Origin of the sequence: Streptomyces sp. NPDC088747, from assembly GCF_044751025.1 — a bacterium.
In the GTDB taxonomy this organism is placed as follows: domain Bacteria; phylum Actinomycetota; class Actinomycetes; order Streptomycetales; family Streptomycetaceae; genus Streptomyces.
Map to the genome: position 1 here is coordinate 1 of NZ_JBIVKZ010000017.1, position 57,671 is coordinate 57,671.

43 protein-coding genes, 1 tRNA gene and 2 pseudogenes (1 of these 46 running past the window's edge) are annotated in these 57,671 nt (G+C 71.1%); 28 read left to right on the forward strand and 18 right to left on the reverse strand.

What is annotated here, in order from left to right; genetic code table 11:
- Window positions 1-149 precede the first annotated feature (149 nt).
- The 6 genes from ACIP79_RS32170 to ACIP79_RS32195 form a co-directional block, all read right to left on the reverse strand.
- Window positions 150-935, reverse strand: a complete 786-nt coding sequence (locus ACIP79_RS32170) for an aldo/keto reductase (RefSeq protein ID WP_401229211.1) — start codon at window positions 933-935, stop codon at window positions 150-152.
- A gap of 82 nt (window positions 936-1,017) precedes the next feature.
- Window positions 1,018-1,872, reverse strand: coding sequence for an ABC transporter ATP-binding protein (locus ACIP79_RS32175; protein WP_401228841.1), 855 nt, complete (start codon window positions 1,870-1,872; stop codon window positions 1,018-1,020).
- Window positions 1,869-4,646 (reverse strand): ATP-binding cassette domain-containing protein, encoded by a 2,778-nt coding sequence (locus ACIP79_RS32180; protein WP_401228843.1) that lies wholly within the window; start codon window positions 4,644-4,646, stop codon window positions 1,869-1,871. The genes ACIP79_RS32175 and ACIP79_RS32180 overlap by 4 nt, the downstream gene beginning before the upstream one ends.
- 22 nt (window positions 4,647-4,668) lie before the next feature.
- Window positions 4,669-5,925, reverse strand: coding sequence for an ABC transporter substrate-binding protein (locus ACIP79_RS32185; protein WP_401228845.1), 1,257 nt, complete (start codon window positions 5,923-5,925; stop codon window positions 4,669-4,671).
- Between the two features lie 110 nt (window positions 5,926-6,035).
- On the reverse strand, window positions 6,036-7,862 hold the full coding sequence (locus ACIP79_RS32190; protein ID WP_401228846.1) for an AMP-dependent synthetase/ligase: 1,827 nt from the start codon (window positions 7,860-7,862) through the stop codon (window positions 6,036-6,038).
- Window positions 7,863-8,263: 401 nt separating this feature from the next.
- Entirely contained in the window at window positions 8,264-9,163 is a 900-nt protein-coding gene (locus tag ACIP79_RS32195) for a LysR substrate-binding domain-containing protein (RefSeq protein ID WP_401228848.1), read from the reverse strand.
- 148 nt (window positions 9,164-9,311) lie between these two features.
- Here ACIP79_RS32195 and ACIP79_RS32200 point away from each other — a divergent pair, with 148 nt between their 5' ends.
- Window positions 9,312-10,349, forward strand: coding sequence for a bile acid:sodium symporter family protein (locus ACIP79_RS32200; RefSeq protein WP_401228850.1), 1,038 nt, complete (start codon window positions 9,312-9,314; stop codon window positions 10,347-10,349).
- Here the strand turns inward: ACIP79_RS32200 and ACIP79_RS32205 are convergent.
- On the reverse strand, window positions 10,285-11,520 hold the full coding sequence (locus ACIP79_RS32205) for a hypothetical protein (protein WP_401228851.1): 1,236 nt from the start codon (window positions 11,518-11,520) through the stop codon (window positions 10,285-10,287). The two genes, ACIP79_RS32200 and ACIP79_RS32205, sit on opposite strands and share 65 nt — an antisense overlap.
- Before the next feature lie 10 nt (window positions 11,521-11,530).
- Complete coding sequence (locus ACIP79_RS32210) at window positions 11,531-13,411, reverse strand: exo-alpha-sialidase (protein ID WP_401228853.1); 1,881 nt, start codon at window positions 13,409-13,411, stop codon at window positions 11,531-11,533.
- Window positions 13,412-13,598: 187 nt separating this feature from the next.
- Here ACIP79_RS32210 and ACIP79_RS32215 point away from each other — a divergent pair, with 187 nt between their 5' ends.
- Both ACIP79_RS32215 and ACIP79_RS32220 read left to right on the forward strand, forming a co-directional pair.
- A complete protein-coding gene (locus tag ACIP79_RS32215; protein WP_401228855.1) occupies window positions 13,599-14,033 on the forward strand; it encodes a MarR family winged helix-turn-helix transcriptional regulator in 435 nt (144 codons plus the stop codon).
- Window positions 14,034-14,052: 19 nt separating this feature from the next.
- Window positions 14,053-14,595 (forward strand): isochorismatase family protein, encoded by a 543-nt coding sequence (locus ACIP79_RS32220; RefSeq protein WP_401228856.1) that lies wholly within the window; start codon window positions 14,053-14,055, stop codon window positions 14,593-14,595.
- 340 nt (window positions 14,596-14,935) lie between these two features.
- Here the strand turns inward: ACIP79_RS32220 and fdhD are convergent, their stop codons facing one another.
- From fdhD to ACIP79_RS32240, 4 genes and pseudogenes are all read right to left on the reverse strand, one after another.
- The gene (fdhD, locus tag ACIP79_RS32225) at window positions 14,936-15,784 is read right to left on the reverse strand and encodes a formate dehydrogenase accessory sulfurtransferase FdhD (RefSeq protein ID WP_387187360.1); all 849 of its coding nucleotides are present in this window, start codon (window positions 15,782-15,784) and stop codon (window positions 14,936-14,938) included.
- 5 nt (window positions 15,785-15,789) lie between these two features.
- Window positions 15,790-15,927, reverse strand: a complete 138-nt coding sequence (locus ACIP79_RS32230; RefSeq protein ID WP_401228857.1) for a hypothetical protein — start codon at window positions 15,925-15,927, stop codon at window positions 15,790-15,792.
- Window positions 15,924-16,676 (reverse strand): annotated as a pseudogene (locus tag ACIP79_RS32235) (molybdopterin dinucleotide binding domain-containing protein); the annotation flags it as partial. The pseudogene ACIP79_RS32235 and the gene ACIP79_RS32230, both read right to left, overlap by 4 nt.
- Before the next feature lie 62 nt (window positions 16,677-16,738).
- Window positions 16,739-17,710, reverse strand: coding sequence for a 2-dehydropantoate 2-reductase (locus ACIP79_RS32240; protein WP_401228858.1), 972 nt, complete (start codon window positions 17,708-17,710; stop codon window positions 16,739-16,741).
- 661 nt (window positions 17,711-18,371) lie between these two features.
- Here ACIP79_RS32240 and ACIP79_RS32245 point away from each other — a divergent pair.
- From ACIP79_RS32245 to ACIP79_RS32340, 20 genes and pseudogenes are all read left to right on the forward strand, one after another.
- A complete protein-coding gene (locus ACIP79_RS32245; protein WP_401228860.1) occupies window positions 18,372-19,691 on the forward strand; it encodes an OFA family MFS transporter in 1,320 nt (439 codons plus the stop codon).
- Window positions 19,672-19,827 carry a hypothetical protein gene (locus ACIP79_RS32250; RefSeq protein ID WP_401228862.1) on the forward strand — a complete coding sequence of 52 codons (156 nt, stop codon included), beginning with the start codon at window positions 19,672-19,674 and terminating at the stop codon, window positions 19,825-19,827. The genes ACIP79_RS32245 and ACIP79_RS32250 overlap by 20 nt, the downstream gene beginning before the upstream one ends.
- A 139-nt stretch (window positions 19,828-19,966) precedes the next feature.
- On the forward strand, window positions 19,967-20,905 hold the full coding sequence (locus tag ACIP79_RS32255; RefSeq protein ID WP_383682626.1) for a beta-ketoacyl-ACP synthase III: 939 nt from the start codon (window positions 19,967-19,969) through the stop codon (window positions 20,903-20,905).
- A gap of 135 nt (window positions 20,906-21,040) precedes the next feature.
- Entirely contained in the window at window positions 21,041-21,715 is a 675-nt protein-coding gene (locus tag ACIP79_RS32260) for a GntR family transcriptional regulator (RefSeq protein WP_383682660.1), read from the forward strand.
- A 236-nt stretch (window positions 21,716-21,951) separates the two neighbouring features.
- Window positions 21,952-23,133 (forward strand): ROK family transcriptional regulator, encoded by a 1,182-nt coding sequence (locus ACIP79_RS32265; protein ID WP_365440199.1) that lies wholly within the window; start codon window positions 21,952-21,954, stop codon window positions 23,131-23,133.
- 123 nt (window positions 23,134-23,256) lie between these two features.
- On the forward strand, window positions 23,257-24,774 hold the full coding sequence (locus ACIP79_RS32270) for a sugar ABC transporter ATP-binding protein (protein ID WP_401228864.1): 1,518 nt from the start codon (window positions 23,257-23,259) through the stop codon (window positions 24,772-24,774).
- Window positions 24,771-25,796: an ABC transporter permease gene (locus ACIP79_RS32275; protein WP_401228866.1), complete on the forward strand. Its 1,026-nt coding sequence runs from the start codon at window positions 24,771-24,773 to the stop codon at window positions 25,794-25,796. Before ACIP79_RS32270 ends, ACIP79_RS32275 begins: the two co-directional genes overlap by 4 nt.
- A 17-nt stretch (window positions 25,797-25,813) precedes the next feature.
- Window positions 25,814-26,851: a substrate-binding domain-containing protein gene (locus tag ACIP79_RS32280; protein WP_383682632.1), complete on the forward strand. Its 1,038-nt coding sequence runs from the start codon at window positions 25,814-25,816 to the stop codon at window positions 26,849-26,851.
- Between the two features lie 79 nt (window positions 26,852-26,930).
- On the forward strand, window positions 26,931-28,190 hold the full coding sequence (locus tag ACIP79_RS32285) for a Gfo/Idh/MocA family protein (RefSeq protein ID WP_383682635.1): 1,260 nt from the start codon (window positions 26,931-26,933) through the stop codon (window positions 28,188-28,190).
- A 2-nt stretch (window positions 28,191-28,192) separates the two neighbouring features.
- Window positions 28,193-29,197 (forward strand): sugar phosphate isomerase/epimerase family protein, encoded by a 1,005-nt coding sequence (locus ACIP79_RS32290; protein WP_401228868.1) that lies wholly within the window; start codon window positions 28,193-28,195, stop codon window positions 29,195-29,197.
- 199 nt (window positions 29,198-29,396) lie between these two features.
- Entirely contained in the window at window positions 29,397-31,898 is a 2,502-nt protein-coding gene (locus tag ACIP79_RS32295) for a PQQ-dependent sugar dehydrogenase (RefSeq protein WP_401228870.1), read from the forward strand.
- A gap of 135 nt (window positions 31,899-32,033) precedes the next feature.
- Window positions 32,034-32,657, forward strand: a pseudogene (locus ACIP79_RS32300) (DUF1080 domain-containing protein); the annotation flags it as partial.
- 106 nt (window positions 32,658-32,763) lie between these two features.
- Window positions 32,764-33,954 carry an inositol-3-phosphate synthase gene (locus tag ACIP79_RS32305; RefSeq protein ID WP_401228872.1) on the forward strand — a complete coding sequence of 397 codons (1,191 nt, stop codon included), beginning with the start codon at window positions 32,764-32,766 and terminating at the stop codon, window positions 33,952-33,954.
- A 206-nt stretch (window positions 33,955-34,160) separates the two neighbouring features.
- On the forward strand, window positions 34,161-35,549 hold the full coding sequence (locus ACIP79_RS32310) for an SCO3242 family prenyltransferase (RefSeq protein WP_401229214.1): 1,389 nt from the start codon (window positions 34,161-34,163) through the stop codon (window positions 35,547-35,549).
- On the forward strand, window positions 35,546-36,493 hold the full coding sequence (locus ACIP79_RS32315) for a sugar phosphate isomerase/epimerase family protein (RefSeq protein ID WP_401228873.1): 948 nt from the start codon (window positions 35,546-35,548) through the stop codon (window positions 36,491-36,493). The genes ACIP79_RS32310 and ACIP79_RS32315 overlap by 4 nt, the downstream gene beginning before the upstream one ends.
- A complete protein-coding gene (locus ACIP79_RS32320; RefSeq protein WP_401228875.1) occupies window positions 36,490-37,209 on the forward strand; it encodes an EboA domain-containing protein in 720 nt (239 codons plus the stop codon). Before ACIP79_RS32315 ends, ACIP79_RS32320 begins: the two co-directional genes overlap by 4 nt.
- Window positions 37,209-38,057 carry a TatD family hydrolase gene (locus ACIP79_RS32325; protein WP_383682652.1) on the forward strand — a complete coding sequence of 283 codons (849 nt, stop codon included), beginning with the start codon at window positions 37,209-37,211 and terminating at the stop codon, window positions 38,055-38,057. Before ACIP79_RS32320 ends, ACIP79_RS32325 begins: the two co-directional genes overlap by 1 nt.
- A 3-nt stretch (window positions 38,058-38,060) precedes the next feature.
- Window positions 38,061-39,230, forward strand: a complete 1,170-nt coding sequence (eboE, locus tag ACIP79_RS32330; RefSeq protein WP_401228877.1) for a metabolite traffic protein EboE — start codon at window positions 38,061-38,063, stop codon at window positions 39,228-39,230.
- Complete coding sequence (locus ACIP79_RS32335) at window positions 39,227-40,651, forward strand: alkaline phosphatase family protein (protein ID WP_387187370.1); 1,425 nt, start codon at window positions 39,227-39,229, stop codon at window positions 40,649-40,651. Before eboE ends, ACIP79_RS32335 begins: the two co-directional genes overlap by 4 nt.
- Window positions 40,652-40,767: 116 nt before the next feature.
- Window positions 40,768-41,946 carry a sugar phosphate isomerase/epimerase family protein gene (locus tag ACIP79_RS32340; RefSeq protein WP_401228879.1) on the forward strand — a complete coding sequence of 393 codons (1,179 nt, stop codon included), beginning with the start codon at window positions 40,768-40,770 and terminating at the stop codon, window positions 41,944-41,946.
- Between the two features lie 111 nt (window positions 41,947-42,057).
- Here the strand turns inward: ACIP79_RS32340 and ACIP79_RS32345 are convergent, their stop codons facing one another.
- The 4 genes from ACIP79_RS32345 to frc all read right to left on the reverse strand — a co-directional run bounded on the left by ACIP79_RS32345 (window position 42,058) and on the right by frc (window position 46,385).
- Entirely contained in the window at window positions 42,058-43,467 is a 1,410-nt protein-coding gene (locus tag ACIP79_RS32345) for an OFA family MFS transporter (protein WP_401228881.1), read from the reverse strand.
- Window positions 43,467-44,864: an OFA family MFS transporter gene (locus ACIP79_RS32350; protein WP_401228882.1), complete on the reverse strand. Its 1,398-nt coding sequence runs from the start codon at window positions 44,862-44,864 to the stop codon at window positions 43,467-43,469. The genes ACIP79_RS32345 and ACIP79_RS32350 overlap by 1 nt, the downstream gene beginning before the upstream one ends.
- Window positions 44,865-44,980: 116 nt before the next feature.
- A complete protein-coding gene (locus tag ACIP79_RS32355; protein ID WP_401228884.1) occupies window positions 44,981-45,151 on the reverse strand; it encodes a hypothetical protein in 171 nt (56 codons plus the stop codon).
- 1 nt (window position 45,152) lies between these two features.
- Window positions 45,153-46,385, reverse strand: coding sequence for a formyl-CoA transferase (gene frc, locus ACIP79_RS32360; RefSeq protein WP_401228886.1), 1,233 nt, complete (start codon window positions 46,383-46,385; stop codon window positions 45,153-45,155).
- Between the two features lie 165 nt (window positions 46,386-46,550).
- On the opposite strand from frc, the gene sucC reads away from it, so the two are divergent.
- From sucC to ACIP79_RS32380, 4 genes are all read left to right on the forward strand, one after another.
- Complete coding sequence (sucC, locus tag ACIP79_RS32365) at window positions 46,551-47,681, forward strand: ADP-forming succinate--CoA ligase subunit beta (protein WP_401229217.1); 1,131 nt, start codon at window positions 46,551-46,553, stop codon at window positions 47,679-47,681.
- Between the two features lie 11 nt (window positions 47,682-47,692).
- Window positions 47,693-48,577: a succinate--CoA ligase subunit alpha gene (gene sucD, locus ACIP79_RS32370; RefSeq protein ID WP_401228888.1), complete on the forward strand. Its 885-nt coding sequence runs from the start codon at window positions 47,693-47,695 to the stop codon at window positions 48,575-48,577.
- Window positions 48,578-48,892: 315 nt separating this feature from the next.
- Window positions 48,893-50,461 (forward strand): aldehyde dehydrogenase family protein, encoded by a 1,569-nt coding sequence (locus tag ACIP79_RS32375; protein WP_401228890.1) that lies wholly within the window; start codon window positions 48,893-48,895, stop codon window positions 50,459-50,461.
- 214 nt (window positions 50,462-50,675) lie between these two features.
- A tRNA-Leu gene (locus tag ACIP79_RS32380) sits at window positions 50,676-50,760 on the forward strand.
- An 81-nt stretch (window positions 50,761-50,841) separates the two neighbouring features.
- Here ACIP79_RS32380 and ACIP79_RS32385 read toward each other — a convergent pair.
- The gene (locus ACIP79_RS32385) at window positions 50,842-52,995 is read right to left on the reverse strand and encodes a ThuA domain-containing protein (RefSeq protein WP_401228892.1); all 2,154 of its coding nucleotides are present in this window, start codon (window positions 52,993-52,995) and stop codon (window positions 50,842-50,844) included.
- A gap of 2 nt (window positions 52,996-52,997) precedes the next feature.
- On the reverse strand, window positions 52,998-55,667 hold the full coding sequence (locus tag ACIP79_RS32390) for a carbohydrate-binding protein (protein WP_401228893.1): 2,670 nt from the start codon (window positions 55,665-55,667) through the stop codon (window positions 52,998-53,000).
- A gap of 742 nt (window positions 55,668-56,409) precedes the next feature.
- Between ACIP79_RS32390 and ACIP79_RS32395 the strand changes: the two genes are divergently transcribed.
- A protein-coding gene (locus ACIP79_RS32395) for a flavin-containing monooxygenase (protein WP_401228895.1) crosses the window boundary here: on the forward strand, window positions 56,410-57,671 show its 5' portion. Its footprint extends 49 nt past the window's final position; only the first 1,262 of its 1,311 coding nucleotides appear in the window; its start codon is at window positions 56,410-56,412; its stop codon lies off the right edge, out of view.

Sequence of the window (57,671 nt, forward strand, 5' to 3'; positions counted from 1 at the left end):
CCGCGGGGGCCCCCCCCGTTCTCCCCCCCCGCGGCCGTGTTCTCGCGCGGCGCGGGCTCGTACCTGTGGGCCCGCCCCCCCCCCCACACCCGCGGGGCCGGGGCGGGGGGGCGCGGCGGGCCCGACGGTGATGTCCAGGAAGGGCGGGCTCAGTTGACCGTCGCCGGGTCGGAACCGATTCGCCGGTCCTCGTTCAGGGCGGAGATCGCCGCGATGTCCTCGGTGTCCAGGGAGAAGCCGAAGACGTCGATGTTCTCCCTGATCCGGGACGGCGTCACGGACTTGGGGATCACGACGTTCCCGAGCTGGAGGTGCCAGCGCAGGACGACCTGGGCCGGGGTGCGGCCGTGCTTCTGGGCGATGGCGACGATCGCCGGGACCTCAAGGAGGCCCTTGCCCGAGCCGAGCGGGGACCACGCCTCGGTGGCGATGCCCCGCTCCGCGTGGTACTCACGCGCCGCGAGCTGCTGGAGGTGCGGGTGCAGCTCGATCTGGTTGACGGCCGGGATGACGGACGTCGCCTCGAACAGCGAATCCAGGTGCTCCGGCAGGAAGTTGGAGACACCGATGGCCTTGGCCCGGCCGTCCGCGAGGAGCTTCTCGAAGGCCTTGTACGTGTCGACGAACTTGCCGCGGGCCGGCGACGGCCAGTGGATCAGGTACAGGTCCACGTAGTCCAGGCCGAGCTTCTCCAGGGACACGTCGAAGGCGCGCAGGGTCGAGTCGTACCCCTGGTCGGCGTTCCAGAGCTTGGTGGTGACGAAGAGCTCCTCGCGGGCGACCCCGGAGGCGGCGAGGCCCTTGCCGGTGCCCTCTTCATTGCCGTAGATCGCGGCTGTGTCGATGCTGCGGTACCCGGCCTCCAGCGCGGTGGCGACCGCCCTCTCCGCCTCGTCGTCCGGGACCTGCCAGACGCCGAAACCAAGCTGCGGCATCTCGACGCCGTTGTTCAGGATGATCGGGGGGACCTTGCTCACGAGCTCTCGATCCTTCAGTCGTCGGGTGGAACCTCCATCGTCAACGATCACCGCCCGTGCCGCATTCCTGCTCGGGGTATTCGTCCCCCGGACCGGCGCCTGGCGCCCCGGTTTGGCCGGAAACGGATCCGAGATAGGCCCGCGCGACCTTCGGGTCGGCGTGCACCTCGGCGGGGGTCCCCTCGGCGATGACCCGGCCGAGGTCGAGGACGACCACGCGGGTGGAGAGGTCCATGACGAAGGCGACATTGTGCTCGACGAGGAGCACGGCGCAGTGCTCCTCGGCCGCGAGACGCCGGACGACGGCCGACAAGCGGGCGATCTCCTCGTCCGTCATCCCGCTCGCGGGCTCGTCCAGCAGCAGCACCCGCGGCGGCTCCGCGACCGCACGCGCCAGTTCGGCCATGCGCGCCAGGCCCACGGGCAGGGTCCCGGCGTACTCCCCGCCGACGGCTTCGAGACCGCAATCGCGCAGCACGGCCGCCGCCCGTTCCCGGCGGGCCCTCTCGTACCCGCGCCGGGTGGGCGCCGCCAGCAGATCCGCGGGCAGACCGCCGCCGCCCCCGTGCCACTCCTGCGCGACCACCAGGTTGTCGGCCACCGTGAGCTGGCCGAAGAGCTGCCGGCGCTGGAAGGTGCGGCGCATGCCGTGGCGGGCGCGCCAGACGGGGGAGCGGCGCGTGATGTCCGTGCCGTCGAGCAGGACGCGCCCCTCGTCGGGACGACGGACGCCGGAGAGCGCGTCGAAGAGGGTGGTCTTGCCGGCGCCGTTCGGGCCGATCAGCCCGCAGACCTCGCCGGGGCGCACGGCAAGGCTCACTCCGTCGAGGGCGCGGACGCCGCCGAAACGGACACCGATGCCCACGGCCTGAAGGACAGGCGTGTCGTCGTTCACGGCCGCGTCACCCCTCGGCCCGGGGCTCGCGCCGCCGTGGAGTCCCCGCCGCCGGCCGCGAGCCCCAGGTACGCCTCCGTGAGCCGGTCCGCCTCCACCGCGGAGCGCGGCCCGCACCAGGTGACCCGCCCCCGCGTGAGATACGCGACCGTGTCCGCGACCCGGAGCACCTCGGACGCCTTCTCCTCGACGAGCAGCAGCGCGGTGCCCGCCTCCTTCAACTCGGTGAGCAGCAGGAACACCTCCTCGACGACGCGCGGGGCCAGTCCGAGCGAGGGCTCGTCCGCGATCAGCACGGCCGGCGGGCTCTGGAGGAGCGGCGCGAGCGCGAGCATCTGCTGCTCGCCGCCGGAGAGCGAACCCGCCAGGACGCCGCGCCGCGCGGCGAGGACCGGGAAGCGGGCGTACACGGCGTCGCGCTCGTCCCGCGCGCGCAGCCGCAGGGCGAGGTTCTCCTCGACGGTGAGGGAGGGGAAGATCCCGCGTCCTTCGGGCGCGAGCACCACCCCCGCCCGGGACCGGCCGACGGCGCCCTGACGGGTGGCGTCGCGTCCGGCGACGTACACCTGGCCGGTGAGCGGCGCCAGGACCCCGGCCGCGACCCGGCAAGTGGTGGACTTTCCGGCGCCGTTGGGGCCGAGGAGGGCGAGGATCTCACCCGGCCGGACGGTGAGGCCGACGCCGTGCAGGACGGGCGCGCCCTCGTAACCGGCGCGGACGGCGCGCAGTTCGAGGGCGGCCGTCGACGGTGCCGGGAGTGTCCCGCCCTCGGCACGCCGTGTCGGGAGCTTCTCACCCTCGGCACGCGGTGCCACGAGGGTCTCGCCCCCGGCACGCGGGGCGGGCCCCGACGGCGCGGTGGCCGCCCGGCGCCTGCGGTGCAGCCTCGTGGACACCGCGGCGGCGTATCCGTCCGGGTCGTTGGCCAGTGCGAGACCCGCCAGGCCGAACAGGACCACCGGCAGATGCGAGGACTCGGTGACGTACTGCGACAGCAGGTGCGGTACGACGGCGTAGACGAGCCCCGCCACCACGGCGAACTGCGGACGGCGTACCCCGGCCGCCACGACCACCGCGAGCCAGACCAGCCCGGTCATCGCGGTGAAGTCGGTCGCGGTGACCCGGGTGCTGTACGAGGCGTACATGACGCCGCCGAAGCCCGCGAGCCCCGCCGACAGCGTGAAGAGCGTGAGCTTGACGCGGATCACCGACACCCCGGATGCCATCGCCGCGGCCGGCGCCGAGCGGACCGCGAGCATCGCCCGGCCGGACGGCGAGTTCCGCAGCGCGCTCAGGGCCGCCACCGCCAGGGCGACGAGCACGATCATCGCCACGCCCATCGCGCGGTCGTCGCCGAGATCCACCGGCCCGAACACCGGCCGCGGGATGGCCCAGCCGGTGTCGCCGTTCCTCAACCAGCCCATCTGGAAAAGGACTTGGTCGGCGAGGAAGGCCAGTGCGAGGGTCGCGAGCGCGAGGGAGCGGCCGCCCACCCGCAGGGCGGGCAGCGCCACCAGCGCGCCCAGCGCCGCCGCCGCGCAGGTGCCCACCGCCGCGGCGGCCACGAACGGCCAGCCGTGGCTCATCAACAGCCCCGCCACCAGCGCCGCGCCCGTCACGAACGTCGCCTGCGCCAGCGACACCATCGCGCCGAGCCCGGTGACCACCGAGAAGGAGACGAACACCAGGGACAGCGCGAGCCCTTGGGTGAGGATCCCGCTCCAGAAGGGGGTCGTGACGGTGTAGAAGGCGGCGGCGAGCAGCAGTGCGGCCACCGCCCAAGGACCCCACCGCCGTCCCCATGACAGCCCGGCCAGGTAGTCCACCGGCGGCGGGTCCGTCGCCGCCGCCGTGCCCGCCGTCCGTTGCCGGCGCGTCAGGACCAGCAGACCGGCGAAGAGGATCAGGAACGGGACAGCCGTACGGAATCCGGTGACGTGCTCCGCGAAGGCGGCGTACCCGGCGACCAGGTTCTGCAGCACCCCGAGACCGAGGCCCCCCGCGAAGGCGAGCGGTACGGAGACGAAGCGGCCGAGGACCGCCGCGGTGGCGGAGACGAAGAGGAAGAGGGTGAAGTCGTGGGCGGACAGGCCGAGAAGGGGAGTGGCGAGGACGCCCGCGAGCCCGGCGAGCGCGGACGACAGCATCCACGCGATGGACGACAGCCGGTCCGCGCTCATTCCGCGCAGCTCCACCAGGGACCGGTTGTCCACGGCCGCGCGGAGTCTCAGCCCCAGCGGAGTGTGCCGCATCAGAATCCAGAGGCCGGCCGCGACGACGGCAGTCGCCACCCAGGTGATCAACTGGTCGGAGTCGACGCCGACCCCGTCCGTCAGCTGCCAGGACCTGGCCGGGCTCGGCCCGACGCCGGGAAGCCCGAACTGGTTCTCGGCGGGGCTGACGGACACGCCCGCGTCCCCGAGGAGTTCCACGATCCAGAGTCCCAGCGCGGGCAGCGCCACCAACAGGCCGATGGTGGCGACGATCTGGGCCGTCTCACCCACCCGGGCCAGCTTGCGGAACATCAGCCGGTCGAGTGCCCAGCCGAGTGCGGGCGCCACCACGCCCACCACCAGGAGGGCCGTCGGCAGGGCGGGCAGGCCGAGTCCGGTGTGGAGTTCGTGGAAGACGAGCGCGCACAGGTACGCGGTGGCGCCGTGCGCGAAGTTGAACAGGCCCGAGGCGGAGTAGGACAGCACGAGCCCGGTGGCCAGCAGGGCGTACAGCGCGCCCGAGACCAGTCCGCTCAGCACGAATCCCAGCAGGTCCGACATAGCGAGTCCCTCTGCCGGCGGGCTACTTGAAGGGAATGGGGGAGTAGCACCGGAACGGCGCCGACACGACGTACTCGCCGTCCTTGAGCTGGACGAGCGCCCCGCAGCCGAACGACTCGCGCTGCCCCCGCGGTTCGCTGCGGTCGCCGACCATCGTGTCCTTGTCGGAGAAGCCCCGCGCGGCCTTCTGGAAGGACGCCACCGTCAGGTCCTCACCCGCCTTCTGGGCGATGGCGAGGAAGAGATCGGCGGACATGTACCCCGTCATCATGTGCATGTTGAAGGGGACGTCCTTGCCTGCCGCCTTCCCGATGTCCGCCTTGAACCGCGCCATCGCGGCGCTGTCCTGCTCGAAGGGCTGGAACGACAGCAGGACGTGCACCCCGTCGAGCGCCTTGCGCGTCGCGCTGTTGGCGAGCAGCGAGGGGTCGTAGTCGGTGGGGTCGGTGAGCAGTCCCGCGTACCCGGTGCGCTTGAGCGCCGTGAACAGGCCGATGTTGTACGGGGTCTGCATCACGGAGACGACCGCGTCCGGGGCCTCGCCGCCATCGCTGCGCAGGATCTCCTTCGTGTACGCCGACCAGTCGCTCGGCACGGCTCCCGCGGGCACCGACGGCTTGGCGAAGGTCACCCGGTAACCCGCCGACGCGAAGCTCTGCCGGTACGTGCGGATGGCGAAGGTGCCGGCGTCGCTGTCGTTGGCCAGGATCGCCACGGACTTCCCCCGCGAGCCGCCGGTCACCTGCTTGAGCCCCTCGGGCCAGGTCTGCGAGATGGTGCCGCCGGGCATCGGCACCATGCAGCCGCCGAAGCCGTAGATGTAGGAGGGCCCGCAGAACGAGGGCAGCGTGCCCCAGCCGAAGGTGGGGACCTTCTGCTGTTGCAGGAAGTCGGCGCCGGAGAAGGTGGTGGAACTCATCGGCGCGATCGCGAACACCTCGTCCTGCTGCACGAGTTTGCGCGCGGCGGCCAGGTTCCTGGCGGGGTCCTGCCCGTCGTCCTCGGCGCCCAGGTAGTCGACCGTCCTGCCGTTGACGCCGCCCTCCGCGTTCGCCCGGTCGAAGCGGGCCTTCGCGCCGAGGTCGGTGTCCTTCTTCGAGTACCCCGTGGCGGTGGTCATCGAGACGATCCCGCCCACCCTGATCGAGTCGTCGGTCACCCCGCGTACGGAGCTGCCCGCCTTGTCGGAACTGCCGCCGCTGGACGCCGAGTTGCAGGCGGTGGCCGTGAGCAGCACGGCGGCCGCGGCGGCGGCGATGGTGCGGATCGGTCGCGACACGGTCGGTCCCCCTCCGTAGCGAGTGACCGAAGTGTGCGTGGGATCTGACGGACCGTCAATATCTGCCGCACCGGGAAGTGACGGGCCATCAGATCGCGTGGAGCCGGGGCTCAGGCCTGATACAGCGCCTCGACCTCCGAGGAGTAGGCGTTCTCGATCGCCTTGCGCTTCAGCTTCAGCGAGGGCGTCAGCAGGCCGTGTTCCTCGGTGAACTGGTTGGCCAGTATCCGGAACGTACGGATCGACTCGGCCTGCGACACCAGGGTGTTGGCGGCGACCACCGCCCGCCGCACCTCGGTCTCCAGGTCGGGATCGCGCACCAGGTCGGCCGCGGACAGCGGAGGCTTGGCGCGCATCTGGAGCCAGTGCTCGACCGCTTCCGAGTCGAGGGTGACGAGCGCGGCGATGTAGGGGCGGTCGTTGCCGACCACGATGCACTGGGCGACCAGCGGATGGTCGCGTACGCGCTCCTCCAGCACTCCCGGCGAGACGCTCTTGCCGCCCGAGGTGACCAGGATCTCCTTCTTGCGCCCGGTGATGGTGAGGTAGCCGTCCTCGTCGAGCGCACCGAGGTCGCCGGTGGCGAGCCAGCCGTCGTGCAGGGTGGCGTCGGTGGCCTTGGGGTCGTTCAAATACCCCTGGAAGAGGTTGTCTCCGCGCAGCCAGATCTCGCCGTCGTCCGCGATGTGCACGGTGGTGCCGGGGATGGCCTGTCCCACGGTGCCGAACCTGGTGCGCTCGGGCGGGTTGGCGGTCGCGGCGGCCGTCGACTCGGTGAGCCCGTACCCCTCGTAGATGAAGACTCCCGCGCCCGCGAAGAACAGCCCGAGCCGCCGGTCCATCGCCGAACCGCCCGACATCGCGTGCTTGACCCGCCCGCCCATGGCGGCCCGCACCTTGGAGTAGACGAGCTTGTCGAAGAGCTGGTGCTGCATTCGCAGGCTCGCCGAGGGGCCGGGGCCGATGCCCCACGCCTTCTCCTCGATCGCCTCCGCGTACCGGACGGCGACCTCGACGGCCTTCTCGAAGGGGCCCGACCTGCCCTCCTTCTCGGCCTTGCGGCGGGCGGCGTTGAAGACCTTCTCGAAGATGTACGGGACGGCGAGGAAGAACGTCGGTTTGAAGGCGGCCAGGTCCGGCAGCAGGGCGGCGGCGTTGAGCTGCGGCTGGTGCCCGAACTTGACCCGGCCACGGATCGCGGCGACCTGCACCATGCGCCCGAAGACGTGCGCGAGCGGCAGGAACAGCAGCGTGGCCGCCTCGTCGCCGCGCTTGGAGTGGAAGACCGGTTCCCAGCGCTCGATGACGGTGTCCGCCTCGAACATGAAGTTCGCGTGCGAGATGACACAGCCCTTGGGGCGTCCGGTGGTACCCGAGGTGTAGATGATCGTCGCGACCGACTCGGGCGTGACCGCGCGCCGGTGCCGGTGCACCACCTCGTCGTCGATGTGCGCGCCCGCCTCGTACAGCTCGTGCACCGCGCCCACGTCGAGCTGCCACAGCTTGTGCAGCTGCGGCAGCCGGTCGACGACGGTGGCGATCGTCATCGCGTGGTCCTCGTGCTCCACCATGACGGCCGAGACCTGCGCGTCGTGCAGCATCCAGAAGACCTGCTCGGCCGAGGAGGTCGAGTAGACGGGGACGACCTGGGCGCCGATCGTCCACAGCGCGTAGTCGAAGAGCGTCCACTCGTAGCGCGTACGGCACATGATCGCGACCCGGTCCCCGAACCGGATCCCCTGGGCGAGCAGTCCCTTGGCCAGAGCGAGCACCTCGTCGCGGAACTCGGCGGCGGTCACGTCACGCCACTGCCCCTGGTCGTCCTTGCGCCCGAGGGCGATGTGCAGCGGATCCTCCTGGGCATGATCGAATACGACGTCGGCCAGGCCGCCCACCGGCGGCGCCGACGCCAACGGAGGGTTGGTGAACTCGCGCAATCCCGCTCCTAGTGGCGCTCCGCACAGCGCCGTGAAAGCTACCCCAAGGTGGGGCGGGGCGGGAGGGGGGCCGAAGCGCCGATGGGCGGCGCATCGCCACTGGTCAGTCGCGGAAATGCCCGCACATGGGGAAGGGCCGGACAGAATCTCCTACGGCTCCGTAGGTTTCGGTCCCGTAATCTCCACCGAATCTGTACGACCCGCCGGGCCTCGGGTACAGGATGCGGAGGCTCCCCTTCCGGGCGGCGAGGGTCACCCAGGGTCACCGGAGAGGGCCGGTCCACGAGCGCCGGAGTCCCGCGAGTGGCCGTCCGGGAGTCCGGGAGTCCGGGAGTCCGGGACTTCGGGACTTCGGGGAACCGGTCGAGGCGACCCCATGCTCCCGCGCCGGGTCGAACAACTCACTCGCGCGGGCTTCGCGCGCCGCCGCCCCGGCCCTCCGGGCGGCTCAGCCGGTCCCCGCCGCCGAGGATCGCCGCGGCGAGCGCGTCGGCCGCGCCCTGCGCCGCCGTCCGCCGCCGCCCGTGCACCAGGACGAAGTCGACCTCGCCCAGCTCCGGAAGCCCAGCCCGCTCCGGGACCCGGACCAGGCCGGGCGGGATCAGGCCCCGGGAGTGGGCCATGACGCCGAGTCCGGCGCGGGCCGCCGCGACGAGTCCGTTGAGGCTGCCGCTCGTGCACACGATCCGCCACGACCGGCCCTGGCGCTCCAGGGCCTCCAGCGCCAGCGCCCGGGTGATGCCCGGCGGCGGGTAGACGATCAGCGGGACCGGCCGGTCGGGGTCGAGGCGGAGGCGTTCCGCGCCGATCCACACCAGGCGGTCGTGCCGGACGAGTTCGCCGCGCGGGTCCTCAGGACGCCGCTTCGCCAGCACCAGGTCCAGTTTTCCCGCCGCGAGATGTTCGTGGAGCGTGCCGGACAGCTCGACGGTCAGTTCCAGGTCGACCTCGGGGTGGTCGTACCGGAAGCCTTCCAGAATCTCCGTCAGCCGGGTGAGGACGAAGTCCTCGGACGCCCCGAACCGGAGCCGGCCGCGCAGCCGGGTCCCGGTGAAGAACGCCGTCGCCTGCTCCTGCACGTCCATCAGCCGACGCGCGAAGCCGAGCATCGCCTCGCCGTCCTCCGTGAGCTCCACGGAGTGCGTGTCACGCGTGAACAACTGCCGGCCGGCGGCGTCCTCCAGACGGCGTACGTGCTGACTGACCGTGGACTGGCGCACCCCGAGGCGCTGGGCGGCCCGGGTGAAGCTCAGGGTTTGCGCGACCGCGAGAAAGGTACGCAGCTGGGACGGGTCGTACATGGTCCGGAGCTTATCGCGGAACGTGATGACAGTCAGAGCGGTGTGCAGGATTCCCGATCGCGTCGCGGAGGAGGACGATGGAGAGGGCACGAGCCGACCTCAGACGACGACGTACTGAACCGCGCACAGAACGAAGCAGTGGAGAACCGTGACACGCCTGAAGTGGCCGAGTTGGATGCCCGTCGACCCGTACATCCTGCTGCTGCTCGGGACGGTGGGTCTGGCCGCCCTCCTCCCGGCGCGGGGTACGGGTGCCGACGTCGCCTCGGGTGCGTCGACCGCCGCCATCGCCTTCCTGTTCTTCCTCTACGGAGCGCGGCTCTCCACCCGTGAGGCGATGGACGGGCTGCGCCACTGGCGGCTGCACACCACCGTCCTCGTCTGCACCTTCGTGGCGTTCCCGCTGTTCGGCCTCGCCGCGCGCGGCCTGGTGCCGGTCTTCCTGACCGACCCGCTCTACCAGGGCCTGCTCTTCCTCACGCTGGTCCCCTCGACCATCCAGTCGTCGATCGCGTTCACGTCGATGGCGCGCGGCAACGTGCCCGCCGCGATCTGCGCGGGCTCCTTCTCCTCGCTGGCCGGCATCGTCGTCACCCCGCTGCTCGCGGCCTCGCTGCTCGGCGGCAGCGGCGGGGGCTTCTCCGCGGGATCGCTCGTGGAGATCGTGTTCCAGTTGCTCGTGCCGTTCGTCGCCGGACAGGTGCTCCGGCGCTGGGTCGGCACCTTCATCGCCCGGCACAAGAAGGTCCTCGGGTACGTCGACCGCGGCTCGATCCTCCTCGTCGTCTACACGGCGTTCAGCGAGGGCATGGTGCAGGGCATCTGGCACCAGGTCAGCGCCGTCCGGCTGGCCGGCCTGCTGCTCGTCGAGGCGGTACTGCTCGCCGTGATGCTCGCGCTCACCTGGTACGGCGCGAAGGCGCTGGGCTTCAACCGCGAGGACCGCGTCACCATCCAGTTCGCCGGTTCGAAGAAGTCCCTCGCCTCCGGACTCCCCATGGCCAGCGTGCTGTTCGGCGCGCACGCCTCGCTCGCCGTGCTGCCGCTGATGCTCTTCCACCAGATGCAGTTGATGGTCTGCGCGGTGATCGCCAAGCGGCGCTCCCGCGATCCCGAGGTGGTCAGAGAGCGGACCCCAGTCGCAGAGTCACGAATCGTGGCCGGTACAGCGACACGTTCCGGCTGAGATTGGCCTGCGCCGAAGTCCCCGTCGCGTCCAGCCAGTTGACGTCGTAGCTCAGCACGACCCGTTCGTCGTCGCTCAGTTCCGTGTGCACCTGCGGGTTGTACGCCGCCACCTCGCCGTCGGGGAGGTGCGGGTCGAAGCTCCGGGTGGGGCCGTGCCAGGGGCCCGTCGGCGAACACGCCCAGTAGGAGGTGACCGTCGTCAGCCCCGCCGCACCGGACGCCATCGTGAACAGCACGTACGTCCCGTCGTCGCGCAGCACGCTGAACGCGCTGCCCACCCCCGTACGCTGCCCGTCGCCGAGGACCGGCCGGGGAACCGCCCGCACCGTCCAGCGCTCGCCGTCCCAGTACTCCCAGGCCCCCGGCTCGGCGAGTCCGCCGCGCGGCACCCGCGCCACGTACGCCTTCGAGGCGGGCCGGGAGGTGGCCTGTGCGTCGTCGCCGCCGAAGACGTACGTCCAGTCGCCCTCGTCGACCGCCGTGGTGCCGAACAGCACGCGCCGGGCGGGATCCGCGACCGAACGCTGGTCCAGGACCGTCGTGATGCCCTCGACCCGCAGGTCCGGGAGGGAGAGCGTGGCGACCTCGGTGGCCGTGGGCACCCCGTAGATCCACGGCGCCTGGCCCGCCGTGCGGGTCCACAGCAGGACGCGTACGACCTGGTCCAAGGAGCCGGGGGAGCGCGGCTCGACGCGCGCCGCCACCGGCCAGCGCCACTGCTGCGGCGCCGGATCGGGGAAGACCGGGGCGGGCAGCGTGCGCTCCAGGCGGCCGGACTCCGACATCACCACGGCCGAGTTGCGCACCAGCGGGGTCGAGACGTCGCGCCAGGCGTAGGACTCGCCCACCGGGTTCGGCGGCGCGTACACCCGGCCGAGGTAGGTGTCGGAGAACAGCCACAGCAGCCGCCCGTCCGGCAGCCGCACCGAATGGGTGCCGTCCCCGCCGGTCCAGTCGTCGTCGCGGGCGGCGTCGTCCCCGTACCGCGCGAACTCGCCCGTGATCCGCTCCTCGGCGGTCCAGGACGTGAAGGTACGGGCCGTGCACGCGCCGCCGCCCTCCCGGTCGTCGTCCGGGAGGGCGGTGAGCAGCGCGGCGGCGCAGACCAGGGCCAGCAGGATGCCGAGCCCGGTCCCGTTCCGCCGTCGTGCTCCTGCGTCGTGTGGCACGCACGGGACGTTAGCGGGCGCTTCGCACGCGGTCCATGGGCAGCCACAGCACGGTGTCCTGCGTCACGGGGAGAACGCCGTAGGTGCGCAGGTCCATCACCTCGTCGTCGCTCAACGCCCGTGCGTCGACCCGTACTTCGTCGATCGTGCCGGTGAAGTGCGCCCGGCCGTCCATCCGTTGGCCCACGTGCACCCCGAAGGGGGAGTTCCGGCTGACGGATCCGGGCAGGTCCGGTGCGCTGGTCGCCGTGCCGTCGATGAAGAGCGTCAGCCTGCCGTCGCCCCGGCGCAGCACCAGATGGTGCCACCGGCCGTCGTTGTGGGCGCCCGTGGTGCGTACGGACCTGGTGGTGGGGGCCGCCGCGCCGTCCCTGGTGGTGATCAGTCCGGTGATCCGGTTGTTCGCGGGCTCCGCCCGCAGCCACACCTGCGGCTGCGAGTTGCCGGAGCCGCCCATCCACAGCAGCGGCTGTTCACCGCTGGTGGCCGTGTAGCGGAACCACAGCGAGGCCGTGAAAGGCTCCGAGCCGAGCGGGAGTTGTCCCCGGTAGGGCAGTCGTACGGCGTCGTCGGCGCCGTCGAAACGGAGCGCGCCGCCCAGGACGCCGGGCGTCTGCTCGGGACCGCCCAGAGCGGCGGCCGGTTCGGCGCCGGGCGCGAAGTCGATCGTCGTCGGGTCCGGGCCACGGTCGGGCGCCAGCCAGTCCTCGGTGAACCGGGCGAAGCGGATCTCGTCGCGCGCGTCGGCGGTGCCGCCCTCGTACAGCAGGCCCGCGGTGCCGGAGTCGATCTCCACGAGGTCCGAGTAGCCGGCCCAGTCCTTGGTGACGACCGTGCCGCGGTCCACGCTCTCCCAGGTGGCGCCGTCGTCGTACGAGGAGCGGATCATCATGGTCCTGCGGCGGTCCGGGTCACCCGGACAGGCGAGCAGCAGCCGGTCGCCGAAACGCAGCAGGGAGCCCTGGACCTGGGGCGCGTAGAAGTCCGGGATCTCCTGGAAGGGCGCCGTGAAACTGTCGCCGCCGTCGGAGCTGACGGCCTGGGTGCGGTGACCGAGGTCCACGCCGTCCTGCTCCCGCCCGCTGACCAGGACGGACCCGTCCGCGCGTTCGGTGAGCGCGATCTCGGACGGCTTCTGGCGGAAGGTGCCGTCGTCCGCGATGGGCCACGAGTCCGTCGCGCCGATCCGCCAGTGGTCGCCGCCGTCGTCGCTGGTGATCAGCGCGGCGTGGTTGGCGGTGGGCCGGTTCCCCTCCCATGTCTCGGTGTTGACGCCGAAGACCAGCCGGCCCGCGTGCGCTCCGGCGGTCAGCTGGAGACCGTGCACGGGGCCGGTGGCGTACCAGGAGTTCCACTTGGCCGGCAGGAGCTCCTCGCTCAGGTCGCGCGGCCGCGACCAGGTGAGGCCGTCGTCGTCGCTGTGCTGCATGTGCGGGGTGCGGTCGCAGGGGACCGAGCAGTTCGCGCTGTCCGTCCGGCCCGTGTTGTACGTCTCGGCCAGGAGGATGCGGCCGGTCTCGCGGTCCACTACGGGCGCCGGGTTGCCGTGGGTGTCGCCGCCGCCGTCGTTGACGACCTGGAGAGGGCTCCAGGTGCGTCCGCCGTCGGTGGACCGCTTGACCACGATGTCGATGTCGGCCGCGTCCCCGCAGTTGAGGACCCGGCCCTCGGCGAACGCCAGCAGGGTCCCCTTGGCCGTCCGGACGACGGCCGGGATGCGGAAGCAGGCGTATCCGGGATCCTGCGAGGCCTTGAAGAGCACCTGCTGCTCGAAGTCACCGGCCGCCGCGGCCGGTTCGGCCCCGGCCGGAGCGGGCAGCGCGAGCAGCGAGGCGGAGGTGAGCGAGACGGTGAGGGTCAATCTGAGACGAGCACGGAGACTCGACGGCATGGTGCGGCCCTGCCCTTCGTACGTCTGGACATCTGGAGACGAGGTACCAGGGCCGGGGTATCGCTTCGCCGGGGTTGCTCCGTGCAGCGGTCACGCAGCGCCCTCCTGTGGCGGTCAATCGTTGGGGGTCCCAACGATATGCAAAGAACCGTTGGGATGTCCAATGATTATTGGATAGGATGCTTGTGTGTCTGCGCCCTTGTCCGCCATTCGTGTCCTCCCCAGCTGGCTGCTCGGTCGGGCGGCCGCTCACGGCCGCGCGCTCGTCGCCGACGCGCTGGCCGCCGAGGGCCTGAAGCTCTGGCACCACGTGGCGCTCTCCGCGGTCTGTGAGCTCGGTCCCATCGCCCAGGCGGAGCTCGGGCGCGGCATCCGGCTCGACCCCAAGGACCTGGTCGGGGTCCTGAACGACCTCCAGGCCGCCGGTCTCGTCGTGCGGGAGCCGGACCTGAGGGACCGCCGGAAGAACGCGGTGTCCGTCACCGACGAGGGGCGCCGCCTCCTGAAGCGCTGCGAGAGCGCGGTGCGGGCGGCGAACGACGAGCTTCTCGCCTCGTTCTCGGCGGTCGAGCGGGAGCAGTTCATGGGTTTGTTGATCCGGATTTCCGGTACGGACGGCTGACGCGGGCTAACGTTCCGTCATGAACGCACCCGAAGTCGAATCCCGGCTCGCTCTCGACCCCGCGCGCACCGCCCTCGTGCTCGTCGACCTGATGGACCGCATCGTCGGGCTGCCCCTCGAACCCCGCAAGGGGACCGAAGTCCTCGCCGTGTCCGAGGAGTTGGCGGCCCGGTTCCGCCGGGCGGGGGCGCTCGTCGTGCTCGTCCGGGTGGAGCGGCCCGGGATTCCCCGGCAGCCGCCCGGCAGCGAGCTGGTCGCCGGGCTCGCGACGGAGGGTGACGTCGAGATCGTGAAGCGGACGATCGGCGCCTTCCAGGGCACCGGACTCGACGAGCGGCTGCGTGAACGGGCGGTCACCACCGTGGTGTTCGGGGGCGTCGCCACCAACCTGGGCGTCGAGTCGACCGCCCGCGCGGCCGGCGACCTCGGCTACGAACTCGTCTTCGTCGAGGACGCCATGGCGGCCCTGACCGCCCCCGAGCACGAGGCCGCGGTCGGCCTGAACTTCCCCCGCCTGGGCACGGTCGTGAACTCGTCCGAGGTGCGCTTCTCGGTGGGGTGACGCGGATGCGCCGGGCGGCTCCGAGCCTGCGGGGGATGCTGAGGCCGCGCCGTGACGCCTGCGCCGCGGGGTGACGCCGCGGTCGCGGGTGACCCCGGGGCCCGGTGCGATCCCGACGCCCGGTGTGATTCCGACGCCCGGGGATGACGCCGACGCCCGGGTGACACCGGCGGCCGGGGGTGACGCCGACGCCCGGGTGACGCCGGCGGCCGGGGATGACGCCGACGCCCGGTGTGACGCCGGCGGCTCAGGGGGTCGCCATGGCTGAGGCGGGGCCTCTCCGGCGCAGGGGGCGCTCCCCGCCGTTCGAGGCCCCGCCGCCGTGCCGCGGGGGAACCGGTCAGCCCTGGGAGGCCGCGGCCCGCAGAGCGATGCGGTGCTCGCCCGCGTACACGTTCATGGAGGCGCCGCGCAGGAACCCGACCAGCGTCAAGCCCGACTCCGCGGCCAGGTCGACCGCGAGGGACGACGGGGCCGAGACCGCCGCGAGCACCGGAATGCCCGCCATCACCGCCTTCTGCGCCAGCTCGAAGGAGGCCCGTCCCGAGACCAGCAGCACGGTCCGGGACAGCGGCAGCGTGCCGTTCTGGAGAGCGCGGCCGACCAGCTTGTCGACCGCGTTGTGCCGGCCCACGTCCTCCCGTACGTCGACGAGTTCGCCCTCCTCCGTGAAGAGCGCCGCCGCGTGCAGACCCCCGGTCCGGTCGAAGACCTGCTGTGCCGCCCGCAGCCGGTCGGGGAGTTGGGCCAGCAGCTCGGGCTCCAGCCGTACCGGGGGAGTGTCGTTGATCGTCCAGCGGGCCGTGGTGCGGACCGCGTCCAGGCTCGCCTTGCCGCACAGACCGCAGGAGGACGTGGTGTACACGTTGCGTTCGAGCGTGATGTCGGGCATGACCAGGCCCGGCGCCGTCCGCACGTCGACGATGTTGTACGTGTTCGAGCCGTCCACCGTGGCGCCCGCGCAGTACACGATGTTCTGCAACTCGTCCGCCCTGCCCAGCACCCCCTCGCTGACCAGGAAACCCGCCGCCAGCGCGAAGTCGTCGCCCGGGGTGCGCATCGTGATGGCGAGGGGTTTGCCGTTGAGGCGGATCTCCAGGGGCTCCTCGGCGACGAGCGTGTCCGGGCGGGTGGAGACGGCCCCGTCCCGGATACGGAGCACCTTGCGTCGTTCCGTGACTCGTCCCATGCTGATCAGCCCCGGTTCTGTGCGTGCTGGTGGCCGAAGCGGCCCTTGCGGTGGAGGTCGCGCGGACGCGCCGGACGGTCGTACGGCGAGGAGACCTTCACCCGTCCATTGTCCTGCACGCGCTGGATCGGCCGACGGCTCACCGCGCCCCCTCGTCCGCCGGAGCGCGGAGCCCGGCCGGCAGCCGCTCGATCCGGATCGCCGACGCGGTGAACTCCGCCGTACCCGCGATCGGACAGTTCACCCCGGTCGCCGGCAGTCCGGTGTCCCCCTCGCCGGGTTCGCGGGCCGCCGCCGTGAACGCCAGTCCCGGCCGCAGCTCGGTGTCGATCCACACCGCCGCCACCAGCGAGTCCCGCCGCGAGGAGACCCGGACCTCCTCGCCCACGACCACGCCGTAGCGCTCCGCGTCCTCCGGGCACAGCTCCACGCACCCGCTCCGGCGGAGCGGCGACGGCGCGCCGCCCCGCACGGCGGTGAGACGGCGCCCCGTGGTGAGCCGTACGGGGTAGCACTCGTCCGTCAGGTCGACGGGCGGGTCGTGCCGCACCAGCTCGAAGGGCGTCCGGCGACCGCCCGCCCCGCCCGCGCGCCCGGTCAGCAACGACAGGTTGGCCAGCGCGCGCACGTGCTCGCTCTCCTCGCCCCGGCGGTACTCGACGACCGCGGGCCTCCGGTCGGGCCGGGCATGGACCCGCGCCAACTCCCGTACGGCGGAGACCGGTACGCCCGTCACCTTCGCGGCGAGCGACGGCGTCCACGGCTCGACCAGCCTCCTGTACTCCTCGAAGCCGCTGGTCGCGCGGGCGATGAACGCCTGGTCGGCGAGGCCCGCGTGGATGATCTCGCGGCCGACCGCGTGGGTCAGCGCGATGTCGGCGGCCGTGTCCAGTGCCGGTATGTCCAGTGCGGGCGGGTGCGCGAGGCCCGCGCGCACCCGCGGTTCGGGTCTCCTCATGCGGCGGTCCGCAGCGCGAGCAGATCCGAGATGGCGTGGACGGTACGGAGCGTCGGCACCGGGACCCCGGTGATCTCGGCCAGCTCCACGACGGCCGCGAGCAGCACGTCGAGTTCGAGCGGTTTGCCGCGTTCCAGGTCCTGGAGCGTGGAGGTGCGGTGATCGCCGACGCGCTCCGCGCCCGCCATGCGTCGCTCGATGGAGATGCCCACCTCGCAGCCCAGGGCCTCGGCGACCGCGAGCGTCTCGGCCATCATGATCTCGATGACCTCGCGGGTGCCGCCGTGCAGGCACATCTGCCGCATCGTCGCGCGGGACAGCGCGCTGATCGGGTTGAAGGAGATGTTGCCGAGCAGCTTGAGCCAGATGTCGTTGCGCAGGTCCCGTTCGACCGGGCACTTGAGTCCGCCCTCGCGCATGGCGTCGCTGAACGCCAGGCAGCGCTCGGAGATCGACCGGTCGGGCTCGCCGACGGAGAACCGGGTGCCCTCCAAGTGGCGTACGACGCCCGGCCCTTCCAGCTCCGTCGCGGCGTACACCACGCAACCGACGGCCCGTTCGGGCGCGAGCACCGCACTGACCGCGCCGTCGGGGTCCACACTCTCGACCCGGTGGCCGTCGTGCGGCCCGCCGTGCCGGTGGAAGTACCACCAGGGGATGCCGTTCTGGGCGGCGATCACCGCCGTGTTCTCGTGCAGCAGTGGCTCGATCAGCGGCCCGCACGCCGCGTACGAGTTGGCCTTCAGACCCAGGAAGACGTAGTCGACCGGGCCGATGTCGGCCGGGTCGTCGGTGGCGTGGGCACGCGCGGTGAAGTCACCGCGGGGGCTGAGTACGCGGACTCCGTGCTGCCTCATGGCCGCGAGATGCGGTCCACGGGCGACGAGGTGCACATCGGCGCCTGCGCGGTGCAGCGCGGCGCCGACGTAGGCGCCGATCGCACCGGCGCCCAGAACTGCGACTCTCACTGTGTGGCGCTCCGTTCGGTCGAGGGTACCGAGGAACTGCCGAACTCTGTCGACGAAATATTGTCTACAGGATGGAATGATGAGCGGCAAGGGGTGGGACAGCGCGCGGACGGCTGACAATGCTGCCTTTGCACGGCTTTTGCGCGACTCGGCCGCCGCGCCTGTGCCGGTTTTGTGCCCGTCTCCGGGCCCGTCTCCGGGTCCGTCTCCGGGTCCGGGCGCGCTTCCCCGCGTGCGGACGCGGGCTGGCCGGACGCCTCCTCGCGCGCGGCCGATAATGACGTGCGGCCGCGGACGGTGACCCGGCGCGAGACCGGACGGCACCCCGCACGGGCGCGGACTGCACCCCGCGCGGGCTCGGACTGCACCCCGCGCAGGCCCGGACGGCACCCTGCGCGGGCGCGGAAGGCACCCTGCGCAGGCCCGGACGGCACCCTGCGCAGGCCCGGACGGCACCCCGCGCGGGCGGACTGCACCTCGCGCGGGCATGGACGGTAACCCCCCGCGCGCGGACCGTAATGGCGCGATCACGTCGGCTCGAACCGTTCGTCCGGCACCGGCTGCCGTTCGTCGCAAAAGTCGTACCGCTCATCGCATACGGTCGACGAGTTCCTGCCGGGCGGCTTCCCGAACACACAACCGCTTCCTATCGTTCCGGATCATGAGCCCCCCTGTCGCACCCCCCGGCTGGAGCCGCTGGCTCGTCCCGCCGGCGGCACTGTCAGTCCACCTCTCCATCGGCCAGGCCTACGCCTGGAGCGTCTTCAAGCCTCCGCTGGAGTCCGCGCTCGACCTGAGCGGCACCCAGAGCGCGCTGCCCTTCCAGTTCGGCATCGTCATGCTCGGCCTGTCCGCCGCGTTCGGCGGCACCCTCGTGGAGCGCAACGGGCCGCGCTGGGCGATGACCGTCGCCCTCATCTGCTTCTCCTCCGGTTTCCTGATCGCCTCGCTCGGCGCCGCCACAGAGCAGTACTGGCTGATCGTGTTCGGCTACGGATTCGTCGGCGGCATAGGCCTCGGCATCGGCTACATATCGCCCGTCTCGACCCTGATCAAGTGGTTCCCGGACAGGCCGGGCATGGCCACCGGCATCGCGATCATGGGCTTCGGCGGCGGCGCGCTGATCGCCTCGCCGTGGTCCGCGCAGATGCTGGAGTCCTTCGGCTCCGACTCCTCCGGGATCGCGCTCGCCTTCCTGGTGCACGGGCTGACGTACGCCGTCTTCATGTCGCTCGGCGTGCTGCTGGTACGGGTGCCGCGCGGCGAGAAGCCCGTCGCGTCCGGCCCCAGCTCGCTCGACGGGGTGCAGGTCTCGGCCCGGAACGCCGTACGCACCCCGCAGTTCTGGTGCCTGTGGGTGATCCTCTGCATGAACGTGACCGCGGGAATCGGCATCCTGGAGAAGGCCGCCCCGATGATCACGGACTTCTTCGCGGACACCTCCACCCCCGTGTCGGTCTCGGCCGCCGCCGGATTCGTCGCGCTGCTCTCCGCGGCCAACATGGCGGGCCGGATCGGCTGGTCCTCGACGTCCGACCTGATCGGACGCAAGAACATCTACCGCGTCTATCTCGGCGTCGGCGCGCTGATGTACGCCACCATCGCCTGGCTCGGTGACTCCTCCAAGCCGCTCTTCATCCTCTGCGCGCTGGTGATCCTCTCCTTCTACGGCGGCGGCTTCGCGACCATCCCGGCCTACCTGAAGGACCTCTTCGGCACCTACCAGGTCGGCGCGATCCACGGCAGGCTGCTCACCGCCTGGTCCACGGCGGGAGTCCTCGGCCCGCTGATCGTGAACTGGATAGCCGACCGGCAGGAGGAGGCCGGCAAGCACGGCTCCTCGCTCTACGGCCTGTCGTTCATCATCATGATCGGGCTGCTCGCCGTCGGTTTCGTGGCCAACGAGCTCGTCCGGCCCGTCAACGCCCGCCACCACATTCCCGTCCCCAGGGAGGCCTCGGATGTCCAGCAGTCCGCCTGACACGGCTGACGGCACGCCCGGTGGCGCGCCCGACCGGCGGCCCCTGATCGCCTTCGCCTGGCTCTGGGTGGGGGCGCCGCTCGTCTACGGCCTCTACGAACTCGTACAGAAAGCTACTCAGCTGTTCACGGGATGACTGTTCGGCTGCCCGGCGGGTCTGACAGAAGCCGACAAGGCTGAAGCCCCAATCCTGTGGCATCACCTGCCGTCGTACCGATGGGTCACTGATCACACTGGAGGATCCCGCTACCCAAGGCAACGAGGGGGACCCACCCATGAACGGCTCACGGATCGCCGCCGTCGGTCACTACCAGCCCGCCAAGGTACTCACCAATGAGGACCTGGCGGGCCTGGTCGACACCAGCGACGAGTGGATCAGAAGCCGGGTGGGCATCCGCACACGGCACATCGCGGGTCCCGACGAGCCCGTCGACGAGCTGGCCGCGTACGCCGCCGCCAAGGCGCTCGCCGCGGCGGGCCTGACCCCCGGCGACATCGACCTGGTCCTGGTCGCCACCTCCACGGCCGTCGACCGCTCCCCGAACATGGCCGCCCGCGTCGCCAACCGGCTCGGCATCCCCTCGCCGGCCGCGATGGACATCAACGTCGTCTGCGCGGGCTTCACCCACGCGCTGGCCACCGCGGACCACGCCGTACGCGCGGGCGCCGCGACCAGGGCCCTGGTCATCGGCGCCGACAAGATGTCCGACGTGGCGGACTGGAGCGACCGCACGACCTGTGTGCTCGTCGGCGACGGGGCGGGGGCCGCCGTGGTCGAGGCGTCCGGCGAACCGGGGATCGGCCCGGTGCTGTGGGGCTCGGTGCCCGAGATGGGCAACGCCGTGCGGATCGAGGGCACGCCCTCGCGGTTCGCGCAGGAGGGCCAGAGCGTCTACCGCTGGGCGACCACCCAGCTCCCCGCCATCGCCCGCAAGGCCTGCGAGCGCGCGGGACTCGCCCCCGAGGACCTCGCCGGGCTCGTCCTGCACCAGGCGAACCTGCGCATCATCGAGCCGCTCGCGGAGAAGATCGGCGCGGTCAACGCCGTCGTCGCCCGAGACGTCGTCGAGTCGGGCAACACCTCCGCGGCGAGCATTCCGCTCGCCTTCTCCAAGCTCGTCGAGCGCGGGGAACTCTCCACGGGCGATCCCGTACTGCTGTTCGGCTTCGGCGGCAACCTGTCGTACGCCGGACAGGTCGTCCGCTGCCCCTGAACAGCCCGCCTCCGCCTGGTCCGACGTGCCCGACTCCCGTGCCCGCGGCCTTTGTGCGCCGTAGACTGTAGGCGAAAGACAATTCATAATTGGCTTTCGCAACGCAGCGACAACGCTGCCCAGGAGGGGACCGTGATGTTGTCGACAGGACTGCCGCAGGGAGCGGTGCCCAAGCTCGAACGGCCCGGCCCGCTGCGCGACCGCGTCTATGAGGCGCTGCTCGAACTCATCACCACCCGCGCCCTGGCGCCGGGCCAGCACCTCGTCGAGAGCGAACTCGCCGGACACCTCGGAGTGTCCCGGCAGCCCGTGCGCGAGGCCCTCCAACGGCTCAGCACCGAGGGCTGGGTCGATCTGCGGCCCGCCCAGGGTGCCTTCGTGCACGAACCGACCGAGGAGGAGGCGGACCAGCTCCTGACGGTCCGCACGCTCCTGGAGGCCGAAGCCGCCAGGCTCGCCGCCGCCAACGCCGGGAGCGAGGCCATCGCCGCCCTGGAGGAGCTGTGCGCGGAGGGCGAGCGCGCGGTCGCCGCCGACGACGTGGACGCCGCGGTCGCGACGAACGCCCGGCTGCACGCCAAGGTCATGGAACTCGCGGGCAACACCGTCCTCGCCGAGCTGGCCGCGCAGGTCGACCGGCGCGTCCGCTGGTACTACACGCCCGTCGCCCGGCAGCGCGGCCGGCAGTCCTGGATCGAGCACCGCGAGCTCATCGCGGCGATCGCGGGCCGGGACGAGGAGGGCGCGACGGCGGTCATGCGCGCGCACACGGAGCACACCCGGAAGATGTACCACGAGCGGGAGAGGTAGGCCGGCGGCTCCGACCGCACCCCCCCTCCTGACGGGCCGCAGCCTCGGTTGTGGCCCGTTTGTCCGTTCCTGGCGGCCTCTTTGTCCTGTCAGTGGAGAAAGCTGGCAGCAATCTGTGCGCGACTTCTTCCCACTCCAGGCAGCCGCTGCTACGTTCCACTCGAAAGCAGGCCCGGCGAAGTGGCCGGAACTGGTGGACGCAAGCCAATTGAGGCGGGGAGGGGCTCGTGAGACGTATGACGGCACGACCCGCCAACGCGCACCAGGCCCGGCTGCTGAGGCTGTTGCGTGACGGCGGCCCCAACTCCCGTGCCCAGCTGGGCGATCAGGTCGACCTCTCGCGGTCGAAGCTGGCCGTCGAGGTGGACCGGCTCCTGGAGACCGGGCTCGTGGTCGCCGACGGACTCGCCGCCTCACGCGGCGGCCGTCGCTCCCACAACATCCGGCTCGCCCCCGCACTGCGCTTCCTCGGCGTCGACATCGGCGCCACCTCGATCGACGTGGCCGTCACCAACGCCGAGCTGGAAGTCCTCGGGCACATCAACCAGCCGATGGACGTCCGCGAGGGCCCGGTCGCGGTCTTCGAGCAAGTCCTCGCCATGGCGGCCAAGTTGCGGGCCTCAGGGCTCGCGGAGGGGTTCGACGGCGCCGGGATCGGCGTACCGGGACCCGTCCGCTTCCCCGAGGGCATCCCCGTCGCCCCGCCGATCATGCCCGGCTGGGACGGCTTCCCGGTCCGGGAGGCGCTCAGCCAGGACCTCGGCTGCCCGGTCATGGTCGACAACGACGTGAACCTGATGGCCATGGGTGAGCAGCACGCGGGCGTCGCACGCTCCGTGGGCGACTTCCTCTGCGTCAAGATCGGTACGGGTATCGGCTGCGGCATCGTCGTCGGCGGCGAGGTCTACCGCGGAACGACGGGCAGCGCCGGCGACATCGGACACATCCAGGCCGTGCCCGACGGCCGCCCGTGCGCCTGCGGCAACCGCGGTTGCCTGGAAGCCCACTTCAGCGGCGCGGCCCTCGCCCGCGATGCCACGGACGCCGCCCAGCAGGGGCTTTCGACGGACCTCGCTACCCGGCTGGAGACGAACGGCAGCCTGAGCGCCGTCGACGTCGCCGCCGCTGCCGCCGCGGGTGACGCCACCGCGCTCGACCTGATCCGTGAGGGCGGCAACCGCACGGGCCAGGTCATCGCCGGCCTCGTCAGCTTCTTCAACCCCGGACTGGTGGTGATCGGCGGCGGGGTGACGGGTCTCGGCCACACCCTGCTCGCCGCCATCCGCACCCAGGTCTACCGCCAGTCGCTGCCCCTGGCGACCGGCAACCTTCCCATCGTGCTGGGGGAGTTGGGTCCGACCGCCGGAGTCATCGGCGGGGCCCGGCTCATCAGCGACCACCTGTTCTCACCCGCGTAACCACCTCGGTCCCACGGCCTCACCAGCACAGCGCCCTGCTCTGCCCTGCCCTGCCCTCAACACGCCCGCTCAGCACGCGCACCGCCCTGCAACCGGCCCGCACGCCTGCCAAAGGGAACAGTCATGGCACCCGAACCACCGCTGCTCACCATGTCCGGAATCACCAAGTCGTTCCCCGGCGTCCGGGCCCTCGACGGCGTCGACCTCGACGTCCAGGCCGGCGAAGTCCACTGCCTGCTGGGCCAGAACGGCGCCGGCAAGTCCACCCTGATCAAGGTCCTGGCTGGCGCCCACCAGCCCGACGACGGCACCATCAGCTGGCGCGGCGACATCGTCACCCTGCGCTCGCCGATCGCCGCCATGCGCCTGGGCATCGCCACCATCTACCAGGAACTCGACCTGGTGGAGGGCCTGTCGGTGGCCGAGAACGTCCACCTCGGACACGAACTGACGACCGCCGGTTTCGTCGTGAGGGGCAGGGCGGCCAAGGAGGCGACCGCCGCCCTCCTCAAGCGGCTGGGCCACCCGGAGATCGACCCCGCCAGGCTCGTCGGTGAACTGTCGGCGGCCCAGCAGCAGATCGTCTCCATGGCGCGGGCGCTCTCCCACGACGTACGGCTCATCGTGATGGACGAACCGTCGGCCGCCCTGGACCCCGACGAGGTCGACAACCTCTTCCGCATCGTCGGCGACCTCACCGCGGACGGCGTCGCCGTCGTCTACATCTCGCACCGCCTGGAGGAGATCCGGCGCATCGGCGACCGGGTGACCGTCCTCAAGGACGGCCGCGCGGTGGCCGGCGGACTCCCCGCCGAGTCCACGCCGACACGCGAGGTCGTGGCACTGATGACGGGACGCAACGTCGAGTACGTCTTCCCCGACCGGCCCGTCACACCGCCTCCCGGGGAACCCGTCCTCCAGGTCAGGAACCTCGCCAGGCAGGGGGAGTTCGAGCCGCTCGACCTCGACCTGCGGCCCGGCGAGATCGTCGGCCTGGCCGGACTCGTGGGCTCCGGGCGCTCCGAGATCCTGGAGACGATCTACGGAGCCCGCAGAGCGACCCAGGGTCAAGTCCTCGTCGACGGGAGGGCGTTGCGGCCGGGCAGTGTGCGCGCCGCTGTCCGCGCCGGACTCGGGCTCGCTCCCGAGGAACGCAAGGCGCAGGGCCTGCTGATGCTGGAGTCCGTGACCCGCAACGTGTCCGTGTCGTCCATGTCCCGCTTCTCACGCGGGGGCTGGATCGACCGGGGTGCCGAACTCGGCGCGGCACGCGCGGCCACCCGCGAGCTGTCGTTGCGCCCCGACAACCCCTCCGCACCGATCCGGACCCTGTCCGGCGGCAACCAGCAGAAGGCCGTGCTCGCGCGCTGGCTGCTGCGCGGCTGCCGGGTGCTGCTGCTCGACGAGCCGACCCGCGGGGTCGACGTCGGTGCCCGCGCCGAGCTCTACGCCGTCATCCGGCGGCTCGCCGACGAGGGCCTCGCCGTCCTGCTGGTCTCCAGCGAAGTACCCGAAGTCCTCGGCCTCGCCGACCGGGTGCTCGTCCTGCGCGAGGGGCGGGTCGTCCACACGGCCCGTGCCCAGGAGCTCGACGAGCACCGCGTCCTCGACCTCGTCATGGAAGGAACGTCAACGTCATGACGCAGCCAGCGTCACCTCCCAGGCCCAGTGACACCCACAAGGTCCCGCCGGTGGACCGGACTCCAGGACCGTGGCGGACCGTCACGGCCCGGGCCGACGTCCGTACGCTCTCCCTCCTCGGTGTGCTCGCCGCCCTGATCCTCATCGGCGGCATCACCAAACCCGACGAGTTCCTCGACACCCGTAACCTCCAACTCGTCCTCACCCAGGCCTCGGTGATCGGCGTCGTCACCGTCGGCATGACCTTCGTCATCACCTCGGGGGGCATCGACCTGTCGGTCGGCGCGATCGTCGCCCTCGCCTCGGTGTGGGCGACGACGGTGGCCACCCAGGACTTCGGCTTCGCGGGCGTCCTGTTCACCGCCGTACTCGTCGGCGTCGGCTGCGGACTGGTCAACGGCGTACTGATCGCGTACGGGGCGATGGTGCCGTTCATCGCGACGCTGGCCATGCTCGCCTCGGCGCGCGGACTGGCGCTCCAGATCACAGACGGCAACACGCAGATCGTCAGCATCGACGGCATCCTGAAACTCGGCGAGCGCGACTCGTACGTGCTCGGCGTACCGCCGCTGGTCATGGTCTTCGCCGTCGTCACGATCATCGGCTGGCTGCTGCTCAACCGCACCACCTTCGGCCGCCGCACGGTCGCCGTCGGCGGCAACGCCGAGGCGGCGCGGCTCGCGGGCATCGACGTGCGGCGCCAGCGGCTCTACCTGTACCTGCTCTCCGGACTGTGCTGCGGCATCGCCGCGTTCCTGCTGATCATCCTGTCCGGCTCGGGCCAGAACACCAACGGCAACCTCTACGAACTCGACGCCATCGCCGCCGCGATCATCGGCGGCACGCTGCTCAGCGGGGGCCGCGGCACCATCGTCGGCTCGGTGCTCGGTGTCCTGATCTTCACCACGATCACCAACATCTTCGCGCTCAACAACCTGCAGAGCGACGTCCAGCAGATCGCCAAGGGCGCGATCATCGTGGCCGCCGTGCTCGTCCAGCGCCGTACCGCAAGCACGACTTGAGGAAAGGGTCCACCGCCATGCCAGAGCTCACGAGCCGCAGGGGACTGCTCTTCGGGACCGCCGCCGTCGGAGCGGGTGTCCTGCTAGCCGGGTGCACCAGCAACGACTCCGACGACGACCCGGCGGCGAACGACCAGCCGGCCGCCTCCGACACCCCCGGCAAGCAGGTCACCATCGGCTTCGCCGGACCGCAGGCCGACCACGGATGGCTCAACGCGATCAACGACAACGCCAAGAGCCGTGCCAAGAAGTACTCCGACGTGACCCTGGAGATCACCGAGGGCTCCAACGACACGGCGGCCCAGATCGGCCAGATCGAGACGCTGATCAACAAGAAGGTCGACGTACTGGTCGTGCTGCCCGCCGACGGCAAGGCGCTCACCCAGGTCGGCCTCCAGGCGATGCGAGCCGGCATCCCGGTCGTCAACCTCGACCGCATCTTCAACTCCCCGCAGGCGTACCGCTGTTGGATAGGCGGCGACAACTACGGCATGGGCCTCAACGCCGGTCACTACATCGGCGAGAAGCTCAAGGACAAGCAGAACGCCAAGGTCATCGAGCTCGCCGGGCTCGACAACCTGGAACTGACCCAGCAGCGCACCCAGGGCTTCGACGCGGCCCTGAAGAACTACCCGAACATCAAGAAGGTCGCCCGGCAGGCCGCCGACTTCACCGTCGAGTCGGGGCAGGCGAAGATGTCCCAGCTCCTCCAGGCCCAGTCGAGCTTCGACGCGCTGTGGAACCACGACGACGACCAGGGAGTCGGCGCCCTGCGCGCCATCGAGCAGGCCGGACGGGACGACTTCCTGATGGTCGGCGGCGCGGGCGCGCTCTCCGCCATGCAGGCCATCGAGGCGGACGACGGGGTCCTCAAGGCAACCGTCCTCTACCCGCCGACCATGGCCGCCTCCGCCATCGACCTCGCCCGCGCGCTGGGCCAGGGCAAGGGGGTCGGCGGGCTCGCCGAGTTCGAGATCCCGGCCTCGATGACGCTCTACTCGGCCGTCGTCGACAAGGCGAACGTCGCCCAGTACATGTCCACCGGCTTCAAGTGAGCGACCGGCTCCAGGGGTCCGGTCCCTACGGACCGGGCCCCACCCCCCACCGCGCCACGACGACGAGGAGGACATCCGCATGGGACAGCCGCACCAGGGCGACGAGGTCGAGGCGGCCGCCGGGGCACCGGCGGAGGCCGAGGCCGGGAAGCCGCCATTGGGCGTGGGCATGGTCGGCTACGCGTTCATGGGCGCCGCCCACTCACAGGGCTGGCGCACCGTGGGCCACGTCTTCGACCTGCCGCGCAGACCGGTCCTCGCCGCCGTCTGCGGCCGTGACGGCGCAGCCGTCCGGGCGATGGCGGACCGGCAGGGCTGGGCGGCTGCCGAGACCGACTGGCGGGCGCTGATCGCCCGGGACGACGTCGACCTGGTCGACATCTGCACCCCCGGCGACACCCACGCCGAGATCGCCCTCGCCGCCCTGGCCGCGGGCAAGCACGTGCTGTGCGAGAAGCCGCTCGCGAACACCGTCGCGGAGGCCGAGGCGATGGCGGAGGCGGCCGAAGCGGCGGAGAAGCGGGGCCAGTTGGCCATGGTCGGCTTCAACTACCGTCGGCTGCCCGCCACGTCACTGGCGCGGACCATGGTCGCCGAGGGCCGCCTCGGAGCGCTGCGGCACGTGCGGGTGACGTACCTTCAGGACTGGCTGGTGGACCCGGAGTTCCCGCTCACCTGGCGACTGCGCAAGGAGGTCGCGGGCTCGGGCGCGCTCGGGGATCTGGGGGCGCACATCATCGACCTCGCGCAGTACCTGGCGGGGGAGCCGGTCGTCGGGGTCTCCGCCCTCACCGAGACGTTCGTACGGGAACGGCCGCTGGCCGGCGCCGCGACGGGCGGCCTCTCGGCGGCGTCCACCACCGGAGCCGGCGGCCTCGGCGCGGTCACCGTCGACGACGCGGCCCTCTTCACCGGCCGCTTCGCCTCCGGCGCCCTCGCCTCCTTCGAGGCGACCCGGTTCGCGACCGGCCGCAAGAACTCCCTGCGCATCGAACTCAACGGCGAGCGCGGCTCGTTGGCCTTCGACCTGGAGCGTCTCAACGAGCTCTTCTACCACGACCACGCCGAACCGGGCGCGCACGCGGGCTTCCGCCGCATCCTGGTCACCGAGCCCGACCACCCCTACCTGGAGGCCTGGTGGCCGCCGGGCCACGGCCTCGGCTACGAGCACTCCTTCGTACACCAGGCCCGCGACCTGGTGCGGGCGATCGGGGCCGGCCGGCGGCCCGCACCGTCCTTCGCCGACGGGCTCCAGGTGCAGCGCGTGCTCGCGGCGGTCGAGGAGAGCGCCGAGAAGAACTCCGTCTACACGCCCATAGCGGTTCGAGGAGGCCTTTAGCCATGCCGCGTACCTTCACACTCTTCACCGGCCAGTGGGCCGACCTGCCCCTGGAGGAGGTCTGCCGGCTCGCCCGCGACTTCGGTTACGACGGGCTCGAACTCGCCTGCTGGGGAGACCACTTCGAGGTCGACAAGGCGCTGGCGGACCCGTCCTACCTCGACTCCAGGCACGAGCTCCTCGACAAGTACGGCCTCAAGTGCTGGGCGATCTCCAACCACCTGGTCGGCCAGGCCGTCTGCGACGCCATCATCGACGAACGCCACAAGGCGATCCTGCCCGCCCGGATCTGGGGCGACGGCGAGGGCGAGGGCGTGCGACAGCGGGCCGCTGCCGAGATCGCCGACACCGCGCGCGCCGCGGCGGCCTTCGGCGTCGACACCGTCATTGGCTTCACCGGCTCCGCGATCTGGCACCTGGTCGCGATGTTCCCGCCCGCCCCCGAGTCGATGATCGAGCGCGGATACCAGGACTTCGCGGAACGCTGGAACCCGATCCTGGACGTCTTCGACGCCCAGGGCGTCCGGTTCGCGCACGAGGTCCACCCCAGCGAGATCGCCTACGACTACTGGACGACCCACAAGGCCCTGGAGGCGGTCGACCACCGGCCCGCCTTCGGCCTCAACTTCGACCCGTCGCACTTCGTGTGGCAGGACCTCGACCCGGTCGGCTTCCTCTACGACTTCCGCGACCGGATCTACCACGTCGACTGCAAGGAGGCCCGCAAGCGACTCGACGGACGCAACGGCCGGCTCGGCTCGCACCTGCCCTGGGGCGACCCGCGACGCGGCTGGGACTTCGTCTCCGCCGGTCACGGCGACGTTCCCTGGGAGGACGTGTTCCGCATGCTGCGGTCCATCGACTACACGGGACCGATCTCCGTGGAGTGGGAGGACGCCGGCATGGACCGGCTCCAGGGCGCACCCGAGGCCCTGACCCGCCTCAAGGCCTTCGACTTCGAGCCGCCGACAGCCTCCTTCGACGCGGCGTTCGGCGGCAACGACTAGGCCGCACCGCTCAGTTCACGTCGCCCGGCCCAGTTCACCTCGCGCGGTCAGGTTCCGCCGCGCGGTCCACGTCGCGCGCTCTCGTCATCGCGCGGTCCACATGGCGCATCACACAAGATTCCGGGGTGACGGCGCACCCCGGCGTATCGCCGCACCGCGGCACCCGCCCGTACGACCAGCCCCTTCATGGAGGCATTTCGTGCACCCGTACGCCAGTAACAGGAAGAAAAAAAGCCACAGCGGACACCCGAGACTTCGTGGGGCACTCGCCCTGCTGACCGGCGCGATCCTCGCCGCCGCCTCCCTCACCCTCACCGCCCCCTCGGCCGGCGCAGCCGTCGCCGACCCCGGCGCGGTCACCGCCGCTGCCGAGGACTTCCAGCAGGTCACCCTCGCCAAGGGCGAGCCCGAGGTCGGCGAGCCCATGTCGCTGGCCGTACTGCCGGACCGCTCGGTCCTGCACACCTCGCGCGACGGCGAACTCCGCCTCACCGACGCGGCGGGCAACACCGAGATCGCCGGCCGCATCGACGTGTACTCGCACGACGAGGAGGGCCTCCAGGGGATCGGCGTCGACCCCGGGTTCGCCGAGAACCGCTTCATCTACCTCTACTACGCGCCGCCCCTGGACACCCCCGCGGGCGACGCACCCGAGACAGGCACGGCCGCCGACTTCGCGCCCTTCGACGGAGTCAACCGCCTCTCGCGGTTCGTCCTGAACGCCGACGGCACGCTGAACAACGCCAGCGAGACGAAGATCCTCGACGTCCAGGCCTCCCGCGGCATCTGCTGCCACGTCGGCGGCGACATCGACTTCGACGCGGCCGGGAACCTCTACCTCTCGACCGGCGACGACTCCAACCCCTTCCAGTCGGACGGCTTCGCGCCCCTGGACGAGCGCACCGACCGCAACCCGGCCTTCGACGCCCAGCGTTCGTCCGGCAACACCAACGACCTGCGCGGCAAGATCCTGCGCATCAAGGTGAACGCCGACGGCACCTACGCCATCCCGGAGGGCAACCTCTTCGCGCCCGGCACGGACAGGACGCGCCCCGAGATCTACGCGATGGGCTTCCGCAACCCGTTCCGCTTCAGCGTCGACAAGGAGACGGGCATCCTGTACGTCGGTGACTACGGCCCCGACGCCGGTGCCGCCGACCCGGCGCGCGGTCCCGCCGGACAGGTCGAGTTCGCCCGTGTCACCGCTCCCGGGAACTTCGGCTGGCCGTACTGCACGGGCGACAACGACCCGTACGTGGACTACGACTTCGCCACCGGCACCTCGGGCGCGGCCTTCGACTGCGCCGCCCCGAAGAACAACTCGCCCCACAACACCGGTCTCACCGACCTGCCGCCTGCCCAGGCCGCCTGGATCCCGTACGACGGCGCGTCCGTCCCGGAGTTCGGCACCGGCTCGGAGTCCCCGATGGGCGGCCCGGTCTACCACTACGACCCCGCGCTCGACTCGCCGGTGAAGTTCCCCGAGGCGTACGACGGTGACTTCTTCGCGGGTGAGTTCGGCCGACGCTGGATCAAGCGGATCGAGTCGGACGCGAGCGGCACCGTGCAGTCCATCAGCGACATCCCCTGGACCGGCACCCAGGTTATGGACATGGCGTTCGGCCCCGACGGCGCCCTGTACGTCCTCGACTACGGCACCGCCTGGTTCGGCGGCGACGAGCACTCGGGGCTGTACCGCATCGAGAACGCCACCGACGGACACTCCCCGGTGGCACAGGCCGGCGCCGACCGCACCTCGGGACAGGCGAAGCTGAAGGTGAAGTTCTCCTCGGCCGGTTCGACCGACGCCGACGGTGACGCCCTCACCTACAGCTGGGACTTCGGCGACGGCGGCACCTCGACCGCGGCCAACCCGACCCACAAGTACAAGAAGAACGGCACGTACACGGCGACACTGACGGCCACGGATCCGAGCGGCCGGACCGGAAGTTCGAGCGTGCAGATCGTGGTCGGCAACACCGCGCCGACGGTCACCCTCCAACTGCCCCAGGACGGACAGCTGTTCAGCTTCGGCGACACCGTGCCCTTCAAGGTGAGGGTCACCGACCCCGAGGACGGCAGGAACATCGACTGCACCAAGGTGACGGTCAACTTCATCCTCGGCCACGACAGTCACGGCCATGTGCTCACCTCGGCCAAGGGCTGCACCGGCACCCTGGTGACCGGCGCGGGCGACGGCCATGACGACGACGCCAACATCTTCGGGGTCTTCGACGCCGAGTACACCGACAACGGTGGCGGCGGCCAGGCTCCGCTGACCAGCCACGACCAGGCCGTCGTGCAGCCCAAGCACCGCCAGGCCGAGCACTTCGGCGACTCCTCCGGGATCACGGTCGTCTCCAGGGCGACCGCCCACGGCGGTGAGACGGTCGGCGACATCAACAACGGCGACTGGATCTCGTTCACGCCGTACGTGCTGAGCGACGCGCAGAAGATCACGGCGCGGGTCTCGTCCGCCGGCGCGGGCGGCACTCTCCAGGTCCGCGCGGGCTCCCCGACCGGCCGACTCCTCGGCACCGCGACGGTGCCGGTGACCGGCGGCTGGGAGACCTTCCAGGACGTGAGCGCGGACCTGACGCGCGCACCGCGCGGCACCACCTCGCTCTATCTCGTCTTCAAGGGCAGCGGGACGGGCGCGCTGTACGACGTGGACGACTTCACCTTCACGACCGGCGGCTGAGGAGGTGTCGCTGTGACACGGGCCTCCGCGCGAGTCATGACGTCCGCCGCGGCGGCCGCCATGCTCATCGGCTGCGGGTCGGCACCGGCCGCCTCGAAGGGAGCGGACGAGACACGGGTCCCGGTCGCCTCCAGGACGGCCGACTGCCGCCCGGAGAACGGCTACCGGCCGCTCTTCGACGGCACGGCCGAATCGCTGGCGGCGTGGAAACAGGCGGGACCGGGTTCGTTCTCGCTCGGCGCCGACGGCACGCTGACCACGAACGGAGGCCTGGGGATGCTCTGGTACGCCGGCGCTCCCTCGGGCTCCGGCCCGGCCGCCGAATTCGGCGCGTACTCGCTGAAGCTGGACTGGAAGGTGGCCGGGGACGACAACTCCGGTGTCTTCGTGGGCTTCCCGGCCTCCGACGACCCCTGGTCGGCCGTGGACAACGGCTACGAGATCCAGATCGACGCGACCGACGCACCCGACCGCACCACCGGGTCCGTGTACAGCTTCCAGTCCGCCGACCTCGGCAGGCGCGACCGTGCGCTGAACCCGCCCGGCGAGTGGAACACGTACGAGATCCGCGTGGAGGGCGAGCGGCTCCGCGTCCGGCTCAACGGCGTGAAGATCAACGATTTCACCAACACCGATCCGGCCCGGAGCCTGCGTGAGGGGCATGTCGGACTCCAGAACCACGGAGCCGACGACCAGGTGTCGTTCCGCGACGTCCGGATCAAGGAACTGCCCGCGCGCACCGGAGCGCCGGGCCACTGAGCGGCGGCGGGCGGGAGACGCCGTACTCCCGCCCGCCGTCTTCGTCCCTTCTCTGTGTTCTGCGTTTCTCGTGATCCGCGTTGTGCGTACGACAAGGAGGCTGCCCATGTCCGCGTCCCTTTCCGAACCCAGGGTCCTTGGCGAACCCCGGGTGGGGGTGTGGCTGATCGGAGCACGCGGCTCCGTCGCCACCACCGTCGTCGCGGGCTGCGCGGCCGTCACCGCGGGCCTGCACGGTCCGACGGGCATGGTCACCGAGACCGACGTCTTCTCCGGCTGCGGCCTGCCCCCGCTGACCTCTCTCGTCTTTGGCGGTCACGACACCGTCGACTGTCCGCTGCCCAAGCGGGCGGAGGCACTGGCCGCGGGCGGCGTCCTGCCGCACGGCCTCCCCTCGGCGGTCTCGGCCGAACTGGCCGCCGCCGACCTGGAGATCCGCCCCGGCGGCCCAGCCCCCGGCGACACCCGGGAACCCGCCGAGCTGATCGCCGCCTTCGCCGCGGACATCACTGATTTCGTACGGCGACACGGCCTGGACCGGGCCGTCGTGGTGAACGTGGCCTCCACGGAGCCCGCGCCCACCGGGGACGCGCTGCCGGCGAGTTCCCTGTACGCGGCGGCCGCCCTGAGCGCCGGCTACCCCTACGTCAACTTCACTCCCTCCACCGGCCTGCACCACCCGGCGCTGGCCTCCCTGGCCGAGTCCAGTCGGCTGCCCTACGCGGGCCGCGACGGCAAGACCGGCCAGACGCTGCTGCGTTCCGTGCTGGGCCCGATGTTCGCCCAACGGGCCCTCGCGGTACGGGCCTGGTCCGGCACGAACCTCCTCGGCGGGGGCGACGGCGCCTCCCTCGCCGACCCGGCCGCCGCCGCGGCGAAGAACGCCGGCAAGGAGCGGGTGCTGGCCGACACGCTGGGCGCCGCCCCGGAGGGCGAGGTCCACATCGACGACGTCCCCTCCCTCGGCGACTGGAAGACCGCCTGGGACCACATCGCCTTCGACGGCTTCCTCGGCACCCGCATGGTCCTCCAGACCACCTGGCAGGGCTGCGACTCCGCGCTCGCCGCTCCGCTGATCCTCGACCTCGCCCGGCTGGCCTCCCGCGCCCACGACGCGGGCCTCTCCGGACCCCTGAGCGAACTGGCCTTCTACTTCAAGGACCCGGTGGGCCAAGCGCCGGCGGGCCTGGGGGAGCAGTACGTGGCTCTGGCGTCCCTGGCCGCCCGCTTCCGCCCGGCCCCGGCTCCGGGTTCGGCCCCGGACTCGGTATCTGGCCCGGGGGAGGCGGCGCTGTGAGGGGGCGGTTGGTGGGCTTGCTCGGGCTGATGGGGCCACGCCGGTCACCCGATACGAGTGAGCCGAGCGCGTCCGTCGGCGCGGGGGGCGGCGTGACGAGGGCGACCGGGACCGGAGGGGAGGGCAGGGTCGGAGTGGAGGGCAGGGCCGGGGTGACGGTCGGGGCCGGAGCGGAGGCCAGGGCCGGGGTGAAGGGCAGGGCCGGGGTGAAGGCCGGGGCCGGAGCGGAGGCCAGCGCCGGAGTGACGGTCGGGGCCGGGGTGAAGGCCGGGGCCGGAGCGGAGGCCAGCGCCGGAGTGACGGTCGGGGCCGAGGTGAAGGCCGGGACCGGAGTGAAGGCCGGGACCGGGGTGAAGGCCGGGGCCGGAGTCACGGTCAGGGCGTGGGCCGAACTGCTGCGGCTGCCGGCCCTGTTCACCGTTCCCGGCGACGCGCTCGCGGGCGCTGCCGCGGCCGGGGTCCGCCCCAACTCCCGCACGCTGCTCGCCATCGGTTCCTCCCTCTGTCTGTACGAGGCCGGAATGGCCCTCAACGACTGGGCCGACCGCGCCGAGGACGCCGTGGACCGCCCGCACCGCCCGCTGCCCTCCGGTCGCGTCCGCCCGGCCGCCGCGCTCGCGGCGGCCGGTGCGCTGACGGCGGTGGGCCTCGCCCTGGCGGCCCGCGCGGGCCGCACCTCCCTCGCGGTCGCCGCGCCTCTCGCGGCCACCATCTGGGCGTACGACCTCGCGCTCAAACAGACCCCCGCGGGCCCCGCGGCCATGGCCACCGCCCGAGGCCTCGACCTGCTCCTCGGCGCGACCACCACCACCGGCCGAGCCACCCGAGACGCGGTGTCCGCCCCAGGCCCGAACGCCCCTGCCCGCATCGCCGCCCGCCGGGCCCTCCCCTCCGCCGTCGCCCTGGCCACCCACACCCTCGCGGTGACGGCCGTGTCCCGGGGAGAGACCCAGGGAGGCTCGACAGCCGCGCCCCTGGCCGCACTCGCCACGACAGGTGCGCTGGCCTGGGGGCTGCTCGGCGACCGGGGGATCGCGGGACGACCGGGGCCCGGCCCCGGATCCGTACGACACCCTGGGCAGCCAGGGCCGGCTCCCGTTGCCGTACCGCAGCCTGGGCAGCCTGGGCCCGTTCCAGCTGCCGTACGACATCCAGGGCAGCCTGGGCCCGCCTCCGTTGCCGTACGACACCTTGGGCAGCCGGGGCTCGCCTCCGTTGCCGTGCAACACGTCGGGCAGTCGAGGTCCGCCCTCCGCGCCGTACGACACATCGGGCAGCCAAGGCCCGCCGCCATCGCCCCGCAACACCTCGGGCAGCCCGAGCCCACCCCCGGCGCCGTACGACCCCCCGGTGAAGTCGCCCTGCGAGGAGCCCTCGTTCTCGCCTACGTCGTGACCTTCGCGCGCCCTCTCTGCCACGCCGTGCTCAACCCCTCACCCCCGCTCACGCAACGAGCCGTCGGCGGCGGGATCCGCGCCATGATCCCCCTCCAGGCGGCCCTGGCCGCACGGGCGGGCGCTCCCGTCACCGCTCTCCTGACCGCCGCGCTCGCGCCGGTGGCCCGCAGGTTCGCGAGGAAGGTGAGCGTCACGTGAACGCGCACACCCGCGGGACCAAGGACGCGGACCCCCGCACGAACCCGGGAGCCGGCCGCGCCACCTCCCTCCACCCCCTCAACTTCGGCTACGGAACCAACGGCCTCACCGACCTCCGTCTCGACGACGCCCTCGGCCTCCTCGCGGACCTCGGCTACGACGGCGTCGGCCTGACCCTCGACCACATGCACCTCGACCCGCTCGCCCCGGACCTGGCCGCCCGCACCGCCCGAGTGGGCCGGCGGCTCGCCGCGCTCGGCCTCGGCGTCACCGTGGAGACCGGCGCCCGCTATGTCCTCGACCCGCGTCGCAAGCACGGTCCCTCGCTCCTCGACCCGGACCCGGAGGACCGCGCCCGGCGTGTCGACCTGCTGGTCCGCGCCGTGCGGGTCGCCGCGGACCTCGGCGCCCACGCGGTGCACTGCTTCAGCGGAGTCACCCCGGCCGGCACGGACGAGGACACCGCCTGGAAACGGCTCGCCGAGGCGCTCACCCCCGTACTGGACGCCGCCACCCGCGCCGGAGTCCCCCTCGCCGTGGAACCCGAGCCGGGCCACCTGCTCTCCTCCCTCGCCGACTTCCACCACCTCCGCCGGGCACTCGGCGATCCCGAAGCCCTCGGTCTCACCCTCGACATCGGCCACTGCCAGTGCCTCGAACCCCTCTCGCCCGCCGACTGCGTACGCGCCGCGGCGCCCTGGCTGCGGCACGTCCAGATCGAGGACATGCGCCGCGGCGTGCACGAACACCTCCCGTTCGGGGACGGCGAGATCGACTTCCCGCCCGTACTTGAAGCCCTGGTCGCCACCGGCTACCAGGCCCTCACCGTCGTCGAACTGCCCCGCCACTCCCACGCGGGCCCCCACTTCGCCGAACAGTCCCTCCCGTTCCTCCACCGCGCGGCCCGGGCGACCCCCGACAGCCGCGAAGGGAGAATCCCGTGACCCACCCGCACCGCACCGACGCCGCACCGGTGAATGAGACCGCCCCCGGAGCCCTCGCCGAGCTGCGCGCCCGCCTGAACGCCGAGTTGGGCGGGGCCGCCCGCGCCTGGCTCGACCTGGCCCTCGACGAGGCCGCCGCCCACCCCGGCACCCACGGACCCATCTCCGCCTGGGAGTTGCGGATCGCCGAGGCGGGCCGCAGGTGCGGACCCGAGCACGCCGACGCCGCCCGCGTCCTCCTCCTGCACGCCGCCCGCGCCGACCCGGACGCCCTCGCCCGCGTCTACCGCCAGGGCACCGCCGCCGAACGCCGGGCCGTCCTGCACGCACTGCCCCACCTGGTGCCCGGCCCCGACGCCCTGCCGCTCGTCGAGGACGCCCTGCGCACCAACGACACCCGGCTGGTCGCCGCCGCCGTCGGCCCGTACGCCGCCCGGCACCTCGACGCCCACAACTGGCGCCACGCCGTGCTGAAGTGCCTGTTCACCGGCGTCCCCGTCGACGAGGTGGCCGAGCTGCCCCGGCGCGCCCGCGCCGACGCCGAACTGGCCCGCATGCTCGCCGCCTACGCCGACGAACGCACCGCCGCGGGCCGTCCCGTACCCGAGGACCTCCACCGCGTCCTGACCCTGACCGAGCCCACCGCCACCCCCAATGGCACGTCCGGCAGCCCCGGCCGACCCGGGACCTCCGGCACGTCCGGCAAGGAGTCCTGATGCGCATCTTCGACCCCCACATCCACATGACGTCACGGACCACCGACGACTACGAGGCCATGCACGCCGCGGGCGTCCGCGCCGTCGTCGAACCCTCCTTCTGGCTCGGCCAGCCCCGCACCTCGCCCACCTCCTTCCTCGACTACTTCGACTCCCTCCTCGGCTGGGAACCCTTCCGCGCCGCCCAGTACGGCATCGCCCACCACTGCACGCTCGCCCTCAACCCCAAAGAGGCGAACGACCCCCGCTGTGTCCCCGTCCTCGACGAACTGCCCCGCTATCTCGTCAAGGACCAGGTCGTGGCCGTCGGCGAGATCGGCTACGACTCGATGACCCCCGCCGAGGACACCGCCCTGGCCGCCCAGCTCCAGCTCGCCGCCGACCACGAACTGCCCGCGCTCGTACACACCCCGCACCGCGACAAGCTGGCCGGCCTGCGCCGCACCCTCGACGTGGTCCGGGAGTCCGCACTGCCCCCGGACCACGTCCTGGTCGACCACCTCAACGAGACCACCGTCAAGGAGGCCAAGGACAGCGGCTGCTGGCTCGGCTTCTCCGTCTATCCGGACACCAAGATGGACGAGGAACGGATGGTCGCGATCCTGCGGGCGTACGGACCGGAGAAGGTGCTGGTCAACTCGGCCGCGGACTGGGGGAAGAGCGATCCCCTCAAGACCCGCCTGGTCGGCGACGCCCTGCTGGCGGCCGGCTTCACCGACGACGACGTCGACCGGGTGCTGTGGCGCAACCCCGTGGCCTTCTACGGGCTCAGCGGCCGGCTGAACCTCGACCTCGCGTCCCCGGACGCCACCCACGAGGGCAACTCGATCCTCCGCGGCGGGGAGTGAACGATGCGCTTCCGCCACCCCGACGGCTCCGTCGTCCACCTCGCCTACTGCACCAACGTCCACCCCGCCGAAACCCTCGACGGAGTCCTCGCCCAGCTCCGCGACCACTGCGAACCCGTGCGCCGGCGCCTCGGCAGGGACCGCCTCGGCATCGGCCTGTGGCTCGCCGGGGACGCCGCGCACGCCCTGGTCACGGACCCCTCCGCACTGCGCGGCCTGCGCACCGAACTCGACCGACGCGGCCTGGAGGTCGTCACCCTCAACGGCTTCCCCTACGAGGGCTTCGGCGCCGAAGAGGTCAAGTACCGCGTCTACCAGCCGGACTGGGCCGATCCACAGCGCCTGGACCACACCACCGCCCTGGCCCGTGTGCTGGCCCAGCTGCTCCCCGACGACGTCACCGAAGGCACCATCTCGACACTCCCGCTGGCCTGGCGCACCGCGTACGACGACGAACGGGCGGCGACGGCCCACGCGGCGCTGACCACCCTCGCCGAACGCCTCGACGCCCTCGACGAACTCACCGGCCGCTCCATCCGTATCGGCCTGGAGCCGGAACCCGGCTGCGTCGTCGAGACCACGCACGACGCCATCGCGCCGCTCACCGCCATCGGACACCACCGCATCGGCGTCTGCGTCGACACCTGCCACCTCGCCACCTCCTTCGAGGACCCGGACACCGCCCTGGACGCCCTCGCGCAAGCGGGCGTCCCCGTCGTCAAGTCGCAGCTCTCAGCCGCCCTGCATGCCGAACACCCCCATCTCCCCGAAGTCCGCACGGCACTCGCCGCCTTCGACGAACCCCGCTTCCTGCACCAGACCCGCACCCGGACGGCCGCCGGCCTGCGCGGCACCGACGACCTGGGCGAGGCCCTCGGCGGCGACACCCTGCCCGACGCCTCACCCTGGCGCGCCCACTTCCACGTCCCGCTGCACGCGGCCCCCGCCGCGCCCCTCACCTCCACCCTTCCCGTGCTCCGGGCCGCGCTGACCCGACTCGTCGGGGGCCCGCACCCGCTCACCCGCCATCTGGAGGTCGAGACCTACACCTGGCAGGCCCTCCCACCCGAACTGCGCCCCCGCGGCCGGGCCCAGCTCGCCGACGGCATCGCCGCCGAACTCACCCTCGCCCGCGACCTGCTGACCGACCTCGGCCTGAAGGAGCTGCCGTGAGCACGGCACCGGAGCACACCGTGGACCCGGCACCGGAGCACACCGGCCGCCCCACCCCCCTCCTCGTCCTGGACGTCGTGGGCCTCACCCCCCGTCTCCTCGACCACATGCCCCACCTCAAGGCGCTCGGCCAGTCCGGCTCGCGCGCCCACCTCGGCACCGTCCTGCCCGCCGTCACCTGCGCCGCCCAGTCCACCTTCCTCACCGGCACCCACCCCGCCGAACACGGAATCGTCGGCAACGGCTGGTACTTCCGCGACCTCGGCGACGTACTCCTGTGGCGTCAGCACAACGGCCTGGTGTCCGGCGACAAGCTCTGGGACGCCGCCCGCCGCGCGCACCCCGGCTACACGGTCGCCAACATCTGCTGGTGGTACGCCATGGGCGCCGACACCGACTTCACCGTCACCCCCCGTCCCGTCTACTACGCCGACGGCCGCAAGGAACCCGACTGCTACACCAGGCCCCCGGCCCTGCACGACGAACTCACCGAGAAACTCGGCGTGTTCCCGCTGTTCCACTTCTGGGGCCCCGGCGCCGACCTCACCTCCAGCAGCTGGATCATCGACGCGACCCGCCACATCATCGACACCCGGCACCCCGACCTGGCCCTCTGCTACCTCCCTCACCTCGACTACGACCTCCAGCGCTTCGGCCCCGACGACCCGCGCTCCCTCAAGGCGGCCGCGGACCTCGACGCGGCCATGGCCCCCCTCCTCGACGACGCGAAGGCCGAAGGCCGCACCGTCGTCGCCCTGTCCGAGTACGGCATCACCCGGGTGAGCCGCCCCGTCGACATCAACCGCGCCCTGCGCCGCGCCGGACTCCTCGAAGTGCACACGCAGGACGGCATGGAGTACCTCGACCCGATGGCCTCCCGCGCCTTCGCGGTCGCCGACCACCAGATCGCCCACGTCTACGTGCGCCGCCCGGAGGACCTGGAGGCCACGAAGGCGGCGCTCGCCGGCCTCCCCGGCATCGAGGAACTCCTCGACGACGAGGGCAAGAAGGCCCACCACCTCGACCATCCGCGCTCGGGCGAACTCGTCGCCGTCGCGGAGCCGGACGCCTGGTTCACGTACTACTACTGGCTCGACGACGCGCGCGCTCCCGACTTCGCGCAGCTGGTCGAGATCCACCGCAAACCCGGCTACGACCCGGTCGAACTCTTCATGGACCCCCTCGACCCCTACGTGAAGGTCAAGGCGGCGGGCGCGCTGGCCCGCAAGAAGCTCGGCATGCGTTACCGCATGGCGGTCGTGCCCCTGGATCCGGCACCTATCCGAGGCAGCCACGGCCGCCTGCCCCTGAGCGACGACGACGGTCCGCTCATCATCTGCTCCACCCCCCGCACAGTCACCGGCCGCGTCGCGGCCACCGAAGTGAAATCCCTGCTCCTCAGCCTGGCCGGCCTCGCGTGACGAGACGTGACTGGCGTGACGGGCAACTACGGAAAGTGAAGCACGCGCCACTGACAACGCGTGCTGCGAACCCACCCGCACCCGTCCGACCTGCAACAACAGGAGAAGAGGCACCCGTGACCGACCTTCAGGACACCCCCAGAACGGACAGCGTCGACGGTACCGACGAGGCCCTGCGCCGCACTCTCGGTGTCAGCCGTCGCCGCTTCCTGAGCACCTGCACCGCCGCCGCGACCGCAGCGGTCGCCGCCCCCGTCTTCGGCGCCTCCCCGGCCGTGGCCCACGGCCGGCCCGGCGGCGGCCACCACGGCGGCGAGGTCCTCGTCCCCGCGAACAAGCGCGGCATCATCCTCTACACCGTCCGGGACGCCACCGGCCGCGACCCGCTCGCCTCCGACCTGCCCTCCGGTTTCCGCGAGGTCTTCAAGCAGCTCTCGCGGTACGGCTACCGGCAGGTGGAGTTCGCCGGATACGGCCAGCACGCCAACGCGCCGGGCGGCGCCAACCTGGAGTCCGTGGCGGGTGCCAGGCTGCTGCGCCACTGGCTCGACGACTACGGACTGCGGGCACAGGGCAACCACGGCTACATACCGCCGTCCTGGCCGCTGACCACACCCGACCTGGACACCTTCAAGCGGCACCTGGAGATCGCCAACATCCTGGGCCTCGCGCACATGGGCACCGGCGGTGACCCCACCGGCAGTTCCTACCGGGCCGACTGGGACGTGGCGGCCGACAAGTGGAACGCGCTGGGCGCCATCGCCCGCCGCGAGGGCGTCAAGCTCTACACCCACAACCACGACGCGGCGTACGGATTCCTGCTCGACGGGGGCCCGCTCGACGACCAGGGCCGCCCGACCCGCAGCTCCGGCATCCGCAAGCTGGAGTACTTCCTGAAGGTCACCGACCCGAAGCTCGTCTGGCTGGAGATGGACATCTTCTGGGCGCACGTGGCCCAGTACAAGTTCCACACGTACACCGCGCACGACGGGTCGACCCGGGAGAAGATCTTCGACCCGGCCGGTCTCGTCGCCCGCAACAACAAGCGTTTCCCGCTCTTCCACGCCAAGGACGGCACCGTCAACACCACCAACGGCATGGGCTACGACATGGTGCCGTTCGGTACCGGCGTCATCGACTACACCACGTTCTTCTCGCGCGTCGGCGAGAGGAACTACCACAACCCGATGGTCGAGCAGGACAACGCCCCGAGCTCCAGCGATCCCGCGCAGTCACTGACGTACGCGAAGATCGGCTACGACAACCTGGCGGCCCTGCGCAAGAAGCGCAGGTAGTCGGCGCGAAGCCCGCACCCGCACCCGCACAGACGGGCGGCCCTCCCCGCGACTGGAACCGTGGGGAGGGCCGCCCGTTGTCCGGACTTCCTTACTGACTCGCTTCCTTGCTCAGCCCACCGGTTGCGGCTGTGGGACTGAGGTGTTCGCCTTGGTGTCCTGTCCGGGCTGCCGCAGCAGCAGGGCTATCGCCGCCGCGGCCATGGAGATCCCGCCGGCCAGTGCGTAGGCGCCGTCGTAACCCCAGGCTGCGACCACCATCGAGCCGAGACCGCCACCGAACAGGCCGCTGATCAGCTTGCCGCTGTACACCAGCCCGTAGTTGGTCGCGTTGTAGTTCTCGCCGAAATAGTCCGGAGTGAGGGCCGCGAACATCGGATAGAAGGCCCCACCGCCGAATCCGGAGAGGAAGGCGAAGAACAGGAACAGTGCCTCGCTGTGGATGTCGCCGGCCCAGATCACGCCGAACTGCGCGAGACCCAGGACGACGATGACGAACACCAGGGTCTGTTTGCGGCCCAGAATGTCCGAGAGCCAGCCCACCACACCGCGGCCGATACCGTTGATGACCGCCATGACGCCCATGGACGACGCCGCCACGAGGGGGCCGAAGCCCACCTCCTTGGCGAAGTCGACCTGGAACGAGATACCGAAGATGGACACGCCCGCGGTCATGACGAGCGCGATCCACATCAGGGGGAGCATTCCGGTCCTGATGGCCTCCTTGGGTGTGTACTGCTTCACCGCGGGAGGATTCTTGGCGAGGCTTGCCGCGCCCTTCGCGGTACCGCCGTAGGTCAGCGGATCGATGTCCGCGGGCCACCAGTTCTTCGGCGGGTCCTTGAAGAAGAACGCGGTGGAGAACACCACGATCACGATGTAGCAGCCGATGAGGTCGAGTACGCGGTGGTAGTTGGCCGTGTCGAACGCGTAGTTGAAGATGAAGATGAACGGCAGGGAGCCGTACGCGAATCCGCCGTTCACGAATCCGGTCTTCGCGCCACGTCGTTCGGGGAACCACTTGCCGACCATGTTGATGCAGGTCGCGTACACCAGACCGGATCCGACGCCTCCGACGACACCGAACCCGATGATCGCCAGGACGACGTTGCTGAGGTGCGAGAGGGCGAGGAAGCCCAGCAGACACATGACCGAGCCGATGAACATGGCTCTGCGGGCGGTCAGAATTCCCTTCTCCCGCATCCAGCCCGCGGGGAAGGCTATGCCTGCCTGGAAGAACACCCAGACACTGAGAATCCAGAAGGTGTTGCTCTGTGTCCAGCCGTGCGCGTGGGACAAAGTGTCCTCGGCCGACCCAAACGCGTACTCGAACACGCTGATCGCCATCATGGCTATCCATGGCAGATACACCATGAACTTTCGTGAATGGCCCAGGATGTCCCGGTCCGTTTCGCCGACCCGGTAAATACGGCCCCGGGAGTCGGTGACTTCACGGTATGCGCGGTTCGAGGCGTCGGGGTCGTCCGACGAGTCTTGCGCGGCGACAGGTTCCGCCGTCATTACGCCATCTCCTCGCCAAGCGGTTGCGGGTTGGGAACAATGCGCCGGGAGTCCTGTGGCTGAGGCCTGCCCGGGGATTTCAGGAACATCGCCAGCACCGCGGACATCAGCCCGATGCAGCCGGCGATGACGAAGGCGCCCTCGTAGTCCCATGCCGCGACCACGACCGCGCCCATACCGGAGCCCACCAGGCCCGAGATCAGCTTCGAGCTGTAGACCATTCCGTAGTTGGAGGCGTTGTTGTTCTCACCGAAGTAGTCGGCCGTCATGGCCGCGAACAGCGGGAAGATCGCGCCGCCGCCGAATCCGGAGACCATGGAGCAGAAGAGGAAGAACGGCATGCTGCCCATCTGGCCGGAGATCAGCACACCGAACTGGGCGGTGCCCAGCACCAGACACACGATGATCAGTGTCTTGCGCCGGCCGACCTGGTCGGATATCCAGCCGATGACGCCGCGCCCGGTGCCGTTGACGATGGCCTTCAGTGACATCGCCGTGGCCACGATCCCGCCCGCGAAGCCCATGTCCTTGCCGAACGGCACCTGGAAGGCGATGCCGAAGATGTTGATTCCGGCCGTGCAGAGCAGGCAGAACCACATCATCCACAGGACGGGTGTCCGGGCGGCTTCTTTGGGCGTGTACTGCTTCACCGCCGGCGGGTTCTTCTCCAGCGCCCGCCGGACCCTCGGGTCGTCGGACACCTTCAGCGGGTCCGCGTGCGCCGGCCACCAGCCCTTGGGCGGGTCCTTGAAGAACCAGCCCGCGAAGGCGACGACGGCGCAGCAGATCAGGCCGACCGCCACCAGGACGGTCTTGTAGTTGCTCAGGTCCATGTAGGACGTGAACAGGAAGACGAAGGGCACCGAGCCGTAGGCGAAACCGCCGTTGACCAGGCCGGTCTTACCGCCCTTGCGCTCCGGATACCACTTGCCCACCATGTTCACGCAGGTCGCGTAGACGAGACCGGCTCCGATACCGCTGAACATGCCGAACCCGATGTACGCGACGATCACGTGCGGCGCGTACGCGAGCGAGAGGTAGCCGAGGATCGTGCCGAGCGCGCCGAGGAACATGGCGTACCGCGCGGGCAGTTTTCCGCTCTCGCGGAGTTGTCCGGCCGGGAAGGCGATGGCGGCCTGGAAGAAGATCCAGACGCCCATCAGCCAGAAGATGTGGCCGCTGTCCCAGAGATGGGCCTCATGCAGCGTGTCCTCTGCCGAGGTGAACGCGTACTCCGACGAGCTGATGCCCATCATGCCCATCCATGGGAAGAGCACCATGGTCCATCGTGGTCGCCCCATGATGTCCCGGTCGGTCTCTCCGACGCGGTACAGGCGGCCGTTGGCGTCCGTCACCTCCCTGAAGGGGACGGGCTTCGTGATGTCGGTGGTTGTCATTGCTCAAGCACCCCTTGCGTCGAAAGATCTGGACAGCGCCCCCTGCCAAATGCCTTTCGTGCGCTCACGGGTCCCGGGGACGGCCAACGCGCACCGTCGGCGGTCCCCGCGTGGACTCAGGTCATGAACCCGCCCCCCATCGGCCCGGCCGCCCGCACCTGCCGGCGATCGACGCGGAGTGCGGCCAAGGGCTTCTCGGCCGTGTACGGGGAGGGCGCGTCCTCCCGTTCGTGGTCCGGGACGGTCACCTCGTGGACGACCGCGATCCCGTACGCGTGGGTGGTCATGTCAGATCACCCCGCTCGATCTGAGGAGCCGCAGCTCCTCGTCCCCGAGACCGAGCTCGCCGACGTAGACCTCTTCGTTGTGTTCGCCGAGCAGCGGCGGACTGGTCACGTCGACGGGGGAGTCGGAGAGCTTCAACGGGCTGCCCACGGTGACGAACTCGCCCCGTTCGGGGTGCGGCACCCGTACGACCATCTCGTTGGCGACCAGCGAGGTGTCCTCGATGATCTCCTTGGTGGAGAGGATCGGGCCGCAGGGGATGTGGTGGGCGTTGAGCCTCTCCAGCACCTCCATCTTGGGCAGGGTGCTGGTCCACTCCTCGATGAGCTGGAACATCTTCGCCAGCTTGGGCAGCCGTGCTTCGGGGGTGGCCCATTCGGGGTCCTCGGCCAGTTCGGGCCGGCCCAGGAGGGTGGTGATCGGCTTCCAGCCGACGGGCTGGACGATCACGTACACGTAGTCGTTGGGGCCGCCGGGCGCGCACCGGACCGCCCAGCCGGGCTGGCCGCCGCCGGAGGCGTTCCCCGACCGGGGAACCTCGTCGCCGAAGTCCTCGTTGGGATATTCGGCGAGTGGACCATGGGCCAGGCGCTGCTGATCGCGCAGCTTCACCCGGCAGAGGTTGAGCACGGCATGCTGCATGGCCACGTTGACCCGCTGGCCGCGGCCGGTGTTCTCCCGCTGGAACAGCGCCGCGAGGATGCCCGCCACGGCGTGGATACCGGTGCCCGAGTCGCCGATCTGCGCGCCGGTCGCGAGGGGCGGCCCGTCCTCGAAGCCGGTGGTCGCCATGGCCCCGCCCATCGCCTGGGCGACGACCTCGTACGCCTTGTAGTTGGTGTACGGGCCTTCGCCGAACCCCTTGATGGAGGCGTAGACGATACGAGGATTGATCTCGCGTATGCGGTCCCAGCTGAAGCCCATGCGGTCGACGGCGCCGGGGCCGAAGTTCTCGACCAGGACGTCGCAGCGGCCGATGAGTTCGGTGAGGAGCTGCTTGCCGCGCTCGGACTTGGTGTTGAGGGTGATGCTGCGTTTGTTGCTGTTGAGCATCGTGAAGTAGAGGGAGTCGACGTCCGGGAGGTCGCGAAGCTGTCTGCGGGTGATGTCACCGGTCGGCGCCTCCAGCTTGAGGACGTCCGCGCCCAGCCAGGCGAGCAGTTGGGTCGCCGAGGGGCCGGACTGCACATGTGTCATGTCGAGGACTCGGATGCCTTCGAGAGCCTTCGTCGTCACAGGTCACCTCACTTGTCCGTTGCTTCCAGCGCCCTGGCGTCGCAGGTCGTGACCCCCGCTCGGCACATTGCATACAGTCGACGGATACTGTATGAAGATTGTTATCCCGCATCCGATGGGTGATGTCCAGGGGGCGTGCAGCACTTTTAAGACAGGAGCCTGATGATGGACCTGTATGAGCACCAGGCGCGGGCACTCTTCGAGGAACACGGAATCCTGGTGCCGAGGGCCGAGATCACGGACTCGCCCAAGGAAGCGCGCGAGATCGCCCGCCGACTCGGCGGCCGCGTGGTCGTGAAGGCCCAGGTGAAGACCGGTGGGCGCGGCAAGGCGGGCGGTGTGAAGCTCGCCGCCGACCCGGCCGCCGCCGAACTGACAGCACGTCAGATTCTCGGCATGGACATCAAGGGGCACACGGTCCGCACCGTGATGGTGGCCCAACCAGTCGACATAGAGAGCGAGTTCTACTGCTCCTACGTTCTCGACCGCGCCGCGGGCCGCTTCCTCGCGATCGCCTCCGCCGAGGGAGGCATGGACATAGAGGAGGTCGCGGCGAACAGGCCGGAGGCCGTCGCGCGCGTTCCCGTCGACCCCGCCGTGGGCGTCACCTCGGCGAAGGCGGTCGAGATCGCGCGGGCCGCGGGCCTGCCGCCGCAGACGGCCGACGTGCTCGTACGGCTCTGGCAGGTGCTGACCCGCGAGGACGCCCTCCTCGTCGAGGTGAACCCCCTCGTCCGTACGGCCCGGGGCCAGATCCTCGCCCTGGACGGCAAGGTCACCCTCGACGACAACGCCCGCTTCCGGCAGGCACGTTGGGGAGACGACGACGGCGCGCACGACGATCCGCTGGAAGCCGCGGCAGCCGCCAAGGGCCTCAACTACGTCAAGCTGGACGGCGAGGTCGGAGTCATCGGCAACGGCGCGGGACTGGTCATGTCCACCCTCGACGTGGTCGCCGGCTGCGGCGCGCGCCCGGCCAACTTCCTCGACATCGGCGGCGGAGCCTCCGCCCAGATCATGGCCGACGGCCTGTCCGTGATCCTCTCCGACCCGGACGTGAAGTCCGTCTTCGTCAACGTCTTCGGCGGCATCACCGCCTGCGACGCGGTCGCCGACGGGATCGTGCGGGCGCTGGACAACGTCAGGCTGACCAAGCCGCTGGTGGTCCGCCTCGACGGCAACAACGCCGTCCGCGGCCGCGCCATCCTCGACAACCGCGCGCATCCCCTGGTCCAGCAGGCCACCACCATGGACGGCGCCGCGCGCCGCGCCGCCCAACTCGCCGACGCCGTCTGAAGGAAGTGGACATGGCCATCTTTCTCACCAAGGAGTCCAAGGTCCTCGTCCAGGGCATGACCGGCGGCGAGGGCATGCGGCACACGCGGCGGATGCTCGCGGCCGGCACCGAGGTCGTCGGCGGCGTCAACCCGCGCAAGGCGGGCCGCAGCGTCGACTTCGACGACCGTACCGTCCCCGTGTTCGGGTCGGTCCGCGAAGGCGTCGAGGCGACCGGGGCGGACGTGAGCGTCGTCTTCGTCCCGCCCGCCTTCGCCAAGGCGGCCGTCATGGAGGCCGCCGACGCCGGGATCGGACTCACCGTCGTCATCACCGAGGGCATCCCGGTCCACGACTCGGTGGTGTTCCACGCGTACGCCGCCGCCAGGGGCACCCGCGTCATCGGCCCCAACTGCCCCGGACTGATCAGCCCAGGCGAGTCGAACGCGGGCATCATCCCCGCCGACATCACCAAGCCCGGCCGCATCGGCCTGGTCTCCAAGTCCGGCACCCTCACCTACCAGCTCATGTACGAGTTGAGGGACATCGGCTTCTCGACCTGTGTCGGCATCGGCGGCGACCCCGTCGTCGGCACCACCCACATCGACTGCCTGGCGGCCTTCCAGGAAGACCCCGACACCGAACTGATCGTCCTCATCGGGGAGATCGGCGGCGACGCCGAGGAACGGGCGGCGGCGTACATCCGCGACCACGTCACCAAGCCCGTCGTCGGCTACATCGCCGGATTCACCGCCCCCGAAGGCAGGACCATGGGGCACGCGGGCGCCATCGTCTCCGGCTCGTCGGGCACCGCCCAGGCGAAGAGGAAGGCCCTGGAAGCGGTCGGAGTACGGGTGGGCGGCACCCCGACCGAGACGGCCCGGCTGGTCCTGGACCGCCTGGAGAACGGAACGTGACGTCACTCATAGTTGACGTGAGGTGACTGCCGGGGATAACCCGGCCTCACTACGTTCCTCCCTACGGACGCGGCGGCCATCCCGCCGCTGCCTACGGACACGGCGGCCACCCTGCCGCTGCTCATGGACACGGCGGCCACCACGCCGCTCCCTACGGACACGGCGGCCACAACCCGCCGCTGCCTTCACGGACCCACGGGCCACCCCGCCCCCTCCGTACCTACGCGACACCTGCTCGCGCGGGCCCGAGCCTTCCGCCGTCCGGCGGAGGCGGGCCCCCCGCCCCCGACTGTGCACCGAGAGCGGAGACACCGAATGACCACCACTTTCGACACCACCCTCGACAACACCAACCTCGTCCTGAAGGCCGGGACCTCCTGGGCCGACGCCTGGCGGCGCTGCCTCCAGGTGGCGCCCGAGGCGTTCCAGGACGACCGGGTCCTCAACCTCTGGGGCTCCGCCTGGCACGCGGACGGCCGGGCGCTGCCCGCCACCAGCCCCGTCGACGGCAGCCCCATCGCGGGTCCGCCGCGGCTGGACGCCGCCACCGCCCAGCAGGCCGTACGCGCCTCGCTCGACCAGCACCGAGCCTGGCGCCACGTCCCCCTGGCCGAGCGCCGAGCCCGCGTCGCGGCGACCCTCGACGCGCTGACCGAGCACCGCGAACTGCTCGCGCTCCTGCTGGTCTGGGAGATCGGCAAGCCCTGGCGGCTCGCCCAGGCCGACGTGGACCGTGCCATCGACGGCGTGCGCTGGTATGTCGACGGCATCGAGCCCATGGTGGAGGGCCGGACCGCGCTCGACGGGCCCGTGTCCAACATCGCGAGCTGGAACTACCCGATGAGCGTGCTCGTTCACGCGATGCTGGTACAGGCACTGGCCGGCAACGCGGTCATCGCCAAGACCCCGACCGACGGCGGCGTCGCCTGCCTCACCCTGGCCAGTGCGCTCGCCGCGCGCGAAGGGATACCCGTCACCCTCGTCAGCGGCAGCGGAGGGGAGCTGTCCGAGGCCCTCGTCCGCTCGCCCGAGATCGGCTGCGTCTCCTTCGTCGGCGGCCGTGACACGGGCGCCGCGGTGGCCACCGCCGTCGCCGACCTCGGCAAGCGGCACGTACTGGAACAGGAGGGGCTGAACACCTGGGGCATCTGGAACCACACGGACTGGGACGCGCTGACCGCCGTCATCCCCAAGCTCTTCGACTACGGCAAGCAGCGCTGCACCGCCTACCCGCGCTTCGTCGTCCAGCGCGCCCTGTTCGACGAGTTCCTCGCGGCCTACCTCCCGGCGGTCCGCACCCTGCGCATCGGCCACCCGCTCGCCGTCGAACACCCCGACGACCCCTACCCCTCCCTCGACTTCGGCCCCGTGATCAACGCGGCCAAGGCCAAGGAACTCCACGACCAGGTCGCCGAGGCCATCGACCGGGGCGCCGTCCCGCTGCACCGCGGCAACCTCTCCGACGCGCGTTTCCTGCCCGGCCAGGACACCTCGGCGTACGTCCACCCGGTCACGATCCTCAACCCGCCCCCGTCCTCCCCGCTGCACCACGCGGAGCCCTTCGGCCCGGTCGACACGATCGTCCTGGTCGACACCGAGGCCGAGCTGCTCGCCGCGATGAACGCGTCCAACGGCGCGCTGGTCGCCACGCTGTCCACCGACGACAGGTCGACGTACGAGCGTCTCGCACCGCAGATCCGCGCGTTCAAGGTCGGCCACGGCAAGCCCCGCTCCCGCGGCGACCGCGACGAGCTGTTCGGCGGTTTCGGCGCGTCCTGGCGCGGCGCGTTCGTGGGCGGCGAACTGCTGGTGCGCGCGGTGACCCAGGGGCCGGAGGGGGAGCGGCTGCCGGGCAACTTCCCCGACTACCACCTCATGCCGTGAGGTGAGGGCGGGCGGCCGGCGTCCACGAACCGGACGCCGGCCGCCCGCCCGGGGTAGCCACCGGGTCACCCATGGCGATCCCGGAGGGCACCCCCGACGGCACCCCCGCATCCGCCCTGGCAGCCCGGATATGCAGGTGAAAGGCACTCCGAAACCTTGGTATTGTTGTCCATGTCGCCGCGGGGAACACCCCCGTCCAGGCGGCAGACACCTGGTCCGGGTGGCGGAATGGCAGACGCGCTAGCTTGAGGTGCTAGTGCCCTTTATCGGGCGTGGGGGTTCAAGTCCCCCCTCGGACACAAAAGCAGCACACAGTCACTCTTCGTGAACACGGATGGTGCCGACCGGGTCCCGGTCGGCACCATCCGTGTTTGTGGCCGTCAGTCGGTAAAGCGGTTCGCCCAGTACGCCGTGCGGTCCAGGTAGGCCGTCTGTGCTGCTTCGCCGGTCAGGCCGTAGGCGCCGTCGTACGTTCGGTAGCCGTGGCCCGTGGGCGGGGTGGGGTCGGCCGGTTCGATGGAGCTCCCTTCGTGCCACTCGTTGAAGGACGTGACGGACACCCAGGCGGGTGAGCCGCCGATCGCGGGGTCGAGGGCGTTGGACCACTGTCTGTCGTACGCGGCTCCGTCGGCCCGTTCCAGGGTGGGTGTCGTGTTGCCCGGCACCGCCCGGTCGTCGACGTAGCCGGGAGCGACGGACGGGGCCCAGATCAGGTCGTTGGCGCGGGCGTAGTCGCCTGCCTGCTTCCAGCCGGGAGCGGTCGCGCCCGCGATGCCGTCGTAGGTGTACAGGCCCGAGAAGTGGGCGATCTTGCTGGTGTCGGTGGTCTGGGCGAGCACGATGCTGCTGCCCGTGACCTGGTCGAGCGGGGCCCAGTCGGTGATGTTCAGGCTCTCGAAGACGTAGAACGCGCCCTTGTCGCCGTGCTCGGCGGAGCGGTAGAAGGCGGGATGGCCGCCGTAGGTGGAGTTGATGTACTGGATGTCGGCGACGGTCGAGGCCGCGGTGCGGCCGGCGTACGGCTCCAGGTGCCAGGCGACCTTGACGCCCTCCTTCTGCGCCGCGTCGAGGACACCCCGGGCGAGCCCGTCCTCGTAACCGCCCCGGCCCCACCAGCTGTAGACGATGACACCGGCGCCGGACCGGGCGACCCACTTCATGTGCTGGGCCACCGCGCCCGCGTAGTCGCCGGAGTCGTAGGGACCGAGCGCCGGGTAGAGGTCGGCGCCGACGTCCTCGGGCGGTGTGTGGCCGCCCTGCTGCCAGTGCCGCCAGCCGCCGTTGACGGCCGGGCTGCCGTACCACGGGTAGTAGAAGAGGTGCACGTTCGGGGACAGGCCGTCGGCGGCGGTCTCGGTGCCGAGGGTGAAGGTGTCGATGTCGAACAGGGCGCCGCTCCCGCCGGTGAATCTCAGGAACAGCGGGCCCGAGGCGGTGGCGGTCAGTGCCGTGGAGACCGTCGTGAAGGTCTCCCAGCCACCGGTGACCGGCACTCTCACGGAGCCGAGCAGGGTGCCGGTGGCCGAGCCGGAGCGGATCTCGACGGTGCCGCCCGCGCCCGCCGAGGAGACCTTCGCCGTGAAGGTCCTGGCCCCGGCGGTCGAGACTCCGGCGTATCCGGCCCAGTCGCCGTTGTCGATGTGGCCCAGGGTCTGGCCACCACTGGCAGGCGCGTGACCGGCCGCCTGTACACCGGAGTTGGACGTGAACGACTCGGCCTCGACCGGCGCGCCGGTGCTGGGCGCCGCGGAGCAGTCCGCCGAGGTCTGACCGGCCGTGTAGCGCACGGCGCCGAGCAGCAGGGAACGGAAGGCCGGGTCGCTGTAGGACTCGGTCGTGTGGCCGAGCCCGGTGTAGAAGGAACGGCCCGCGCCCTGGCTGTGGCACCAGGTGATGGGATGGTCGGAGCCCATTCCGCCGCCGCTGTACGTCGTCTCGTCCAGGGATTGCAGGACGCGGACGCCGGCGCGCGGATTCGCGCGGTAGTCGTACCACTCGTCGGTGCGTGTCCAGGTGGGGCCCAGGTGGGCGGTCGCCGGGTGGGCGCGGTTCTCGTTCCTGACCGTGGCCTGCTGGATCGCGGGGTGCCTCTGGAAGTAGGCGCCCACGAGTTGGCCGTAGTAGGGCCAGTCGTACTCGGTGTCGGCTGCCGCGTGTACGCCGAGGTAGCCGCCGCCGGAGTCGACGTAGGTCTGGAAGGCGGTCTGCTGCGCCGGGCCGAGGACGTCGCCGGTGGTGTTGAGGAAGACCACGGCCTCGTAGCCGGACAGGTTGGTGGTGGTGAAGGCGGCGGCGTCCTCGGTGGCGGTCACGGTGAAGTCGTTCTGGCCGCCCAGGGTTCGCAGGGCGCCGATGCCGGCCGGGATCGCGTCGTGCCGGAATCCGGCGGTCTTGGAGAACACCAGGATGTCGAAGGCGGCTGCCTGCCGGTCGGCGGTCGCCTGGGCGTGCCCGAGGGGGGTCAGGAACGCGCAGGTCAGTGCCATGGCGAGGATCGCCGGGCCGCGGCGCAGTCGCCGCGTCAGGGTGGTCATGGTCAGCGCCCCTTTCGCGCCGAGGCGCCGAGCGTGAAGGTGTCGATGTCGAAGAGGTTCCCGGCGCCGCCGGTGAAGGTGAGGAACAGCGGCCCGGATCCGGTGCCGTTGAGCGTGGTGGTGACGGTGGCAAAGGTTTCCCAGCCGCCGGTCACCGGCACCGTCACCGAGCCGAGTACCGGGCCGGTCTGTGAGCCGGAGCGGATCTGGACGGTGCCGCCCGCGCCCGCCGAGGAGACCTTGGCGGAGAAGGCGGTGGCGCCCGCGGTGGGCACGGAGGCGTACCCGGCCCAGTCGCCGTTCTCGATGTAGCCGAGCGTCTGTCCGCCGCTGGCCGGCGCGTGTGCGGCGGCCTGCACACCGGCCGAGGAGGTGTAGGACTCCCCTTCCCATGTGGTGTTGGTGGGGCTGCCGCCGCTGAAGGTGAAGGCGTCGAGGTCGAAGAGGTTTCCCTGGCCGGTGGGGCCGCGGAAGACGAGGAAGAGTTCGGTGCTGGTGGACGGGACCGAGGACAGTGCGGCCGAGACGTCCGTGAACGTCTCCCAGCCGCCGGTCACCGGCACGGTCACGGTGCCGAGCAGCGTCCCGGTCGTGGACCCCGCGCGGACCTCGATGGTTCCGCCGCTGCCCCCGGAGGAGACCCGGGCGGAGAGGCGGTTGGCGCCTGCGAGCGCGTACGGCTTGAAGGAGATCCAGTCGCCGCTGTCGGTGAAGCCGACGGTGTTGCCGCCCTCGGCCGGGCCGTGCGCGGCGATCTGGATGCCCGACTGGGCGGAGAAGTGCTCCGCCTGGCGGTGCCGGGGTTGCAGGGTGCGCACGGAGTGCGTGGTCAGACCGGCGGAGTCGGTGTACTCCGCGTCGAAGACGCCGTACAGGTTGGCGGCGCTGTCGTGTTCGCCGTCGGCGGGAATGCTGAGGGTGCCGGTGCAGCCGGTCGTCGAGGTGATGGCGTGGGTGTGGCTGTCGTGGCCGAGGAGATAGGTGAGCTTCGCCTTGGAGCAGTCGACCGTTCCGTCCTCGGGGTCGCTGACCTGGATACGGAAGGGCACGGTGTCCCCGAAGGAGAACAGCTGTCCGTCGAGGGGCTGTTGCAGGGTGACGGTCGGCGCGGTGTTGCCGGCGGTCACGACCAGGCTCGCCGTGCCGGTGAGGCCCTGCGGGTCCTTGACGGTGAGGGTGGGCCGATAGGTGCCCGCGGCGGTGTACGTGTGACTGGGGTCGGCCTGGGTGGACGTCGAGCCGTCGCCGAAGTTCCAGGAGTAGGTGAGCTGTTGGCCCTCGGGGTCCGAACTGCCCTGGGAGGAGAACCGCACCGCGAGCGGCAGGGCGCCGGAGGTCCTGTCGGCGGACACCTGGGCGACCGGGTTGCGGTTGCTGCCCGCGATGTACTCGATGCGGTACAGGGCCTGGTTGCCGCTCCCGGTCCCGTAGTCCAGCACGTACAGCGCGCCGTCGGGGCCGAAGTCGGTGTCGATGACCTGGGTCCCGTTCCAGGGGACGTCGTCGATCGTGCCGTACGAACCGTCGCTCCTGACCTCGATGGCCTTGATCCACTGGCGGCCGAACTCGGCGGCGAAGTACCGGCCGTCGAGGGACTGCGGGAACTTGACCGAGGAGTTCAGGTTCGGGTCGTAGCGGTAGACCTCGCCGCCCATCGGGGACTCGGAGCCGCCGCCGAACTCGGGAGGCGAGCCGTCCAGCCCGTACTTGATCCAACTCGGCTTCACCGGGGGCAGCTTGGCCTGGCCGGTGTTGCGGAAGGAGTTGTTGGCCGGTCCGCCCGCGCAGTCGTACTTGGCGCCGGAGGGGCCGCTCGGGAAGGTGTACTCGTTGTACGTCTCCGCCGTGGTGTTGGTGCCGGTGCAGTACGGCCAGCCGAAGTTGCCGGGTCCGGTGACGCGGTCGAACTCGACCTGGCCGCCGGGACCGCGGTTCGGGTCGGTGCCGCCCGCGTCGGGGCCGTAGTCGCCGAGGTAGACGACGCCGGTGGCGCGGTCGACGGACATCCGGAACGGGTTGCGGAAGCCCATCGCGTAGATCTCGGGGCGGGTGTTCGCGGTGCCGGGTGCGAACAGGTTGCCGGCGGGGACGGTGTAGCCGCCCGCCGCGGTCGGCTTGACGCGGAGCAGCTTGCCGCGCAGGTCGTTGGTGTTGCCCGAGCTGCGCTGGGCGTCGAACTGCGGGTTGCGGTCGGTGCGTTCGTCGATCGGCGCGTAGCCGGCGGAGTCGAACGGGTTGGTGTCGTCGCCCGTGGTCAGGTAGAGGTTCCCGGCCGCGTCGAAGTCGATGTCGCCGCCGACGTGGCAGCACTGGCCGCGGTCGTTGGGGACTTCCAGGACGACCTTCTCGCTCGCCGTGTCGAGGGTGCCGTCGGTCTTCAGCGTGAAGCGCGACAGGTTCAGGTGGCCCTGCCAAGGCGCGAAGTCGGCCGCCGTTCCGGTGGCCGGGGCGTCGCCCGCGGGAGTACTTAGCCTGGGCGAGTAGTACACGTACACATAGCGGTTGGAGGCGAATCCGGGGTCGGCTGCGATGCCTTGCAGGCCTTCCTCGTCGTGCGTGTAGACGTCGAGTTTGCCGGCCTGCTTGGTGTTGCCCGCGGCGTCGGTGTAGCGGATCGTGCCGTCGCGCGCGGTGTGCAGGACGGACCGGTCGGGCAGGACGGTCAGTGACATCGCCTCACCCAACTCGGCTGATCCCGAGGCGAGTTGTACCTGCTGGTAGTCGTTCGGCGGAGGTCCGCCGGTGCCGCCGTGGTCGCGGGTGCCGCGACGGCGGCTCCGGCCAGGACGAGTGCGAGCGCAGTGAGCGATCTGAGCCCTGCGCGAGGGCGCCAAGACATGGGGGGTTCCTTCCTGACGTGCGGGTTGTCAGGCAAAGGCGCGCGTAGGCCGCGCTTGTCGCGTGCATCAGCCGTAGCGGGATCGGGATGCGAGATGAAGGCAAGCGAGATGAAGGCAAGCGAGAAGAAATTGCGTGCTGCACTTTGGTATTTGCAGCAATCTGCAGATGTTTTGCATGCTCGCGAAACGCGCCTAGTTTGTCAAGCGCCTGTCAAAATTCCGTCCGATGTCATCCAAGGTCCGTCAGCCTCCGATGTCCGACTCCCGCCCCGTGCGGACCAGTTCGGCCGCGTCGGCCGGGCGGACGAACCCCGCGGTGATCATGCGACGGACTCCCTCACCCGTCGGTAGGCGGACGGGGGCCGCCTCCCGGGCCGACCTGCGCCCTCCCAACTGACCCCCGCCCTCCCAGCCGGGCCCCCGCCCTCCCAGCCGGTCGTACGGCCATACCCGCAGGCTCCGACCCCCGCAAGCACACCCCCGCAGCCGCTGGCTGCTTTTCACCGGTGTGGAGCTATGGGCGGCTGGGCAGTCATGTCCCTTGCTGGGAGAGAAGTGTCCTGTGGGGGGAACCGTGACTGTCTGTGTGATCGGTGCTGGTTTGTCAGGTCTGGCGGCCGCGCACGCTCTTGCGGCCCGAGACGTCGATTTCGTCTGCCTTGAGCGGGCGCCGGACGTCGGAGGCATCTGGCGTCAGCCGCAGGCGGGGGAGAGAGGGCCGGGGTATCTGCCGCTGCATCTCAACACGGCCAAGCAGTTGACCGGTTACACCGGTTTCCCGATGCCCGACTCCTTTCCCCTCTATCCGCGGCACAGCGACGTCGCCGCGTATCTGCGTTCGTACGCGGAGTGGGCGGACGTACTGGGCCGCGTCGAACTGCGTACCGAGGTGGAGTCCGTACGCCCGGACCCCGACGGCGGGTGGACGGTCGTCAGCCGGGACGCGGAAGGGGTCACGACGACCCGACGGTTCGAGCACGTGGTCGTCGCCTCGGGGCACAACACGGAACCGGTCCTCCCGAACCCGCTGCCCGCCGGTGCGCAGTCATTTGCCGGAACGATTCTGCACGCTATCGACTACCGCGACGGCAGTGACTTCCGTGGGCAACGCGTGGTCGTCGTGGGGCTCGGCGCGTCGGCGGTGGACATCGCGGCGGACCTCTCCCGGCACGCCGCCCGGACGGTCCTGTCGGTCCGGCGGGGACTTCACATCGTCCCCAAGCAGCTCTTCGGCCTGTCGCTCGACGAGATCGCCAACGCCCCATGGTGGACCCGGATGTCGCTGTCCGAACAGCGCGCCTTCGTCGAACGGTCGCTGCACGTCGCACGGGGGAGGCTGGCGGACTACGGGCTCCCCGAGCCCGACCACCGCATCTTCGCCTCGGCCGTGACCATCTCGGACGAGATCCTCAGCCGGATACGCCATGGCGCGGTGATCCCCCGACCGGCGATCGACTCCCTGGACCGGCGGAGGGTCGTCTTCACCGACGAGAGCGTCGAGGAGGCTGACGCGATCGTCTACTGCACCGGGTACCGGATGGCCTTCCCTTTCCTCCCGTCCGGCTGGCCCGCGGGCCCGGACGGGTCGGTCGAGCTCTACAAGAGAGTGGTCTCGCCCGATCACCCGGGCCTGCACTTCATCGGCCTGGTCCGTCCCGTCGGAGCCATCACCCGACTCGTCGAAGCCCAGGCACGCTGGGTCGCGCGGATCGTCGACGGCGACGCCGGCCTGCCGTCGCCCGAGGTCATGCGCAAGGAGATCGGCGGCTACCTGCGCGGTGTCGTCGACCGTTACGGGACCGGAGAGGGTTCCTCCATCCAGGTCGACGTGGTGCC

Bases quoted from the DNA above. Each gene is read 5' to 3' on its own strand.
- ACIP79_RS32290 (WP_401228868.1), top strand. From the start codon at position 28,193: ATGCCGCGTACCTTCACACTCTTCACCGGCCAGTGGGCCGACCTGCCC.
- ACIP79_RS32275 (WP_401228866.1), top strand. From the start codon at position 24,771: ATGACGCAGCCAGCGTCACCTCCCAGGCCCAGTGACACCCACAAGGTC.
- ACIP79_RS32325 (WP_383682652.1), top strand. From the start codon at position 37,209: ATGCGCATCTTCGACCCCCACATCCACATGACGTCACGGACCACCGAC.
- ACIP79_RS32250 (WP_401228862.1), top strand. From the start codon at position 19,672: ATGTCCAGCAGTCCGCCTGACACGGCTGACGGCACGCCCGGTGGCGCG.
- ACIP79_RS32305 (WP_401228872.1), top strand. From the start codon at position 32,764: ATGTCCGCGTCCCTTTCCGAACCCAGGGTCCTTGGCGAACCCCGGGTG.
- ACIP79_RS32375 (WP_401228890.1), top strand. From the start codon at position 48,893: ATGACCACCACTTTCGACACCACCCTCGACAACACCAACCTCGTCCTG.
- ACIP79_RS32385 (WP_401228892.1), bottom strand. From the start codon at position 52,995: ATGACCACCCTGACGCGGCGACTGCGCCGCGGCCCGGCGATCCTCGCC.
- ACIP79_RS32180 (WP_401228843.1), bottom strand. From the start codon at position 4,646: ATGTCGGACCTGCTGGGATTCGTGCTGAGCGGACTGGTCTCGGGCGCG.
- ACIP79_RS32220 (WP_401228856.1), top strand. From the start codon at position 14,053: ATGAACGCACCCGAAGTCGAATCCCGGCTCGCTCTCGACCCCGCGCGC.
- ACIP79_RS32210 (WP_401228853.1), bottom strand. From the start codon at position 13,411: ATGCCGTCGAGTCTCCGTGCTCGTCTCAGATTGACCCTCACCGTCTCG.
- ACIP79_RS32245 (WP_401228860.1), top strand. From the start codon at position 18,372: ATGAGCCCCCCTGTCGCACCCCCCGGCTGGAGCCGCTGGCTCGTCCCG.
- ACIP79_RS32285 (WP_383682635.1), top strand. From the start codon at position 26,931: ATGGGACAGCCGCACCAGGGCGACGAGGTCGAGGCGGCCGCCGGGGCA.
- eboE (WP_401228877.1), top strand. From the start codon at position 38,061: ATGCGCTTCCGCCACCCCGACGGCTCCGTCGTCCACCTCGCCTACTGC.
- sucD (WP_401228888.1), top strand. From the start codon at position 47,693: ATGGCCATCTTTCTCACCAAGGAGTCCAAGGTCCTCGTCCAGGGCATG.
- ACIP79_RS32260 (WP_383682660.1), top strand. From the start codon at position 21,041: ATGTTGTCGACAGGACTGCCGCAGGGAGCGGTGCCCAAGCTCGAACGG.
- ACIP79_RS32350 (WP_401228882.1), bottom strand. From the start codon at position 44,864: ATGACAACCACCGACATCACGAAGCCCGTCCCCTTCAGGGAGGTGACG.
- ACIP79_RS32255 (WP_383682626.1), top strand. From the start codon at position 19,967: ATGAACGGCTCACGGATCGCCGCCGTCGGTCACTACCAGCCCGCCAAG.
- fdhD (WP_387187360.1), bottom strand. From the start codon at position 15,784: ATGGGACGAGTCACGGAACGACGCAAGGTGCTCCGTATCCGGGACGGG.
- ACIP79_RS32170 (WP_401229211.1), bottom strand. From the start codon at position 935: ATGCCGCAGCTTGGTTTCGGCGTCTGGCAGGTCCCGGACGACGAGGCG.
- sucC (WP_401229217.1), top strand. From the start codon at position 46,551: ATGGACCTGTATGAGCACCAGGCGCGGGCACTCTTCGAGGAACACGGA.
- ACIP79_RS32280 (WP_383682632.1), top strand. From the start codon at position 25,814: ATGCCAGAGCTCACGAGCCGCAGGGGACTGCTCTTCGGGACCGCCGCC.
- ACIP79_RS32355 (WP_401228884.1), bottom strand. From the start codon at position 45,151: ATGACCACCCACGCGTACGGGATCGCGGTCGTCCACGAGGTGACCGTC.
- ACIP79_RS32270 (WP_401228864.1), top strand. From the start codon at position 23,257: ATGGCACCCGAACCACCGCTGCTCACCATGTCCGGAATCACCAAGTCG.
- ACIP79_RS32345 (WP_401228881.1), bottom strand. From the start codon at position 43,467: ATGACGGCGGAACCTGTCGCCGCGCAAGACTCGTCGGACGACCCCGAC.
- ACIP79_RS32265 (WP_365440199.1), top strand. From the start codon at position 21,952: ATGACGGCACGACCCGCCAACGCGCACCAGGCCCGGCTGCTGAGGCTG.
- ACIP79_RS32390 (WP_401228893.1), bottom strand. From the start codon at position 55,667: ATGTCACTGACCGTCCTGCCCGACCGGTCCGTCCTGCACACCGCGCGC.
- ACIP79_RS32195 (WP_401228848.1), bottom strand. From the start codon at position 9,163: ATGTACGACCCGTCCCAGCTGCGTACCTTTCTCGCGGTCGCGCAAACC.